Source organism: Photobacterium minamisatsumaniensis, assembly GCF_050336695.1.
GTDB lineage: Bacteria > Pseudomonadota > Gammaproteobacteria > Enterobacterales > Vibrionaceae > Photobacterium > Photobacterium minamisatsumaniensis.
This window is the reverse complement of record NZ_JAKJSI010000057.1, coordinates 1-41,002: the sequence shown is the minus strand read 5'-3', so window position 1 is coordinate 41,002 and position 41,002 is coordinate 1. Positions and strand designations below refer to the sequence as shown.

At 45.4% G+C, this 41,002-nt stretch carries 32 protein-coding genes and 1 tRNA gene; 19 read left to right on the top strand and 14 right to left on the bottom strand.

Annotated elements, in window-relative coordinates:
* The first annotated feature begins 114 nt into the window (after positions 1 to 114).
* The 5 genes from L4D78_RS25310 (at position 115) to L4D78_RS25290 (ending at position 5,336) form a co-directional block, all read left to right on the top strand.
* Positions 115 to 191: transfer RNA gene (locus tag L4D78_RS25310), tRNA-Asp, on the top strand.
* Positions 192 to 616: 425 nt separating this feature from the next.
* The gene (locus L4D78_RS25305; protein WP_428469495.1) at positions 617 to 3,112 is read left to right on the top strand and encodes an FG-GAP repeat domain-containing protein; all 2,496 of its coding nucleotides are present in this window, start codon (positions 617 to 619) and stop codon (positions 3,110 to 3,112) included.
* A gap of 249 nt (positions 3,113 to 3,361) precedes the next feature.
* Positions 3,362 to 3,661, top strand: a complete 300-nt coding sequence (locus L4D78_RS25300; protein ID WP_428469494.1) for a hypothetical protein — start codon at positions 3,362 to 3,364, stop codon at positions 3,659 to 3,661.
* A gap of 103 nt (positions 3,662 to 3,764) precedes the next feature.
* Positions 3,765 to 4,961, top strand: coding sequence for an MFS transporter (locus L4D78_RS25295; protein WP_428469493.1), 1,197 nt, complete (start codon positions 3,765 to 3,767; stop codon positions 4,959 to 4,961).
* 39 nt (positions 4,962 to 5,000) lie between these two features.
* On the top strand, positions 5,001 to 5,336 hold the full coding sequence (locus L4D78_RS25290; protein WP_428469492.1) for a DUF2799 domain-containing protein: 336 nt from the start codon (positions 5,001 to 5,003) through the stop codon (positions 5,334 to 5,336).
* A gap of 55 nt (positions 5,337 to 5,391) precedes the next feature.
* On the opposite strand, the gene dapD is transcribed toward L4D78_RS25290, so the two are convergent.
* Together dapD and L4D78_RS25280 are read right to left on the bottom strand one after the other, a co-directional pair.
* Positions 5,392 to 6,423: a 2,3,4,5-tetrahydropyridine-2,6-dicarboxylate N-succinyltransferase gene (dapD, locus tag L4D78_RS25285; protein ID WP_428469491.1), complete on the bottom strand. Its 1,032-nt coding sequence runs from the start codon at positions 6,421 to 6,423 to the stop codon at positions 5,392 to 5,394.
* Positions 6,424 to 6,688: 265 nt separating this feature from the next.
* Entirely contained in the window at positions 6,689 to 6,988 is a 300-nt protein-coding gene (locus tag L4D78_RS25280; RefSeq protein WP_428459988.1) for a YebG family protein, read from the bottom strand.
* An 83-nt stretch (positions 6,989 to 7,071) separates the two neighbouring features.
* On the opposite strand from L4D78_RS25280, the gene L4D78_RS25275 reads away from it, so the two are divergent.
* Positions 7,072 to 7,758 carry a DNA-3-methyladenine glycosylase I gene (locus tag L4D78_RS25275; RefSeq protein WP_428469497.1) on the top strand — a complete coding sequence of 229 codons (687 nt, stop codon included), beginning with the start codon at positions 7,072 to 7,074 and terminating at the stop codon, positions 7,756 to 7,758.
* Here the strand turns inward: L4D78_RS25275 and L4D78_RS25270 are convergent.
* Positions 7,755 to 8,675 carry a LysR substrate-binding domain-containing protein gene (locus L4D78_RS25270; RefSeq protein ID WP_428469490.1) on the bottom strand — a complete coding sequence of 307 codons (921 nt, stop codon included), beginning with the start codon at positions 8,673 to 8,675 and terminating at the stop codon, positions 7,755 to 7,757. The two genes, L4D78_RS25275 and L4D78_RS25270, sit on opposite strands and share 4 nt — an antisense overlap.
* Before the next feature lie 132 nt (positions 8,676 to 8,807).
* On the opposite strand from L4D78_RS25270, the gene L4D78_RS25265 reads away from it, so the two are divergent.
* The 4 genes from L4D78_RS25265 (at position 8,808) to recD (ending at position 19,392) form a co-directional block, all read left to right on the top strand.
* Positions 8,808 to 9,785 (top strand): TDT family transporter, encoded by a 978-nt coding sequence (locus L4D78_RS25265; RefSeq protein WP_428469489.1) that lies wholly within the window; start codon positions 8,808 to 8,810, stop codon positions 9,783 to 9,785.
* 195 nt (positions 9,786 to 9,980) lie between these two features.
* Entirely contained in the window at positions 9,981 to 13,424 is a 3,444-nt protein-coding gene (gene recC, locus L4D78_RS25260; RefSeq protein WP_428469488.1) for an exodeoxyribonuclease V subunit gamma, read from the top strand.
* A gap of 270 nt (positions 13,425 to 13,694) precedes the next feature.
* Positions 13,695 to 17,300 (top strand): exodeoxyribonuclease V subunit beta, encoded by a 3,606-nt coding sequence (gene recB / locus L4D78_RS25255; RefSeq protein WP_428469487.1) that lies wholly within the window; start codon positions 13,695 to 13,697, stop codon positions 17,298 to 17,300.
* Positions 17,293 to 19,392, top strand: a complete 2,100-nt coding sequence (gene recD, locus L4D78_RS25250; RefSeq protein ID WP_428469486.1) for an exodeoxyribonuclease V subunit alpha — start codon at positions 17,293 to 17,295, stop codon at positions 19,390 to 19,392. Before recB ends, recD begins: the two co-directional genes overlap by 8 nt.
* Positions 19,393 to 19,523: 131 nt before the next feature.
* On the opposite strand, the gene argA is transcribed toward recD, so the two are convergent.
* Positions 19,524 to 20,849, bottom strand: coding sequence for an amino-acid N-acetyltransferase (gene argA / locus L4D78_RS25245; RefSeq protein WP_428459982.1), 1,326 nt, complete (start codon positions 20,847 to 20,849; stop codon positions 19,524 to 19,526).
* A 260-nt stretch (positions 20,850 to 21,109) separates the two neighbouring features.
* Between argA and L4D78_RS25240 the strand changes: the two genes are divergently transcribed.
* Entirely contained in the window at positions 21,110 to 21,517 is a 408-nt protein-coding gene (locus L4D78_RS25240) for a DUF2850 domain-containing protein (protein WP_428459981.1), read from the top strand.
* Here L4D78_RS25240 and L4D78_RS25235 read toward each other — a convergent pair.
* Positions 21,514 to 21,741, bottom strand: coding sequence for a hypothetical protein (locus tag L4D78_RS25235; RefSeq protein WP_428459980.1), 228 nt, complete (start codon positions 21,739 to 21,741; stop codon positions 21,514 to 21,516). The two genes, L4D78_RS25240 and L4D78_RS25235, sit on opposite strands and share 4 nt — an antisense overlap.
* 346 nt (positions 21,742 to 22,087) lie before the next feature.
* Here L4D78_RS25235 and mltA point away from each other — a divergent pair, with 346 nt between their 5' ends.
* Both mltA and tcdA read left to right on the top strand, forming a co-directional pair.
* The gene (gene mltA / locus L4D78_RS25230; RefSeq protein ID WP_428469485.1) at positions 22,088 to 23,176 is read left to right on the top strand and encodes a murein transglycosylase A; all 1,089 of its coding nucleotides are present in this window, start codon (positions 22,088 to 22,090) and stop codon (positions 23,174 to 23,176) included.
* Positions 23,177 to 23,285: 109 nt separating this feature from the next.
* Positions 23,286 to 24,095 carry a tRNA cyclic N6-threonylcarbamoyladenosine(37) synthase TcdA gene (gene tcdA / locus L4D78_RS25225; RefSeq protein ID WP_428469484.1) on the top strand — a complete coding sequence of 270 codons (810 nt, stop codon included), beginning with the start codon at positions 23,286 to 23,288 and terminating at the stop codon, positions 24,093 to 24,095.
* Positions 24,096 to 24,193: 98 nt separating this feature from the next.
* Here the strand turns inward: tcdA and csdE are convergent, their stop codons facing one another.
* Complete coding sequence (csdE, locus tag L4D78_RS25220; protein ID WP_428469483.1) at positions 24,194 to 24,619, bottom strand: cysteine desulfurase sulfur acceptor subunit CsdE; 426 nt, start codon at positions 24,617 to 24,619, stop codon at positions 24,194 to 24,196.
* Positions 24,620 to 24,627: 8 nt separating this feature from the next.
* Positions 24,628 to 25,848 carry an aminotransferase class V-fold PLP-dependent enzyme gene (locus L4D78_RS25215; RefSeq protein ID WP_428469482.1) on the bottom strand — a complete coding sequence of 407 codons (1,221 nt, stop codon included), beginning with the start codon at positions 25,846 to 25,848 and terminating at the stop codon, positions 24,628 to 24,630.
* A 486-nt stretch (positions 25,849 to 26,334) separates the two neighbouring features.
* On the opposite strand from L4D78_RS25215, the gene L4D78_RS25210 reads away from it, so the two are divergent.
* The 4 genes from L4D78_RS25210 to rlmM are packed head-to-tail and all read left to right on the top strand — an operon-like array spanning position 26,335 to position 29,378.
* Positions 26,335 to 27,243 carry a transcriptional regulator GcvA gene (locus L4D78_RS25210; RefSeq protein WP_428459975.1) on the top strand — a complete coding sequence of 303 codons (909 nt, stop codon included), beginning with the start codon at positions 26,335 to 26,337 and terminating at the stop codon, positions 27,241 to 27,243.
* Entirely contained in the window at positions 27,236 to 27,913 is a 678-nt protein-coding gene (locus L4D78_RS25205; RefSeq protein ID WP_428469481.1) for an alpha/beta family hydrolase, read from the top strand. Before L4D78_RS25210 ends, L4D78_RS25205 begins: the two co-directional genes overlap by 8 nt.
* A 52-nt stretch (positions 27,914 to 27,965) precedes the next feature.
* The gene (locus L4D78_RS25200) at positions 27,966 to 28,286 is read left to right on the top strand and encodes a DUF423 domain-containing protein (RefSeq protein WP_428469496.1); all 321 of its coding nucleotides are present in this window, start codon (positions 27,966 to 27,968) and stop codon (positions 28,284 to 28,286) included.
* A gap of 9 nt (positions 28,287 to 28,295) precedes the next feature.
* Positions 28,296 to 29,378, top strand: a complete 1,083-nt coding sequence (rlmM, locus tag L4D78_RS25195) for a 23S rRNA (cytidine(2498)-2'-O)-methyltransferase RlmM (RefSeq protein ID WP_428469480.1) — start codon at positions 28,296 to 28,298, stop codon at positions 29,376 to 29,378.
* Positions 29,379 to 29,460: 82 nt separating this feature from the next.
* On the opposite strand, the gene xni is transcribed toward rlmM, so the two are convergent.
* The 5 genes from xni to queF all read right to left on the bottom strand — a co-directional run bounded on the left by xni (position 29,461) and on the right by queF (position 36,987).
* Positions 29,461 to 30,237 carry a flap endonuclease Xni gene (gene xni, locus L4D78_RS25190; protein ID WP_428469479.1) on the bottom strand — a complete coding sequence of 259 codons (777 nt, stop codon included), beginning with the start codon at positions 30,235 to 30,237 and terminating at the stop codon, positions 29,461 to 29,463.
* Between the two features lie 103 nt (positions 30,238 to 30,340).
* Positions 30,341 to 31,717, bottom strand: coding sequence for a nucleotide 5'-monophosphate nucleosidase PpnN (gene ppnN / locus L4D78_RS25185; RefSeq protein ID WP_428469478.1), 1,377 nt, complete (start codon positions 31,715 to 31,717; stop codon positions 30,341 to 30,343).
* 349 nt (positions 31,718 to 32,066) lie between these two features.
* A complete protein-coding gene (locus tag L4D78_RS25180; RefSeq protein ID WP_428469477.1) occupies positions 32,067 to 33,629 on the bottom strand; it encodes a GGDEF domain-containing protein in 1,563 nt (520 codons plus the stop codon).
* A gap of 128 nt (positions 33,630 to 33,757) precedes the next feature.
* Positions 33,758 to 36,037, bottom strand: a complete 2,280-nt coding sequence (locus L4D78_RS25175; protein ID WP_428469476.1) for a tetratricopeptide repeat protein — start codon at positions 36,035 to 36,037, stop codon at positions 33,758 to 33,760.
* A 104-nt stretch (positions 36,038 to 36,141) separates the two neighbouring features.
* Positions 36,142 to 36,987 carry an NADPH-dependent 7-cyano-7-deazaguanine reductase QueF gene (gene queF / locus L4D78_RS25170; protein WP_428469475.1) on the bottom strand — a complete coding sequence of 282 codons (846 nt, stop codon included), beginning with the start codon at positions 36,985 to 36,987 and terminating at the stop codon, positions 36,142 to 36,144.
* Between the two features lie 63 nt (positions 36,988 to 37,050).
* Between queF and syd the strand changes: the two genes are divergently transcribed.
* Both syd and L4D78_RS25160 read left to right on the top strand, forming a co-directional pair.
* Entirely contained in the window at positions 37,051 to 37,617 is a 567-nt protein-coding gene (syd, locus tag L4D78_RS25165) for a SecY-interacting protein (protein ID WP_428469474.1), read from the top strand.
* 3 nt (positions 37,618 to 37,620) lie between these two features.
* Positions 37,621 to 38,394 (top strand): Zn-ribbon-containing protein, encoded by a 774-nt coding sequence (locus tag L4D78_RS25160; protein ID WP_428469473.1) that lies wholly within the window; start codon positions 37,621 to 37,623, stop codon positions 38,392 to 38,394.
* 93 nt (positions 38,395 to 38,487) lie between these two features.
* Here the strand turns inward: L4D78_RS25160 and L4D78_RS25155 are convergent, their stop codons facing one another.
* Together L4D78_RS25155 and L4D78_RS25150 are read right to left on the bottom strand one after the other, a co-directional pair.
* Positions 38,488 to 38,757 carry a hypothetical protein gene (locus L4D78_RS25155; protein WP_428469472.1) on the bottom strand — a complete coding sequence of 90 codons (270 nt, stop codon included), beginning with the start codon at positions 38,755 to 38,757 and terminating at the stop codon, positions 38,488 to 38,490.
* Between the two features lie 45 nt (positions 38,758 to 38,802).
* The gene (locus L4D78_RS25150; RefSeq protein WP_428469471.1) at positions 38,803 to 39,033 is read right to left on the bottom strand and encodes a DUF2789 domain-containing protein; all 231 of its coding nucleotides are present in this window, start codon (positions 39,031 to 39,033) and stop codon (positions 38,803 to 38,805) included.
* Positions 39,034 to 41,002: the final 1,969 nt, after the last annotated feature.

Here is a 41,002-nt window from a genome sequence, read left to right as displayed (position 1 = left end):
CGATGGTAGTGTGGGGTTTCCCCATGTGAGAGTAGGACATCGCCAGGCTCCCAATTTAGATATTCATATTGAACGATGGATATCGGATAGATACGCGAGTATTTATCACCGTGTGGAGCGGTAGTTCAGTTGGTTAGAATACCGGCCTGTCACGCCGGGGGTCGCGGGTTCGAGTCCCGTCCGCTCCGCCACTTCTTCGAAAGCCTCAGCAGAAATGCTGAGGCTTTTTTGTATCAGTAAACAATGTTTGGCCTACGGTCAAATAGCCCAAGACTAGGTGTTCCCGTCTAACGACTCGGTTTTTTTATGCCTGAGTCATGTGATTGTTCGCCCTTAGGTCGAACGAGTCCCGCTTGAGTGCAAGCCCGGCCGCTCAGCTACTTATACTAAGCCCAAGTCTTTCGACTTGGGCTTTTTTACATCTGGAGAGAAGGCATACCTCAAAGGCGATTTTTAACATTCCCATATGGCATATTAGTTTAAGTTTAAGTCTATTGAGCTGTTTTTAATGTTTTGAAATGATTGTAAGTTGTTGTATTAAATAATTTTGTGCTAATTTCTTGGCGCGATGTATGCCATGGTGTGCAATTCGTTAATACTCATATATGGAACAAGAATGGACATAATTAGAAAAAAGCGGCTTTTCACCTGTGCCTTACTAACTATTTTGCTAGTGGGTTGTAATGGGGGCAGCAAGGATAATCAAACCCCCGAATTTGATGTAAATACTCAGTTTGCTGCGACTTACTTACAGTCAATAGGCAATGATCAAGCTCATCCAGCTTCGGCATATACATCAAAAGCGGCTAAGACAACACAAATCACACAGGATAAGCGTTATGACGGTGAGTTAGAAGTCACTCATGTCCTTACTCAAGAGAAGGAGCTCTTTGATTGGCCTGTAACTCAGAAAGTGGATAGCGATGGAAATGTTGAGACAATTTCACACCGTTCACTAACACTAAAGTCAGGTACTTATGATTTTGTATTGCTGCTTAGTTCTAGGGACGCTCAGCAGCGGCAGTATGTAGCTCAAGCACTTGGTGAGAAAATCGTGGATGGTGAGGAGCCTGAGATTGATTTTATCTTACAGCCAAATCTTGGCGATACAATCAGTGATTTCGACAAGGTGCAATATGTCTCTAAGCTGACGTTTTCTTGGCCTGCAGAAGATTTGGCGGCATTGACTAATCCGCAGTTTGGCCTGTCGATCAATAATGATGCAGAAACTGTCTATACCATCAATAAAGAAACCGGTATCGCCGAGATTATTATGAATGTTGAGCCAGGGGAGTACCTACTGGCAATGCGTCTTTATGATGGCAATTTGATGGTAGGTAAGAGTGAAGATGAGGATAACCGAGTTAATTTCGTCGAAGGTGAAAACGCCAAGATGGATGTTATTCCTCTTCAGGCAGATGTCGACTTTATTCTAGATGAACTTAAAGACGAAGGCTTATTTAGCTTTGTTATTCCAAATGAAGTTGTTGAAGAGGTGGGCTCGGCACAAGACCTTACACTGATTGTCCGTCTAGGTGGTGATAATGTCCCTGCTCAAGAAAAGGTGCTCGAGGTTGAAGATGTGAATGGTGTTTATAAAGCTAGCGAGTTATTTCTTACGGGTGGTCAGGGCCAGATTACTGCTTATTTAGCTTTTCATGAACAAAATGAAGCATCAGAGCAATTTAACTCAGTCCCTTTTGCTAGTTGTAACACCGCAATTAACGTTGAAATTAACCAGACGCTGGGTTGTAAGCTAGAGCTTAAACGCGAGAGTATTATTTCGGGTCGTATCCTAGGGACATTAATGCTGAGTGTTCTTGATAAAGACTGGCAGCCTGCGATAGGTGCTAAAGTTTATATCAATGATAAGTTAGTTGGTCTGACTGGCGTTGAATATAATACGGGTTCACTTAAAGCCCACCTGATTGCGGGTGAGCATGATATTGAAGTGCGTGACAGTATCTATGGCGCTTCAGAGTCGCTGGAGATTGAACCGTTGGCGGTTGAAAATCTTCTTATGTATATGGAAAAACATGCTGATATTGGTGATGGTCATTTTGTAAAACACCAAAGTATCCGTTATCAAATTAGCGAAGATAAGTATTCAGATGCCGCTGTATTGGCTGATTTAAACGGAAATGGCCATCTGGATCTAGTGGCTTCACGTCGTAATAACAGCGTACTTATTTTTGAAAATGATGGTAAGGCTAACTTTACTAAATCTGAGTATAGCTTTGCTGATCAACGTCGTACGACAGACATTGTTGCTGCAGATTTAAATGGTAATGGTCATCAAGATATTGTGCGTTCAACAACAGATGGTGATCAAATTTTCTTCAATGATGGGAAAGGCAAGCTGAACGATTCTGGGTTACTGCTCGGTAAAGGAGATAGCCAGTCTATTGCTATTGGTGACCTCAATGCTAATGGTTATCTGGATATTGTCGTTGGCCAAAAGTGGAAAGCACCTCTAGTTTATTTTAATGATGAACAAGGCAGCTTCATTGATAGTCACGAATACTTGAGTGGGCATAGTAGTGCCATACATGCCGCCAATGTCGTTCTTGCTGATGTTAATGGTAATAATCGACTCGATATCATTTATGGTGGCGGTGATAACAGCACGATGATTTACCTCAATGAAGGGGAAGGGCGCTTTAGCGACTCAGGTCAACGTCTTGGTATTAGTCAAAAAGAGAAACGTTTTAATGTAGCTGTTGGCGATGTTAATAGCAGTGGTAAACCAGATTTGTTAATTACTAATATGGATTACAGCGGCACCGAGCAAAATACTTTATACATCAATGATGGCAATGGCGTATTTGATAAGTCAGACGTTTTTGTTGGGGTAAATGGTCAAGCCGCTTCATTTGCTGACGTCAATAGCAATGGGCAACTTGATCTGGTTGTTACTGGCTCATATGTTGAAGATGCTCAGCTGTATTTCAATGATGGCAATGGAAATTTCACCCCGTCAGAGAATGGTAACTTCGGAAAATCCCATCACACACCGCTATTTGGTGATCTTGATGGTGACGGAGATCTAGATTTGGTTTTGGCTTATTCAACAGGGAGCGAGATATACCTTAACCAGCCAGTATCTCGCTAGATAAAAGTGTCAGTTGAGGTTGTAATTCCGATCTTCAAGTTGAAAATGATTTTTTGATAGCCTTACATTAATGACCGAAATCCGAGTGTATTAAATATACTCGGATTTTTTTGTTTATAGGAGTTATGTTTGCTTTTCGGTTACCTGACACACCTATTTACAACTCTTTGAAGCAACACTTTGCTTGGTGCTTGTCATTAGATGATGAGTTATGAGAGGGTAACGATTACTAATTTTAGGGAGTAACAAATGAAGTTTTTCTTTGAGCGTACCGAGTCTGATAGTGAGATTAAGATTGTGCTTAAACCTCACTCATTATACGCCATGATGCTAATGCTTACTTTGTGGTTAGGGAATGACTTCCTTTTACAATCAGCGCCTATTAGTCAGATTCTCATGCCAGTATTTATTGTCTTTATGGTTATCCGTTTCTTTTCGTTGATTAGAGTCCAGAAAGAAGTGATTGTGGCAATGAAGCAGGGTAAGGTGACGACGCAAGGAAGTAAGTTTTCATTTACTAACCCATTTACTTACTTAATTAATAAGTAAAAAATCATTCATTCCAAGCAGGAAAGAATGCATTAGTTTCACGCTGCTTATTGTTTTCCCCATATTGTGCATAATAGATAGATTACACAATATGGGAGAAAGAATGCGCTCGTTTACCTGGAAGCCACTGTTACTCGCTTGTCTAATTGTCAGTATTGGGCAATTTAGCCTTGGTCTAGTATTCCCTTCTCTGCCGTGGATCGCCGCAGATCTTCAGTTAAGCACTGAGCAAGTGCAGTTATTGGTTTCAGGCTACCTCTTTAGCTTTGGCCTTTCTCAGCTCATCTATGGGCCTCTTTCTGATATTTTTGGCCGTCGCCCTATATTGTTATCGGGCTTATTGATTGCATTACTTGGTTTAATTGTTGCTGTAACAAATGCAGATTCATTTTCTTGGCTACTCGCGGGCAGAGTCATTCAGGGGATGGGAGCTGGTAGTGTCGCGGTATTAGCAAGGGCTACGATTCGAGATAGCTATCAGCGGCAAGATTTAGTAAAAGCCATGACGTGGCTAGCAATTGTTGCGGCCTTTACACCTATCATAGCCCCTGTGATTGGCGGCCTGATTAATCATTATTCTGGCTGGTTTTCCGTCTTTATCTTGTTGCTAGCTTATATTTCAGTGGTATGGCTAGTACTACTTTTCTCTTTTAAAGAAACATTATTAAAACCTGCGACACCACACTCGGTCGGTAACCTAGTCAGTTCATACTTTTCTCTCATACATGAAAGGCACTTTTTATCATTTGCCGGTATTGGTTGGGTAAACTTTTTTCTGGTCGTGATTTCTATTTCGTTAATGCCATTTATTATGCAGGTGCAGATTGGTTTATCTTCAGAGCAATATGCACTTTGGGCTATGGTGCCAGCTTTTGGACTGCTTTGTGGTGGCTTAGTGTGCCAGCGTTTAAGACCTAAGCTCGGTACGCAGAGAATGTTACAGCTCGCTCCATTATTACATTTAGTTTCAGGGGCGGTATTGATAGCTGCTCCTCTTGATCCATTATGGATGAGCTCCGGGCACTTTCTATTAGCCATGGCGAACGGTATCGCTTTCCCTTGTGCACAATCATTAATGCTGGTTCCTTATGGTAATCGTGCGGGCACTGTCGCTGCATTATCCGGAGCATGTCAGATGGTATTTGCTTCCATGATGAGTAACGGCTTATTGAAAGCTGGGCTAAGTGAAGCATGGCATCTTGGGGCTGTAATCGCTATTGGTGCCGGACTCGGCTGGTTACTTGCGATGCTAGGTACGCAAAGTGAGAGTGGTCGACGTGCGGTGGCAGCACTGAACTGATCAGCCATACTTAATGCAGTTCTTTTAGGAGAAATTGCCATGGCTAAGTTAGTAGTGCAATGCTTCGTTGGGTTTTTCATCATTATGTTATTTGGCTGTGTCGGTTTTCATGAAAATGATTTAGCGCAGAAACAAGAGTGGGAACAACTTGGTGAGTACCATGGTGAACAAGGCTACCGTGAGTGGGATACCAAGGAGTTGTACAAGCGTGGTGCGTTATCTGAAACTGAATATGAAAAGTACCGAGCGGGATACCTGAATGGGCGCTTTGAGTATTGTAGTGGAAAGCAGAATGTTAATACGGTTTTAAACCCAGCCTACCCAGATGAATGTAATAGTAGTTCGAGTTATGGTTTGGTAGAACGAGGTTATTGAGAGGGAATATTAAAAAGGCTGCCGAGGCAGCCTTTATCACATCATTAACTTAGCTTTAGTTATTGCTGTGCAATTCACTGTTTAGCTCAACCGCAGATTTATTTGCTAAACATTCGATTTGGCCAGTTACTGAGTTACGGCGGAATAGAAGATCGGATACGCCAGCAAGATCGCGAGCTTTAACCATTTCAACTTCCTGACCACTCTTATCAAGCATACGGACTTTCGAACCCGCTGTTACATATAGGCCTGATTCGATAGTACAGCGATCACCCATAGGGAAACCAAGACCAGAGTTAGCACCGAGTAGGCTGTTTTCACCGATAGAAACAACAACCTTACCACCACCTGATAGCGTACCCATGATAGAAGCGCCGCCACCGATGTCAGAACCGTTACCGACCATCACACCTGCTGAAATACGGCCTTCAACCATGCTAACACCTGTAGTACCAGCATTAAAGTTGATGAAACCTTCATGCATCACAGTCGTGCCTTCACCAACGTGCGCACCTAAACGAACGCGTGATGTATCAGCGATGCGTACACCTGCAGGTACAACGTAATCAACCATTTTCGGGAATTTATCTACACAGTCGACAGTCAGAGTTTCACCGTTTAGGCGAGCTTCGATTTGGCGATCAGCTAGCTCAGGTAAATCAATTGCACCTTGGTTAGTCCAAGCAATGTTGTGCAGTAAACCGAAGATGCCATCAAGCACTAAACCATGAGGCTGTACCAGGCGATTTGAAATCAGTTGTAGTTTCAAGAAGCCTTCTGAAACCGAAGCTGGCGCTTCATCAGACGCTAAAATCACAAGCACTAACGGTTGTGATGACTGAGCTGCACGGCTTGCAAACTGAGCACTTTTCTCTTCACCAACGCCATTGAATGCCGCAGTTAGATCAGCACATTGTGCCGATGTGATCTCGATTGCTTGGTTGCCTTCTTTGTAATCGACAACAGCAGCAACTGCATTAACTAGCGCATCAGATGGGTTAAGGATTGGGGTTGGGAAAAAAGCTTCGATGATTTTTCCATCGCGGTTTTTAGTCGCAGTACCAAGGGCTAGTGAAAAGCTGGCCATTATTGATCGTTCTCCATATTAAAAAGTTGAGCACCGTTCGGCAAAGCCGAGGGATTCCCGGATAGGGAGGCTCATTGTTATATCAAGGTTATCGATCCATCATAATGACAGTTGAGCGGATATAGAAGGGCTAAAAGATTAAACAGTCAAAAATGACGAAAATATTATTGGGGTGGTGATTGTTGAGCATTTTTAGATGATTAAAATGCATAAAAAAACCCCCAGATTGGAGGTTTATTCATTGGCGTGTTACTTGAGCAGTCGCTTATGCAGCTTCATCTGAAGCAATATCTGCAACAGCTTCAGGTTTTGCAACTTTCTTTTTTGGGGCTGCTTTTTTCTTCGCACCCAGTGCAACAAGTACATCTTCACGCTTTTGAGCTAAGAATAATGATAGCTCTTCTTGTTTGGCTTCATCCTCGAAAAGTTCACTTTCGCTTAGCAAAGTAAACATCTCATCAGCCATATCTAGCATTTTGTCGTATGCGTCGGCTTCAGACTTAGAGGTGAAAGTCATCTTTTCTTCTCCGTTGCGCTCAACTACATATTTGACGATAACAGCCATAGTCACCCTCTCCCGAAATTGATTTACTGGCTGTTTATACAGTAGCATAAAGGGCTATGTCCAGTGATAAGCGTGTTAATGTGATGGCGAGAGAAAAATTTGCTCAAATATATGCCCGTGCCGCAGAGCGAAAGGGTGGAATAAATGTGCTTGAAAGCATGCTGTCGACGCCATTGTCGGCCAAGCAGCTTAAGCTGCTTGGTGATGATCGTTGGTTAGCTGCGTTCACTCAGAAAGTGTTTCAATCCGGAATTAGCTGGCAGGTAGTGCGAAACAAGTGGCCGAATTTTGAAGAGGTTTTTTTTGGTTTTGATATCGAAAAAATGTTACTGATGCCGACGGAAATGTGGGAACGTAAAGCAACGGATCCGGCCATTATTCGCCATTTGGCTAAAGTAATGACCATCCCAGATAATGCACAAATGATTCACGAAGCTGCACTTTCGCATGGGGCGTTTTCGAGTATGGTGGCAGATTGGCCCGAAGAGGATATTACAGGGCTTTGGCGATACATGAAAAAGCACGGTAAGCGGCTTGGGGGTAATACAGGGCCTTACACATTACGGATTATGGGAAAAGACACTTTTATTCTTAGCCACGATGTAGAAAGCTACCTGCGTCATACCAATATTATTGATGGTGGACGAGATACGCAGAAATCGTTAACCGCAACACAAGCTGCCTTTAATGCATGGCGACAGGAGTCTGGCCGATCGTTATGTCAGATCAGCCAAATCATTGCGTTCAGCTGTGGTGATAATCGAATTTAATCATGCGCAGTCGCTGAGTTTATGGTGGTAAACGGTGAGTTCCATTGCTGACAAAAAGCGAGAAATAGCTTTAGTAGTGGGCTCTGGTACTTTTCCTTATGATAAAGCAGCCAGTATTGGCGTTGCATATCTAGAGGTAGCTTAAGGATCACCACGCGTTTGTCATTAACAGCATGCTCGGCAGCTCGGCGAGATAAACAGGTGATCCCTAACCCTGCAGCTACGCAGTTAATAATTGCTTCGGTATTATTAAGCTCAAAAGCTTGGTGCCACACTTCTAACCGTGGGGATATTCGGTTGAGAAAAAACTCCCTGGTACCAGATCCAGATTCTCGTAATATCCAGTTTGATTGCTCTAGATCTGAAATACTCAGCTGGTTAATGCTTGCTAGCGGGTGGGTAGGGTTGCAAGCAACGACCATCTCGTCGCCAAGCCAAGGCACGACGGTAAGATCGGTATGCTGTACTTTACCTTCGACTAAGCCGACATCCAGTTCAAATTCTCCGAGCTTATGGCAGATCTGTGCAGTATTTGAAATGAATAGCGATTGGTCGTAGTGGCCAGAATGCTGGCGAAAGTCTCTTAGCAGGAAAGGAGTAACTTGATTTCCGACGGTATCGCTCGAACCTATCTTCAACTTTCCGGCAATTGGACCTTCTTGATCAAATAATTGTTCAATCGTATGGCTGCGGGCTAGGAGTTCATCTGCAAGAGGTAATAAGCGTTTTCCTTGTTCATTGATCAACAGGCGATTGTTATTCCGGTCAAACAGCTTGTGGTCAAGTTGTTTTTCTAATTCAGATAACGCCATGCTGACCGCAGGCTTTGATAAAAACAACTTTTCTGCCGCTGCTGTAATCGTCAGTTCTTGGGCTACGGTAACAAAAACGTTGAGTTGCCGAAGGGAGATATTCATATGCTGCTCTTAGTATCGTTAATCTTCATTGAACTATTGGTTAAATATATTCAATTATTCTAAATACCTCAAATTATATACACTGTACAGGTGTTCAAAGTTATCGGCTTTTAGCTGAATGTGGGGCGTAAGATGATTCAGGCGACAAAAAGAAAAGTACTCGGTGCACCAACACCAATGGCAGGCCTTGCTTTAGGAATTGCAAGCTTAGGATGGTGCTGGGAGAACGCCGCGGATCTTCAAGGAGCAGGACAGCTTGGAGGCGCTGCGATCGCAAGCGTACTGCTGGCTATCTTGTGTGTGAAATTCATATGCCACCCTAAGTCACTTTGGAGCGATATAACGCACCCTGTTGTCGGTAGTGTAGTGCCAACTTTCGCTATGGCAACCATGGTTGTATCAAAAGCGTTAGGCCAGTTTTTTCCTGTTGCCGGTCAGGCATTGTGGCTGTTTGCGGTTATGCTCCACCTACTGTTTTTAGCTTTGTTTGTTTACCATCGTGCGGTTGAATTTGAATTGCACCATATGGTGCCAAGCTGGTTTGTGCCACCTATTGGGATCATCGTGGCTGATGTCGCTTTTCCTGGTGGAGCGTTACGCCCGTTGGCTGAAGGTTTATTAATATTCGGTATGGGAATCTATGCAGTTATGCTACCGATTATGATTTACCGTTTGATCTTTAGCCACGAAATTCCAGATGCCGCTAAACCAACCATTGCGATTATGGCTGCGCCAGCAAGTCTTTCTTTGGCAGGTTACCTTACGGTATCACAAGCACCATCTCCAGTGATCATCGGCTTATTGGCAGGTATCGCGGTGCTCATGACATTTGTCATCTATGTTGCGTTCTTCCGCCTGTTACGACTTCAATTCAGCCCAGGTTATGCGGCATTTACTTTTCCGATAGTTATTAGTGCTACGGCCTTATTTAAATCTGCAGCCTGGATGGCATCGATAGGGGTTGCAGGGGAATACGTTGCTCAAGTATCAACACTTGCCCATATTGAGCTATATATTGCAACGGTCGTAGTGGCTTACGTGGCCTTGCGCTACTTAGCTTTTTATCGCCCAATGTCACAATTATTTCGTCCTGTTACACACCGTGTTTAAGCACAGTATTTATCTGCCACTTAATGTGTACCGAAGCTGGTGGGACAGTTTATGAGAGTTGCTAAGGACAGCAAGTACAATGCGTGTGTTTTGCCCGGTTAATCCGGGCTTTTTTGCATTTTAACTATTTGGTTTGCAGCTAACCAATTGATCGTAGACAATCAGGGTAACCTTCTCTTTACGTGAGATACCAGCGTGTTTACTGTCTATCACTCCAACCAGCTCGACTTATTGAAATCTTTGCTTGTCGAGCTCATACGCCTCGATCCTCTCGAGAATCCATTTGAGCAAGAGCAAATTCTGGTTCAAAGTCCAGGGATGTCACAGTGGTTGAAACTGGAACTTGCCAAAGCACAGGGCATTGCTGCGAACCTTGAGTTTCCACTACCGGCGACGTTTATCTGGAATATGTTTACCAAAGTGTTGAGTGATGTGCCTGAGCGCAGTGCATTCAACAAAGAGGCCATGACATGGAAGCTATTACAAGTATTGCCATCGATGCTCGACAAGCCCGAATTCGAACCGTTGGCGAATTACTTACGTGAAGATGAACATCAAGTTAAAAGCTATCAATTGTCTGAGAAAATCGCCGATATCTTCGATCAGTATTTGGTATATCGCCCGGAGTGGATACAGACGTGGGAAGCTGATCAAATCGATCCTGAGTTGGTTACCGATCACCCTTGGCAGCCTTTGCTCTGGCAAGCATTGTATGATCATACGCTTAGCCTTGGTCAATCGCCGTATCACCGCGCCAACCTTTACGATAACTTCATCGAGACGCTCGAAGGTTACCTACACAGCGGTTCCCCTTTACCGAAAGGTTTACCTAAGCGATTGTTTGTTTTTGGTATTTCAGCCCTACCACCGCGCTATCTCGATGCACTAGCAGCTCTCGGCAAGCACATTGATGTGCACCTGATGTTTACTAACCCTTGCCGCCATTATTGGGGAGAGGTACGTGACCGTAAATATTTGGCACGTCTCGCCGCAAAACAACGTCAGCAGTTGCAGTGGTGTGCTGATCATAGTGAACGTGGTGAAGTAATATCTCCTCTCAAAGGTGAACTTGAAGATAATGTCATTGATGACACCCATGAGGGGGCGGTGGGTAATACGTTATTGGCTTCATTGGGCAAGCTGGGAAGGGATAACCTTTACTTGTTATCCGAGATGGAAACGCAGGATGTTGAAGCGTTTGTTGATATTGAATCCGATTCATTACTGCATGCTTTGCAGGCTGACATATTGAACCTAGAAGATAGGGTCAATGATGAAATCACTGACGATAGCTTCCATAAGTTACCGCTACGGGCTGGGGATCATTCGCTAACCATTCACGCCTGCCACTCGCCAATGCGTGAGGTCGAAGTACTGCACGATAATATGCTGACGATGCTGGCTGAAAACCCTGAACTATCACCGCGTGATATCGTCGTGATGGTCGCTGATATCAACAGCTATAGCCCCTATATACAGGCGGTATTTGGTAATGCATCCGGTAACCGATATATCCCGTTCTCTATTTCAGATCGGAGTGCCGATCAAGAGAACCCGGTTCTACTCGCCTTCTTGCGGTTACTTAGCTTACCAGAAAGCCGTTGCCAAGCTTCTGAGTTGCTAGAGTTGCTTGAAGTGCCAGCCGTCATGGCAAAATTTGGTTTTGATAGCCAACGTTTTGAGCGCGTTAAACAATGGATCGAAGAAGTAGGGATCCGTTGGGGACTCGATGACGATACTGCTGGTGAATTTCAATTACCAAAGCAGCAACAGAATACGTGGTTGTTTGGTTTACAGCGTATGTTGTTAGGTTATGCCATGCCCCAGTCCTCCGGTTTATTCCAAGGGGTCTTAGCCTATGATGAGGTGCAAGGGCTGGATGCGGAGTTAGCTGGCCAATTGGGTTTATTCATTGAAACCTTAATGCGCTATCGCCAGCAACTGGCAACAGAGCAGCCGATTGCGGTGTGGATCTCTTGTTTAAATCAGCTATTAGATGATTGTTTTGCGGTCGATATTGACGGTGAAATGGTATTGCGCATGATCCGCGATAAGGTACATCAGCTTGAACAACAGCTTGCCGATGCGGGTTATAACTCAGCTATTACACCTGCAGTGATGCGTGATTACCTAAATGACAAACTATCTGGTGAACGTGTTAGCCAGCGCTTCCTTGCTGGCCAAGTTAACTTTTGTACCTTAATGCCAATGCGATCTATTCCATTTAAAGGGGTGTGTTTGCTCGGGATGAATGATGGGGTTTACCCTCGCTCGATCCCAGCGGAAGGGTTTGATTTAATGGCGGGCAAGGCCAAATACGGTGATCGTTCTCGTCGTGATGATGACCGGTATCTATTTCTGGAAGCATTGCAGTCTGCACAAGATATTTTGTATATCAGCTATGTCGGACGCTCAATCCAAGATAATAGCGAGAAAATGCCATCGGTATTGGTCAGTGAGCTTTTGGAGTATTGCCAACAAGGTTATTGCCTTGAAGGGGACGAAGCGAAGCCTGTTGATGTCTCAGCGGCTAATTTAGCGAAAGCGATCACCCATTTTCATGCCCTCGTTCCTTTTAGCCCTGACGCATTTTTAGGCGATCGCCCGAGCTATGCCGCAGAGTGGCTGCCGGCAGCCAATCGAAAATCGATGGTGATTAACGAATTTCAAGCGACGCCACTTGCACCTGAAGCTGTTGATAGTACCGCTGGAGACGTGTTGGAACTTGCAGAGCTTGCCCGTTTCTGGCGCTTGCCAGTGCAATACTTTTTTAACCGTCGCCTGAAGGTGTATTTCGATGCGAGCCAAGGTGCAGTTGAAGATGATGAGCCTTTCGCGCTTGATGGGTTAAGTCGCTTTCAATTACGCCAAGAGCTGCTTACGACCTTCCTTGATAGCCACGCGCAAGGTATCACTGATCTCGATGCGGCATTTAGCCAATTTTCCCAATATCAGCAAGCGGCTGGTGGGTTGCCACTGGCGCAGTTTGGTGAGCTTGAATTGATGGATGAGCGCACGCAAATTGAGGCTCTGGCTCAAACGATCACCGATTTAATGGTTGCCCCGCTCCCAGATGTTGAAGTGGATATTGTCCTTGCATTGGGCGAGCGCGAACTACGGTTACAAGGTTGGCTGAAACATGTCACTCAACAAGGGCTGGTGCGTTATCGCCCAGGTAAAGTACGCGCACAAGATATCTTACAAGGCTGGTTAGATCATTTATGTCTCGCGTTGTCGGCCAAATCGGCAAACACCTACTTGGTGGGGGTCGATGGGGTCTTTTTCTTTGAACCGGTATCTGCTGAGTACGCATTAACGCAATTGATCATCTTGGTCGAGGCTTATTACCTCGGTTTGACCTTACCGTTACCGTATTTCCCTCGTACAGTACTATCGGGGATGCAGTCTTGTCTTGATAAGCAAGGTAATTGGTGTGATGACGTAGATACACTTGATAAAGCAAAAGGGAAAATGGCAGAAGCATTTAACGGTGGTTACATGTTTGAAGGCGAGGGGAAGAATGCATATATCAATCGCGTATGGCCGGAATGGCATGATGAGCTAGCTGCTGACTTGCAACATTGGGGAGAGTCTTTGCTGAAACCAGCAATATTGCATTTGCGGCAAGATCGAGAGTAAGAGGGTGTAGCGTGGCCGCCAGCAAATCATAATTATTGTAGGGTGTTCGCTGTACGACCACAGGTCCAGAGGTGACCAGATTTCGTGCCTTGGATACTAACGGACAGTGGCGGCGGAAAACGTGAAAGATCTCTCATACTGATATAACACTTAGTGATTTTAATCGACCGATTCATTTGAATTTGTGTCTGGTCACAAAAAATAATCTTGAGTTGGTAAGGTTTAGCCTCTGTCTCGACCTTGCCACAACAACAGGAATCTGTGTATCCAATGACTCAGCAACCTATTTTGACAACACCGGAAGCATTGGCTCCGATGACTTTTCCGCTTCATGGTAATCGGTTGATTGAAGCTTCTGCCGGCACCGGTAAGACCTTCACCATTGCGAGTTTGTATTTACGTTTGCTACTTGGCCATGGTGATAAGCAAAGTCGCTTTCCTCGTGAACTCACCGTTGATCAGATCTTGGTAGTGACATTTACCGAGGCGGCAACGGCGGAGCTGAGGGATCGTATTCGTCGCCGTATTCATGATGCCCGTATCGCCTTTAGTCGAGGGCATAGTGATGATCCGGTCATTAAGCCCTTGCTTGATGATATTGACGATCATAAGTCGGCGGCGGCTATTTTGCTACAGGCAGAGCGCCAAATGGATGAGGCGGCGATCTTTACCATTCATGGCTTCTGTCAGCGCATGTTGACCCAGAATGCCTTTGAGTCCGGTAGCTTGTTCAATAATGAGTTTGTGACTGAAGAAAGCCAGTTGAGGGCGCAGGTGGTTGCCGATTACTGGCGCCGTAACTTCTACCCATTAGCACGCAGTTTAGCGGGGGAAGTGCGTAATATTTGGGCGTCACCAGCGGCATTGCTGCGTGAGGTAAATGTCTTTTTATCAGGCGCTGAAGTTGAAATTCGTGCCCCTGAGCTGGAAGGTGATATCGAGCAGTTTCATGATAATAACCTCGCCCGTATTGATCAGGTAAAAACCTTGTGGCGTGAAGGTGCAGCCGATTTCCAAGATCTGATCGCCAGCTCTGGAGTGAATAAGCGCAGCTATACCAAAACCAGCTTGCCTAAAGCATTGAGTGAAGTGGGTGAATGGGCAAATCGTGATAACACTGGTTACAAGCTACCTAAGTCACTTGAAAAGTTTAGCCAGCAAGTGCTGTTTGATAAAACGACCAAAGGGCAGGCGCCAGAGCACCCTGCTTTTGTTGCCATTAATGAGTTACTCGAAAACAAACCCAATGTGCGTGATCCTTTGTTGGCTCATGCCATTAAAGAGTGCCGTGTATTGCTTGCGGAAGCAAAGCGACGCAAAGGTTGGCTATCGTTTGATGATCTGTTGACCCAGCTAGCCGCTGCGCTAGGCAATGATGAAAGCGCGACACTTGCAGCGCGGATCCGTAATTTATTCCCCGTCGCGATGATCGATGAATTCCAAGATACCGATCCGCTGCAATACAGTATTTTTAATACCGTGTATGGCGAAGATCATAAAACCTCTGACGGTGAAGAGGCAGGCCCGTGCGGTTTGTTTATGATTGGGGACCCGAAACAGGCTATTTATGCTTTCCGTGGCGCCGATATCTTTACTTATATTCAGGCGCGCCGACAGGTTTCTGCGCATTATACATTGGGTACGAACTGGCGCTCGACCGCTGAAATGATCGAAGCGGTTAACTGTATTTTTGAACAGCCTCAACGACCATTTATTTATGATCAAGATATTACGTTCTTACCGGTCGCCCATAGCCCGAAGGCGGCGAGCCGTAGCTGGCTGCTGTCTGGAGTGAAGCAGCCCGCGCTGAGTTTGTGGCGGCAAGAAGCGGATGAGCCAGTTAAAAAAGGTGATTATCAGAAAACCATGGCGCTGGCGACAGCGGCAGAAATCCAAAAGATCCTGACCCTTTCTCAGCAAGGTGAAGCGTTGCTGGTTGATGGTGAAAAAAGTAAGCCGATCAATGCTTGTGATATATCGGTGTTGGTGCGTACCGGTAGTGAAGGGACTTTGATCCGCCAAGCACTGGCAGAACAAGGCATTGCCAGTGTTTACCTGTCTAACCGAGACAGTGTTTTTGCCAGTGTTGAAGCGGTTGATATTCAACGATTTTTGATCGCAGTGTTAACACCTGAGGATGATCGTAGCATGCGTGCCGCATTGGCTTCTGGCTTGTTTGCCCTAACGGCAGAGGTGTTGGATAAACTCAATATCGAAGAGGTTGAGTGGGAACGTCATGTCACTGAATTTCGAGGTTACCGTAAGCTGTGGCAAACCCGTGGGGTACTGCCAATGTTACGCCATATGCTTTCTAGCCGTGAGATCCCGGAAACGTTATTGAGTCAAAACGGAGGGGAACGGCGTCTAACTGATATTTTGCATGTTGGCGAATTGCTACAGCAAGCAAGCCAAACGCTAGACAGCGATCACGGCTTGATCCGCTGGTTAGCTGAACACATCGAAGAGCCGAATGGCAATGTCGATGAGCAGCAACTGCGTTTAGAATCAGACCGTAATTTGGTACAGATTGTTACTATTCACAAGTCAAAAGGCTTGGAGTATGACCTGGTATTTTTGCCCTTTGTCTGTAGCTACCGTGAAGCGGGGACTGCGCTGTTCCATGATGAACAAACTCAGCAAGCAGTACTTGATATTGCGGCGGCTGAAGAAAGCATGGAGCTGGCAGAAAAAGAACGCCTCGCCGAAGATTTACGTTTGATCTATGTTGCTCTAACACGTGCTGTTTATGGTTGCTACCTTGGCATGTCGCCTGTGCGTAAAGGGTTAAGCCGCAAAGAGCCGACGGGTTTGCATCAGTCTGCGATTGGGTGGTTGGTTCAAGATGGGCAAGAGGGCGGTTTAATCGATCTTGATAATGCTTTAGCGAGTTTAGCTAAGACGTCATCTGCCATTGCGGTAATGTCGCCGCCGATGCTGCCTGATTCGATTTGGCTACCCGTTGAAGAGGAGCAGCCTGAATTGGTCGCTGCCACCTTTAATACTCAGCTTGATCGTAGCTGGTGGATCACCAGTTATTCTGGGTTGGTCAAACAAGGCCACAGCCATCATGATGCCTCGTTTGAATTACCCGGCTTTGATACCGACTCTTCACAAGATACTGAAGAGGGCGAGGAAATCGAACCTGAACGCTCAATTTATACATTCCCGAAAGGGGCGAGGCCGGGTACGTTTTTGCATACCCTCTTTGAAGAAATTGAATTCACAGCCCCCGTTGATAGCGAGCAAACAACAGAGACCATTTTAGAACTGCTTCGTCTTGAGAATTATGACGAGGAATGGCTGCCAGTATTGCAGCAGATGATCAAAGATGTACTGGCTTGTCCGTTAGATGGTAAAGATTTATTGCTAGGAAACTTACCCCCGTCACAGCGCCTAACTGAGATGGAGTTCATGCTGCCGATTAACTTACTGTCAGCACCATTGCTGAATAAAGTAATAGCACGTCATGATTCATTGTCAGCCCGTGCTGGTGAGCTGGGTTTTGCCACCGTTAGCGGTATGCTCAAAGGCTTTATTGACTTGGTGTTTGAGCATCAAGGGCGTTATTACGTACTGGATTGGAAATCAAACTGGTTGGGTGATGATCCGGATGTATACCGCGATGGGAAGCTGTCTGAAGCCATGGCCGATCATCGTTATGATCTGCAGTATCAACTGTATGCCCTTGCCTTACATCGTTTCTTGAAAAGCCGAAAGCCAGATTATGATTACGATGCTCATTTCGGTGGGGTGTACTATTTGTTCTTACGTGGCGTGAAAGCGGAAAATAGTAGCGGTATCTTTCATGCTCGCCCGAGTGTTGAATTACTGACAGATCTCGAAAGCCTGATTGACGGAGAATACCTCGATGCTTAACCGCCTAGAACAATTGACTCGTCAGGGGCGCTTACGTCCACTGGACTACCAATTTGCTAAATTTGTCGCAATGACATCAAACAGTGGCGAAAACAATGAGCAAGACAGCTTAATTACTCTTGTTGCAGCATTAGCTAGCCATGAGCTCGGGCAGGGGCATGTGTGTGTGTCATTACAGCACATAGATACCTGTCGTTTATTTGGCCTATCACCAGAGCTTAGTGGCCAGTTACAGCAAGATATTCCGGATGTCACCCATTGGCAGGCAATATTACAACGCTCAGTTGCGGTGTCTGATGGTAGCCGCCCAACGCCGTTGGTTGTGGATAATCAGCGTGTTTATTTAAGCCGTTATTGGCAGTTTGAGCAGATGGTTGCTGGCCACCTAAAACGTTCATCCCATACTCATCAAACGACCGCGATAGGCACCGATGTAATGGCTGCAAAGCTGGATGAACTGTTTGCTCGTAGCTATACCTTCTTGTTTCAGTCGTTACAGAAACTCAAGAAAGAACCGCTAGAAAATACCGTTCAAGCTCGTCAAATTGAAGTCTGCGATAAGTTGGATATTGTTGCGCCTGATTTGTTAGATTGGCCTGCCATCGATCAGGTTCTGGTTGCTGCTGAGCACATTAGCGATCTGGATATATTAGCGTCGTTGATCCCAAATTCGGTTTGTCTGAATTGGCAAAAAGTGGCAGCCGCTGTGGCGCTTACCCGCCAGTTTGCCGTGATCTCTGGTGGACCAGGAACCGGTAAAACAACCACTGTGGCAAAGTTATTGGCGGCGTTGGTGACCCAAGCCATTCAAAGTGGTGAGCTTGATGAACAAGGTCAGCCCTGTTTACCTGATATTAAGCTTGTTGCGCCGACAGGTAAGGCGGCAGCCCGTTTAACCGAGTCGATTGGTGCGGCAGTTGATTCTTTGGCCGTTGAAAAAGTGGTTAAAGATAACATTCCAACCCAATCAAGCACCTTGCACCGCTTGTTGGGGTCGATCCCCAATCGTGTCGCCTTTCGCCACAATCGGGAAAATCCATTACACCTTGATGTACTCGTTGTGGATGAAGCCTCGATGGTTGACTTGCCGATGATGGCGCGTTTGCTTGATGCGATGCCGCCACATGCGAAGTTAATCCTGTTGGGTGATCGCGATCAGCTTGCTTCCGTGGAAGCGGGGGCGGTACTGGGTGATATTTGCAGTTTTTCTGAGCAAGGTTATAGCCAGCAGCAAAGCCAGTTACTAGGGCAACTGACTGGTTTTCAGTTTGCGGCTTTACAGGAAAACTTAGGGGTGGTTGCTGATAGCCTGTGCATGCTGCGTAAAAGTTACCGTTTCCATGCTCAATCAGGTATTGGCCAGTTGGCAAAAGCCATCAATGCAGGTCAACCACGCCTAGTTGATAAAGTATTGCAGCAAGGATTTAAAGATATTCATCATTACCCGCTCAATAGCGAAAGCTACCAGAGTATGTTGAATATGGCGGTGACATTTTACCGTGACTACCTAGATGCGATAGAAGCGAAAAGCCCACCAGCTGATGTGTTAAAAGCATTCTCTCAAATACGGTTACTGTGCGCGTTAAGAGAAGGGGATTTTGGGGTGGTTGGTTTGAACCAACGTATTGAACGTGGTTTGGCGAGGCTGGGTAAAATCGCACCTGATGATGAAACATGGTATGTCGGTAGGCCAATTATGATCAGTCAAAATGATCATGGTTTGGGGCTTTATAACGGTGATATTGGTATCGCGATGAAAGATCCTGAACCCGATACACAGACGGGGGAGTATCGAACGCGGGTATTCTTTGAAATGCCAGATGGTTCGATCCGTGGTGTACTGCCAAGCCGTTTACCTGAGCATGAAACGGTGTATGCAATGACGATCCATAAATCTCAGGGCTCGGAGTTTGCTGATACGTTAATGGTATTACCGACGGAATTTAGTCCGTTACTGACGAGAGAGCTTACTTACACAGGCATTACCCGAGCCAAAGAAAAGCTCTATTTGTTTGCCACGCAAGACACCCTAAACCGTTCAGTGCGCTTACGTACAGAGCGAGCCAGTGGTTTGGCGGATTTATTAAATTAGGCTGACGCTAGCGCCAAGCGTTAACCAAGCGTTAACCAAGCGCTAACCAAGCACTAATCAAGAACAAATCAGCGCTGACAAAATGTCGGCGCTGATTTGTTTTGGCGGTAACCGTTGGGAGCGTTGTTGTGTTACAAGTCCAAGATTAAAATCTTCGATTTACGTTGGAAGTTATACAGCGCTTTTTTGGTGACGGGGAGTTTCTCGACTTGAGATTCACTAAACCCTTGCTCTCTGAACCAGTGCAGGCTGCGAGTGGTTAGTACAAATAAGTGGCTCAGCCCCATATTTTTTGACTGGATTCTAAGTTGGTTCAGTAATAATGCGCCACGATCACCATCTCGATAATCGGGGTGAACTGCCACGCAGGCCATCTCGGCCATTTTTTCTTCAGGAAAAGGATAGAGGGCGGCACAGCCGATGATCAGTCCATCACGGTCGACCACCGTAAATTGTTTGATCTCCTGTTCTAACTGCTCGCGAGAGCGGCGAACCAAGATCCCATCATCCTCTAATGGTTGTATCAGCTCTAAAATCCCACCAATGTCATCGATGGTTGCTCGTCGTACTTGTTCGGCACTCTCCATCACGATTTGAGTACCAATACCGTCAAAGGAAAAGAGTTCTTGAATTAATGCCCCATCTTCTTTGTAGCTGATCAAATGGCTACGCGGCACGCCAGCTCGGCAAGCAGTGATTGCACCACGTAAGAATCGTCCTGTGCCACTATCATCACTTTGACGAGCAACGAGTTGTTTTAGGGTATGTTCGGCCTCGGTGGGAAGCATTTCAGACCAAACGCTATTGTCGTCACGTAGCACCCCTTGTTCGGAGCAAAAGCCGATGAGCTTATCTGCTTTAAGCTTGATAGCTAATTGGGTTGCGACTTCTTCAGAGGTAAGGTTGAAACACTCGCCTGTGACTGAGCTGGCGATAGGGCCTAATAGTACAATCGCTTGCTGATCAAGCTGGCGGTGGATGCCATCAATATCAATACGACGGATCCGGCCACTGTGTACATAATCCACACCATCGTCGATACCTAATGGCTGAGCAATGATGAAGTTCCCACTAACGACATTGATTTGGGCACCAGCCATGGGAGTGTTGTTCAGTCCCATGGAAAATCGTGCGGTAATATCGAGCTGTAGCTGACCTGCAGCTTGCTTTGCGAGTTCCAGTGCACGTTCATCAGTCACGCGTATACCTTTGTGGTAAGGCGTTTGATAATTAGCTTGCTCGGTAAGAGCTGATATTTGTGGCCTTGCGCCGTAAACGACGACAATTCGTAGCCCTAAGCTATTCAGCAGGGCGATATCATTGACGATATGCGAAAAGTTGTTATGCGCAATCGCTTCTCCACCGAGCATGATGACAATGGTTTTGCCAATATGGGCGTTAAGATAGGGAGCCGATTGACGAAACTCTTTTACCAAGGCGGTACTTCTAAACTTCACTGTTTTTTGCGTCCTTGTACTGATGCTAGCTGACTTGGTGTTGGCGATATTTAAGTTATGTTATTTATTATTATGTTGGATAAGTCAATAAATATTCACTCTTCATAGCATTCTTGGACTTGACCTTAATGATAGCGGCAACATGGAATTCGATATTTTTGGATAGAAGATCCCGTTATTAAGGATTAGTTATTCTTTCGCTCTTTAAGTGTTTTTTTTTACGGTATATTCAGCATTGCAATCTATCGTATTTTGTAATCATGACTAAGCCTAAAAAATACCGTCAAAAAGCATTTATTCCCCCTAGCGCTATCATTGTTGGTGTCATGAGCATTGTGATGGCGTTTAGCATGTGGGCTGCAGGTAAGTTTGATATTCCGTTGTTTGAATCGACATCCGTACCGGATATTTACGGCGTTTGGACTGAACAAGATGTAGCACCATATGTTGCTGATAAATTTGAGCTTAGTCCAGCAGGTGTTTTTGTTGGGGGGCGCCAAGTGACGACGCAATTTAAATGGGATGGCAATAGGCTTGAATATCGTGCCGGTGATGATAATTACTCTTATTTATTCCATGCTAACCGGTTGGTTCGTCAACAACCGGCTCACTACATCTCGTCTTTCTCTCGCCAAAAATTGGATTTACGATCTAAAAGTGAAAACTAGGCAAGGGTCCGCAAGCTACGTAGTAGTTGATTGATTGGCTGTTGCTTCAAGGCTACTTGACGCAACATATCGGCAGTGGCGGAGCTACCACCTAAACAGCGTTGAATAACGGTATTGATTTGACTGACAGAATTCCCTTCGCTGGCAAGGCTTCTTATCCATTGGTACTCAATGGAATTAATGTTTAACAATGTCTCTTTTCCTACCTTCAGTGGTATTGTCATTAATAACTCCTTGTATGCTAATTGAGTATATTGCAGCGATTTTCAGATGCTGAATAAACATGACAATTATACGACATTTGCATGACATTAATATGACACCGGGTGCGCATTTGTGTGGCGGTTGAATTAGTCACGGTTGTAAAGTTTGGCCGATGAGGTTAATTCACATAAACAACCTTTTGCTGACATTGTTCCTATTTCTTTTTGCCAGAATAAACGGGCGTTGTTATTACTTCGTATTTATCTAAATTCTTTATTGGGGTTAGTGTTCTGCTATGCAGTTGGTTACACTGGTAGCTAATCCCTTTATAGGTCCTTTTTTGATCTGTTATTCATAGGTTTAACTGTGTTTCGTAAAGCGACGATAGCTATTTTAATTATGGGTTTGGCTGGATGTGCTAAACCTACAGACCGTGGTCAGCAATACCTTGATGGTAACTTTGATCAGGTTTTGAACCCCGTACCGACATTGAACTCTGATAAGCCTCAAGATTACAGCCAGTTTAGTCAGCAGATGGAAAAAGTGATTGAACGCTCGCCGTCGATGGCGACGACCTATCAACCGTTGTATCAGCAAATTGAAAGCTGGGCTGAACACAGTGGCGATCCAGCTCAACTTGGTAACTATGGTATTCAGGTTGTTCAGATGGGCGGCGGCGATGGGCAAGGTAACGTGATGTTTACTGGTTATTTCTCACCAGTAATTGAATTACGACATGAGCCAAATGACACTTACCGTTACCCAGTGTATGGGATGCCAGAGTGTGATGAACGCTGTCCAACCCGTGCTGAAATTTATGATGGCGCATTGGATGGCCAAGGCTTAGAGCTTGGCTACAGTGCTTCGATGCTCGATATTTTCATGATGGAAGTGCAGGGCAGCGGTTTTGTACATTATGAAGATAACGATGAGCTTGAATATTTTGCCTACAATGGCAAAAACGGTCACCGTTATGTGAGTATTGGTCGAGTGTTGATTGAGCGTGGCGAAGTACCACGTGAAAAAATGTCTTTAAAGGCCATTGATGACTGGGTACAACAACAAGATGAAGCAACAGTGAAGGAGTTGCTAGAGCAAAATCCATCTTTTGTATTCTTCAAACCAAAGGCTGAGCTTGATGTGATCGGAACGGCAGGGATCCCACTGCAGGCGCATGCTGCTGTCGCCGCGGATCGTGAATATTTACCGATGGGCAGTGTAATTTTAGCTGAAGTGCCACAGCTTGATGCTGAAGGAAATTGGAATGGACAGCATATACTTAAATTATTGCTGGCATTAGATACTGGCGGTGCAGTGAAGAAGAACCATCTTGATTTGTACCATGGTATGGGCGCGCAAGCTGGTATTGATGCTGGGCATTACAAGCACTTTGGGCGAGTTTGGAAGCTGGGGCTACAAGGCTCAGAGGCGGAACAACCCTCGCTCGTGCCTTAACTTGTCTCGTTAAGTAAAGAGGCTGTTGCGTCTCTGGACAATTCCCTAAAGAGTGCGTATAAATCGCACTCTTTCTTTATGAATGTGTGAAATACAGCGCGGATAGGCCATGCAAGAATTAGATACCCCAGCATCAGACAATTATAACCAACGTTTTGGTGGCACTCGCCGCCTATATGGTAATAGCGAAGTTGAGATTTTACGTGCAGCGCATGTTTGCGTGATTGGCATTGGTGGTGTCGGTTCGTGGGCGGCGGAAGCGTTAGCACGTTCAGGTGTTGGTGAATTGACGTTGATCGATATGGATGACGTGTGCGTGACCAACATCAACCGCCAGATCCATGCCATGACGGGCACTGTTGGCCAAAGTAAGATCGAAGTAATGGCCGAGCGGATCAAGCTGATTAACCCAGAGTGCAAGGTTAACCTGATTGACGATTTCATTACTCCCGAGAATATCCCTGAATATATCGATCGCCGTTACGATTATATCCTTGATGCAATAGACAGTATGAAGCCAAAGGCTGCGCTGCTGGCTTATTGTAAAAGCAATAAACTCAAAGTGATCACGACTGGTGGTGCTGGTGGTCAAGTTGATCCAACACAGATTCAAATTACAGATTTGACCAAGACTATCCAAGACCCATTGGCAAAAAAACTGCGTGATACTTTACGCCGCCATCATAACTTCCCGAAAAACCCAAAGCGTAAGTTCGGCATTGATTGCGTGTACTCAACCGAGCAGCTTAAATACCCACAGGCTGATGGCTCAGTGTGTAATATGAAAGCCTCGGCGGAAGGTCCTAAGCGAATGGATTGTGCCAGTGGTTTTGGTGCGGCAACCATGGTGACAGCCACATTCGGGTTTGTTGCGGTATCGCGTATTTTGCAAAAGCTGATTGAAAAATATCGTGCTTAGCTGATAGCTGATAGCTGATATGAAGATTCAAAAAAGCGAGAGCCAATGGCTCTCGCTTTTTTATTGGGCGGTACTGTCGCTACAGCACTAAAACACGGCTAGGCAGCCAGAGCTTTGATCTGCTCAACAATGGCTTTTAAGCCGTTGCCGCGTGAAGGGCTAAGGTGTGCCATTAGGCCAAGGCCATCAAAATAACCATCTATATCAAACTGGCTGATTTCTTTGGCTGTTTTTCCTTCATAAGCGGCGAGCACTAAGGTGATCAAGCCACGTACAATACGGGCGTCGGAGTCAGCCGCAAAATGGAAAACCCCACAGTCTTGCTGGTGGGCAAGCCACACCTGACTTTCACAACCACTGACCTTTAGTTGCTCTTGTTTGAGCGTATCAGGCAGCGCCGGCAGCTTTTTCCCTAATTGGATCACGGTACGGTAGCGATCTTCCCAGCCTTTGGCGGCTGCCATTTGAGCAAGGATAGTCTCGGTGGTGATTTCTGTACCAAAAGGGTGAGCAGGTAACGTCATTAGGTCTCCTAGAGCAGGCTACAAGCTTTATGAAGCGCTGCGATAAAGCGTTCAACATCTTGCTTGGTATTATACATGGCCAGTGACACACGTAATGTACCACTGACATTTAATGCGTCCATCATCGGGTGAGCACAATGGTGACCAGCACGTAATGCAATGCCTTGCTGATCAAGCAGGGTGGCAATATCTTGGTGGTGTACACCGTCAACAACAAAAGAAAACAGGCTAGCATGGGGCTGTAAGCCGATGATACGCAGATCCTCAATGTCGCGGATCCCATCTATCGCTTGAGCGCGCAATGCTAAAATGTGTTGCTCAGAAGCCGCACGGTCCAATGACTGTAGCCAATCTATTGCACAAGCAAAAGCCAAACTGCCGGCGACATTGGGTGTACCCGCTTCAAATTTGCCGGGTAACTCAGAGAAAGTTGTGCCTTCAAAGCTGACTTTTTCGACCATCTTACCGCCGCCGTGCCATGGTGGCATGGCTTCAAGCAGTTGCTGTTTGCCGTAAAGGACACCAATGCCAGCAGGAGCAAAAATTTTGTGTCCTGAGAAAACATAGAAATCGGCACCAAGCGCCTGAACATCGACGTGTTCATGCGCGACCGCTTGTGCCCCATCAATGACGGTTACAGCCCCAACCTTGTGCGCTGCTTGGATCATTTCTTCAATCGGGTTACGAGTACCGGTGACATTCGTAATATGGGCAATAGCGACAATTTTAGTTTGCTGGCCCAGACGTTCATGAAACGCGTCCATATCAAGGGTGCAATCTTGCTGCATTGGAATCTTTATGACTTTGGCGCCTGTTTGCTCCGCAACGATTTGCCAAGGCACGATATTGGCGTGGTGTTCTAGTTCACTGACGAGGATCTCATCCCCTGCTTTGAGGTTATTACGGGCATAAGTCTGTGCTATTAGGTTGAGTGCTTCAGTTGCCCCGCGTGTCCAGATGATTTCTTTGCTGCTGGCAGCATTAATGAAGCGTTGGACGGTTGAGCGTGCTTGTTCAAATTGCGCAGTCGCTGTTGCCGTTAAGGTATGGCTACCGCGGTGAACATTTGCATTGTGACCACTGTAATATTGTTGGATAGCCTTGATAACCACATCGGGCTTTTGCGTAGTCGCTGCGCTGTCGAGGTAAACCAGCGGTTGTCCATTACAGTCTTGAGCGAGAGCCGGAAACTGTTGTCGGAGGGAGGAAATATCAAATTGGGCTGTCATGGTGGTCACATTGCAAATAGACAAGGTGGGAGATCATGCGGTGAAATTCCCCCGAGGGCAAGCTTTTCTCCCGATATGCTTTCATTCTATACCAAGTGACTTATTGGTGAATATTTAGGGTGAAAATAGCCAGCTTTGTTGTGTTGAAGAGAATAGATGAGGCTACTGTTAATGGTACTGAGGCTGGGTGATAAGCTGCCTTTTTAGTTAGGCAAAAAAAAAGCACTGCGCCAAAGCGCAGTGCTAACTAAAAATTTGACAGACAGGTCAAAATACAGGAAGTAAAAAATTGGTAGAAAAACTACCTATCCGGCACAACCCGGACAATATGCAAACACAACATCGTAACGATGAGCAAGGCGAAAATGCCAGAGGGCGAATGCCAACCTCCCTCAACGTTACGGGGCAAATCATATGGTTTATGTAGCACTTGAACAATGGACAATTTATAATGTTTACCATAAAAAAAACTAATGCAGGAAAAGTATGTCAAGACGTCTACCTCCACTTAACTCGCTAAAAGTATTTGAAGCTGCCGCGAGGCACTTGAGTTTTACTCGTGCTGCGGAAGAGTTATTTGTCACACAAGCTGCTGTGAGCCACCAAATTAAAGCGTTAGAGGAATTTTTAGGGCTTAAATTATTCCGCCGTCGTAACCGTTCTTTGCTACTGACTGAAGAGGGGCAAAGTTACTTTCTCGATATAAAAGATATCTTTTCTGCAATATCAGATGCCACAGATAAAGTCTTAGAGCGAGGGGCTAAAGGTGCTTTAACCATTAGTTTACCTCCTAGTTTTGCTATCCAATGGCTAGTGCCTCGGTTGAGTGATTTTAATGAACAGCATCCTGATATTGACGTCCGAATAAAGGCTGTTGATTTAGATGAAGGTTCATTGACCGAAGATGTTGATGTGGCGATTTATTATGGCCGTGGTAATTGGCCGGGGTTACGTGCTGACAAGCTTTATCAGGAGTTCTTACTGCCGGTATGTTCCCCGATGTTACTGAGTGGGCCAAAGCCATTACGTTCTCTCGACGACTTAAAGCTACATACCTTGCTGCATGATACATCGAGGAAAGAGTGGAAAAATTACGTGCGCCATCATGAGATAGAAGGCACAAACGTCAATCAAGGGCCGATTTTTAGTCACTCAACCATGGTTCTACAGGCCGCTGTTCATGGGCAGGGTATTGCGCTGGGCAACAATGTGTTGGCTCAACCAGAGCTAGAAGCTGGGCGTTTAGTCTGTCCATTTGATGAAGTATTAATGAGCAAAAACGCATTTTTCCTTGTTTGTCAGGAAAAGCAGGCAGAAGCTGGCCGTATCCAAGCTTTCCGTGACTGGGTGTTAGCTAAAGCGGCGCGTGAGCAAGAGGATATGCCAGATGTCTGATTTTCCAGAGTATCTAATTGATGGTCCCAGCGGCGATGAGGCTATAGCGACTTTTTTGTTTGCTCATGGTGCGGGAGCAGGGATGGATCATGCTTTCATGACGACGGTCGCGCAAGGGCTTGCGCAAGAGGGAATTCGAGTTATTCGATTTGATTTTCCTTATATGATCAAGCGTCGGGAAGATGGTAAAAAACGTCCACCGGATAGACAACCTAAATTGCTATTGGATTTCCAGCGCCATATTCAGGCTTTTTCCCACGAGAAATTGGTTATTGGTGGAAAGTCGATGGGTGGACGTATGGCAAGCGTGATGGTGACTGATTTCGCGAATGAGTTTCCAGAGGTTGAAAACTGCGCCTCGGTGGTACGCGGCGTTGCATGTCTTGGTTTCCCATTTCATCCGCCAGGCAAACCAGAGAATTTTCGTGGCGAGCATTTGAAGACAATGCCTGTGCCAACCCTGATCTTGCAAGGCGAACGTGATACGTTTGGTACCCGAGCAGAAGTTGAAGCGTGGCAGTATGCCGATAGTGTCACGACGGCTTTTTTGCCTGATGGCGATCATGGCTTCAAGCCGCGTAAGGCATCGGGACATACCGAGGTTGGTAATATTCAATTAGCGATTCAACAGCTTGCTGCGTTTATCAAGGAGTGTGTCGGTGCACAATAATGGATCACGAGGGTTGTTAGTTTTTGCCGCATTGAGTGGCGCTGTGACGGTTATGCTCGGTGCCTTTGCGGCTCATGGGCTAAAATCGCAATTGCCACCTTACTTACTCGAGGTTTTTCAAACTGGCGTGCAATATCAGGCGTGGCATAGTTTGGCGATTTTCGGGTGCGCAATATTGGCACGCATTCTGCCGTCAAAAGCTGTATTATACGCAGCCCTGTTATTTGCGGCGGGTATTGTGCTCTTTAGTGGTAGCCTTTACGCGTTAGCCCTAACAGGCATTAAGTGGTTAGGTCCCATCACTCCGATGGGAGGCGTCTGTTTTATTATTGGCTGGGTAGTGCTTGCAGTGGCTGCCTGGCGTTCAGCTTGAGGGTTCAAAGTGAATCACGTTATATTGTACTGTCGTCCAGGCTTTGAAAAAGAATGTGCCGGTGAAGTTCAAGACAAAGCAAATAAACTGGAGTTGTATGGGTTCCCTCGGGTGAAAAGCAATACCGGTTATGTGGTATTTGAATTTTATCAGGCAGGTGATGCAGAAAAATTCATTAAACTACAGCCATTCTCTTTGCTAATCTTTGCTCGTCAGATGTTTGCGGCATCCGCACTTCTGACAGATTTACCGCAAGAAGATCGTATTTCACCGATCCTTGAGGTCGTTAAAGATTTTCCTCGTTGTGGCGAGTTACGTATCGAGACCCCTGATACAAATGATGCAAAAGAACTCTTGAAGTTCTGCCGTAAATTTACGGTGCCGCTTCGCCAAGCAATGCGTAAAAAAGATATTTTGTATGCGAAAGATAATGGATGGAAGCCTGTGCTTCACATTTGTTTTATCGCACCAGGCTGTTGTTATGTAGGTTATTCGTTGTCGAACAATAACTCCCAGTTCTTCATGGGCATCCCACGCTTGAAATTCCCATCGGATGCGCCAAGTCGCTCAACGCTAAAATTAGAAGAAGCGTTCCATGTCTTTATTCCTCGTGATGAGTGGGATGAGCGCCTTGCTTCGGGTATGTGGGGTGTTGATTTAGGTGCGTGCCCGGGGGGGTGGACCTATCAGCTGGTGAAGCGTTCGATGTTTGTGCATTCGATTGATAACGGCCAGATGGCACAGAGCCTGATGGATACTGGTCAGGTGAAGCACCATGAAGTTGATGGTTTTAAATTTGAGCCAGCACGTAAGAATGTGACATGGATTGTGTGTGACATGATTGAAAAACCAGCTCGCGTGGCGCACTTAATGGGCGACTGGATGATCAAAGCGTGGGCAAAAGAGGCGATATTCAACCTCAAGCTGCCAATGAAAGGTCGTTATGATGAAGTACTGCAGGATATTGAAAACCTGAAAGAGTACATGACGAAGAATGGTGTGAAGTTCAAACTTCAGGCTAAGCACCTGTACCATGACCGTGAAGAAATCACGGTACATATCCAGCGCTTGGATAACCGTTCGGCGCACTAATCGAAGTGTGTAGTGAATAGTGAAAACGCCATCGAATGATGGCGTTTTTTGTTTTTGCTGCTGCCTAAATTGAGTTATCTAATTAATCGGCGCTCTGGTAGCGAATATCTTGTAAGTTAAAGCCGAGCTGTAAGTCGGTTTTTAATGAGGCAACTTGCTTACTGGCGATAGCCAGATCTTTATTTTCTGAAATCTTCTTTTGCCACTTTTTAGGCAAGTCATCGGCATCAAGGATCGCTTCAAGGTTAGGGTAGGTCGATAACAGTTCAACGGCGGCTTTTGGGCCGATACCCGGAATGCCCGGAATTTTACTTGAGCTTATTCCAGCTAACCCCCAGTAATCGGCGAGCTGTTCCGGTTTTACACCAAACTCTTTTTCGATAAATGGGCTATCTAGCCAGCGTTGCTGGAAGTAGTCGCGGATCATCAAGGTAGGTTGTAATAGCTGGCAATAGCCTTTATCGGTGGAAATAATCGTTGCTTGCTGGCCATGAGAGGCAACCTTAAGCGCAAGTGTTGCGACTAAATCATCGGCTTCATCACCATCCGATAAAAGCGAGTCGATCCCCATTTCCATGAAGGCATCTTGAATTTTATCCATACCGGCAAGCAATTCTTCAGGCATGGGTTTACGCCCTTCTTTATAGTGAGGTAATAGCTCTGCTCGCCAACCTCTATCGTCACCGTGATGGTCGAATACCGCGACGATGTGTGTCGGCTGACTGCTTTTAATGATTTTCCCTAACGCTTGGCAGCAGACTCTAGCTGTATTTTGTACATCGGGCTCCCCTTGTGGGGCTGCGTGTACTCGGCGAATGAGATTTAGGGCATCAATAATAACGAGATGGATAGACGACATGGCGTAAACCGCTTTGCTGTAAGAATAAAAAGGGCCAAAGGCCCTTTATTCTACGCGTAGTTATGGCGAAGTGTAACCACTGGTGTCGATATTCCCTGTAATGCTATTTAGCAATAGGGCTCGCGGCAGTGACAATTTCGTAGCAGGGTTCGTATTTCGATCCGGGAAGCTTCATTCTTTGTTGTTCAACAAATTGTTTTAGCAGCTTATCCATACGTTTCATCAGTACGGCATCGCCATTGATCTTGAATCGTCCTTTGCGTTCGATTTCTCGGATGCCTTCTTCTTTGACATTACCAGCAACAATCCCCGAAAAGGCGCGGCGAAGATGGGCGGCGAGGTGCTCTGGGCGTTGATTCATATGCAAGTCAAGGCTAGCCATTGATTCATGGGTTGGCTCGAAGGGAAGCTGGAATTCCGGTGGGATTTTTAACGACCAGTTATAGCTGTAGGCATCACCCGTTGCGAGCCTATATTCCTTGATGAGCGGCATAGCTGATTTCATGACGCGAGCAACACTGGCTGGATCGTCGATGATAATTTTATAGTGCTTGGTGGCCGCTTCACCCAGGGTATCTCGGATAAAGCTGTCTAAAGTGCGGAAATAGTCCTCACTTTCTTTCGGGCCCGTCAGCACCAGAGGGAGTGGTTGGGCGGCATTTTCTGGGTCCATCAAGATCCCCAGAATATACAGTAGCTCTTCAGCAGTACCTGCTCCGCCAGGGAAGATAACAATACCGTGACCGACGCGCACAAAGGCTTCTAGGCGCTTTTCAATGTCAGGCATGATCACCAGTTCGTTAACGATAGGGTTAGGCGGCTCAGCGGCAATGATCGACGGCTCAGTCAGGCCGACAAAACGACTGGTCTGGTAACGTTGCTTGGCATGGCCGATGGCGGCACCTTTCATTGGCCCCTCCATCGCACCAGGGCCACAGCCTGTGCAGATATTGAGTTCACGTAGGCCAAGTTCATGGCCAACCTCGCGGGTGTACTGATACTCGATGGGATTGATTGAGTGACCTCCCCAGCATACGACAAGGTTTGGGTCTTCGCCCGAGCGAACTGTTTTTGCATTGCGCAATACGCTGAAAACGAAATTGGTAATATGCGGTGCACTGGTGAGGTTGATGTCTTTACGTTGTTCGACATGCATGTTGACGTACACGATATCGCGCAGCACCGAGAACATATGTTCTTGAATACCACGAATAATACGCCCATCAACAAAAGCATGATCGGGTGGGTTCATGAGTTCTAATTTTATGCCACGCTCTCTACGCATGACGTTCACATCAAAGCTTTTATTTTTCTCCAATAGCTCTTTGGAGTTATCGCTATGGCTACCTGAATTAAGTACCGCGAGTGAGCAGTTGCGGTATAGGCGATAAATATCACTGGAGGCCGTTGCTTTAAGTAAGTCAACCTCGTGCTGAGAGAGTAGGTCCATTGTACCTACAGGGCTGATATGTGTGATCATGGTTACCTCCCTGGTCATGATAAGGCGGCGGTAGTCACGAGTTTATTCATTGTAGATAGAAAGGGTGAATACTGCCGAAAGAAAGCAGAAGGTATATTCAGTTCCTTCTTGCTGGCTAAAATCGATAATAGCTGCGTTAGAAATGCTATAGGTAGAATCACTAACCACCACAACGTCTGTCTTGTACTTACCGATTTATCCTGTGCAATCTATGATCATTTACTTATCCAGTTTGGTATTAATCCAAAGTACTGGATGAGGAGCCTCATTAAGTAACTGATATAATTACACCATACACAGGGATTTTGTTTTTTGCCAGAAATCGAGCTGGATTACGCGGGGTCGGCGATTAGGATATCCATAATAAACGGTTATTCCCGGTACTACGGGCCGTGTTTAAGGTTTTCGTGGTACGTTCGATGATATCGGAAGGGGTATCGTTGCCTTCAAATAAAGTTGCTCCTATCGAGACGCTGATCGAGATATTTTGCTCTTTAAATCGGAAAGGCAGTTTCGTGATGGAATCTTGTACTTTTTTCAGTCGTTTAATTCGTTCTTGTTCATTAACGTCCGGCAAAATAACCACGAATTCATCGTCAGAAAAACGGGCGATAAAATCGGTATCTTCAAGTTGCTGGCGAATAGTCTTAGCAATGATCCTGAGTATTTTATCACCTGCTAAGTAGCCGAAGCGTTCATTGATGCCAGAGAAATCATCAATATCAATCATAACGACACAGACAGAGTGCTGGTAGCGAAGCCAGCGGCGATACTCATGTTCAAGGCGATCGTTGAGCGCGGCATGATTATAAACCCTTGTGAGGTTATCTAAGAACATCCGGGATTCTTGATCGTTAAGGCGTTGGCGGTAATCTTGCGTTTGTTCGAACAGTGAATGGATCTTACCTTCATTGTAATGCAGCTGTTCTAGCAGTGTTTTTTCCCGTTTTTCTAATGCCCTGTTCCGCTCTGTGAGTACTAATAATTCTTTGGTGAGGTTTGTGAGCTCTGGGCGCCAGTTCTCTAGGTTACTATTGTTCTTTAAGCCGCCCCGAATGGAACTCGCAATCCCAGCGAGCTCATTGGTCATGTCGCAACGGTGCTCGTATATGGCGCTACTTTGTCCGGTACTTTGACTGGTGGTTTTTTGTAGCGTCGCGAGATCGCTGTTGACATCATCAAGGAATCGTTGCGATGAACGACGTTCTTGATGAGTACCATCCAGAACTAAGCGAAGTACTTCCAACGCCAGTTCAATAAGGGTTGATGGTGTAACACCGATCAGCAAGCGGTTACGTACTGCGAGTAATTTATCGCCAGCTTCACCGTCAAAATCGAGCTCTGTGATCAAGTGCTGTAGTTCACCCGTTAATTGCAGCTGGAGATCATTATCGACACTACTTGAGTGGTGATTTAACTCGTGGGTTGGTAATGCAATCAACTTAAGGGAGCGCTCATACAACGCCATGAGTTTTATGGCTTGTTGGTGGGTTGAGGCTAACGTGCTTGTTGGTTGGGTGAGGAGATTATGTAAATCACGCTTCAGTTGTGGTGGCAGCCCCTGAAGGCGTCGCAGTACTTCACCACTTTGTTGGATTTGTTGGCTAAGGTGTTGATTTTCTGTTTGTGCAAAATCAGCTAGGCGTGTGACGAGGCGTTCAACCACAGCAAGTCGAGGGATGAGTTTGCTGATATCTTTATGTTGCTCTAAATCGTTTCGCAGTGCTGACAACTTATCATCCAGCTCACCATCAAGTCCACGACAAGCAATCGATAGGCGACTGATTAGACGTTTCAGGATCACTATCTCACGACGCGATTTCAGTGAAGCATCACGGTAAGAAAGTTGAGCTTGGTCTAATCGCAACTTCACTTTACTCAATTCGGAAGCTACGGCAGTTATGTCTGTCACGTCGGTGAAAAGTTACCTTAATTTTTCGGTGCTGGTGTACGTTAATTTTGATAATAGGGAATTTATGCTAGCAGAATCAGTAGCATCATTTATTGTTATCGGCACTGGGTGGTGATAATTGAATCACTTCAACTGATATTTTTATCAGAATCGTGATCGCTATTCCAAGCTATCTCTGCTGATGTTGAACTTTGTACTTTAACTAACCCATTGCTAATGCCCTGAATACAGGCCCTACGGATATTATCGCTGGCGAAACTTGCCGCTGGTGCCGCGTCAATCGCACTGAGGTGAACCCATTGACTCCCCGCTTCCTGCTTGCTGATCTCTCGCGCAGCATTGGTCGCCATTAGCAAAATATCCAATAACTCATGGTCGTTAATTGCGGTATATGCCCTTGGCAAAAATGGGTATTCAGCCATGCCGATACGTACCCGATTATCAATATATTTGTGCTCTACAAAGCTGTCGATAAGCTGCTGCAGTGAACTTGCCAGCTGCTCGGGGGCGGTATCTAAGCGTGAATTTGGTTCTATATATAAGAACATAGCATCTGAAAAGTGGTATAAGCGTGCTGGACCACAGACTTGATTTTTAAGGTACTCGCCAAACTGACGTTCAATATCAAGCCCTTGCTGATAGCCGTGTTTTAAATAGATATGTTTAAGAAAGGGCACTTCAAATAGAGCAAAGCGAAGTCTATCGCTCAATGGTTCATTGATTATTTCACCTAAGTGCCATTGCTCAAAGTGTGCACTGCTCTGCTGTAAGGAATTCGGGAGTTTGGCTGTAAGCATTCTCAAGTTACGCAACCCACTGCGAGGGTGAGTATAGAACTCTGAACGTAAACGAAGCAGCCGGTCTTGAAGCCGATTGGCGACTTTGTGACGGCGCAGTAAAGCAATAAGCGTTATCAGCAAAAAACAAATTAAAAAGATAGTGACGTTTTTCTGTTTATAGAGCGCTTTTTCATTTTCAAATTGTTGGCGCTCCATCTCTTCTAATTGAAGTGAACGCTCAAGCATACGTTGTTGCTGCTTGAAGACTTCAACATTACTTTTTACCTGTGCTTGCTGCTGGGTGCTAAAAAGTTGTTCGTAACGGCGCTGGCTAAGCAAGGCGTTATAGTAATCAGTTTGTTCTTCAAAGGCTTTTGATAGCTCCATTTCGCCTTGAAGTTGCAGCTTAAGGTTGCCTGTTCGACTCGCCGCAATTAAGCCAGCTTGTAAGGTTGTAATCGCCAGCTCTGTTCGCCCTTCAACACGTTCGAGTTGCCCAGCTAAAATTTGGGCTTCCGTCTGAATATCTTCATTGGCAGTTTGGCTCGCTAATAAACGTGCCTGCTGCAGGTATTGCTCAGCTTTAGGGTAGTTATAGAGCTGAAGGTAAACACGTGCGATATTTAATCGTAACCGTGCCGAGCGAATATTGAGACGCAGCTGGTTCTCTTGGTCGAGAGCATTGAAGTAATGCACAAGTGCTAAATTGAACCGGCCCTGCTGCTCGTAAATTGATGCGATGAGTTCCAGTGTTTTAGCTAAAGGTTGAGCACGGTCGTAATGTTCAAAGAACTCACCTGCTTGGGTTGCATGCTCAAGCGCTTTGTCGAAAACCTTACGCTCTTCAAATAACATTGCCAGTTTGAAGTTTGCAATGGCAGTTTGCGCTTGGTTTTCTTGCTCAACGGCGAGCCAATAGCCACTAAGCAGACGGTCTAATGCAAGATCAAAGTGGTCATGTGATAAATAATGCTGGCCGATGGCTAACTGATAATTGATGAGCTCATTGTTATCATCTAATGTCACTAACAGGCGCTTGGCTTTAACAAAAAGCTTCTCAGAATCACTTTCATTATTAAGGTTAGACTCAATCTTTGCGCGTTGCATGAGTGAACGATATTGCAGACGTTTGATTTGATTGCTGAGCTTGAGAGCTTCTGATTTCTCAATATCTTTATCAACCTGATTTAGCATTGTGAGTGCTCGGACATTATTGTTGAGGTTGTCCCAATAGATCTCGGCATGGATCAGGCGGCTTTCGAGGTAGGTAAATGAGAGGTCATTTTCAAGAGCTAACTTTTCGGCGTTTTCTATGCTCGCGAGGGCTTCATCTGGTTGATTCAATAATGAATAGGCTTTTGCATTGATTTGTAAAGCATTAACGGTACTTAATGGGGTGCGGATGGTGTGATCGGCATCTTCATTTATATGTACCCTAGCGCCGTCTTTGGGGGTACTTAAGTTCCGTTGAGAAAGATAGCGTTGGGTTATCTTTAGAGACTGGGTTGGGCTGGTTAACAGAAGTTCATTGGCTTCTGCCAAAATTGGAGTGGTATAAATTTTGGCTTGGACGCTAAAAGAAGCAACCAGGATGAATAGCAAGCTGAACAGCCAACGGCTAAAAGACATACATTTCTAAAACCCAATAAAACAGTATTACCAATATTAATGGGTTAGCAAATCAAGTCCAGCAAAGTATTCTCTTTTGCTGGACTTACCTGCCTAATTTAACGTTATTGACGGGCTAAACGGAAGTTATCACTTGGCGTTTTCCCCATATTGGTACGATAAGGGTTAATATCGAGGCCACCACGGCGAGTATAGCGAGCATAAACAGTTAGAAGTTCTGGCTTACAGTACTGCATGATATCGGTAAAAATACGCTCCACACACTGTTCATGGAACTCGTTATGATTGCGGAAAGAGACCAAGTAACGTAGTAGTTTTTCACGGTCAATTTTCTTGCCTGTATAAGAAATACGTACGCTTCCCCAGTCAGGCTGGTTGGTGATCAGGCAGTTCGATTTCAGCAGATGGCTGTGTAGGATCTCGGTTACAGTCTCTTCAGAGGCTGCCCCTTCAAGATATGATGCATCAAACTCATAGTCAGTGATTTCGATATCTTGATCGTCAATACACTCACCGAAGAAGTTAGCGATCGGCTGATCATCGAAGTCAGACAGAGGTTGAATAGTGACATCAACATCTTCACCTGCGCATTGTGTTAAGTCTTTTTGCAGAATATCTGCAATTTCTTGCCAGCTCGCAAACTTAGTTTGGTTGAAGCTGTTTAGGTATAGTTTGAAAGACTTCGATTCAATTAAGTTGGGGCTCGTTGCCGATAGGCGGACTTCACCAATGGCAACTTGCGGTAGGCCTTTGCTGTTTAGCCAGGAAAGCTCATAGAGTGTCCAGATGTCATAGCCAGTAAATGGCAATGCGTCGCCCAATGCTAGCTCGTCTCTGTTCAGGCTACGAGGCACTGACTGAAGGAGAGAGGCATCGTATTGATCTTTGTATTCCGTACCCTGACCTAAGGTCAAACCGGCTAATTCTTTCGCGTCTTGATATTTGCTCATACTGTCTTGGACACTCTTGGATTAGAATAGGCAAAGTTTACTTAATCTTTTGTGAGGTTGCGAATGAATCATCCGGTTGCAATGGCTTTATCTGAATTTTCTTCCCTTTTTTTGCAAGCATGGTGTGATAAAGGTCAAGGTTTTCCACGTAGTGACGATTTGGTTGGCTTAGTTTCCCCCTGTGTAAAAGCCGATGATGGCTATGAAGTAACCTGGAGCCCTGTTTCAAGAAACCCTATGGGGGATTTAGCCGGGGTTGAAAAAGGCATCGAGTTGCGTCTTCATGAAGATATTACTGCCTTCTATGGAGCACAATATAGCGGCGATATGAGTGCTGTCTTTGAAGAGGCTGGACGTGTTCTTGAGTTTGATTTACTTCAGTCATTTAGCGATGACGACATGCAGCGTTTACAGGAAAATATTCTAGGCCACTTAGTCACTCAGCGGCGTTTGAAACTAAAACCCACGGTGTTTATTGGTGTAATGGCATCAGAAAGCCAAGTTATATCTGTCTGTAACTTAACGGGGCAGGTTGTACTTGAAACACTCGGCAAAGATATTCGCGAGCTTTTGGCGACGGATCTAACCACCTTTTTGCAAGCGCTGAAACCTGTAGTAAAGGCAAGCTGATCTATGTATATCACTGAACTTGATTTTGAGGTTTATTGCGATACTTCGCTCGGTGCCGTCGAAAAAGCCATTAACTACTGTTTGGATTGCTTACGTTACAATGGGCAAGTTATCGGCCGTGAATTGCCTATCGCGATGGATGGTGGGAACTTTGTGGCGAGGGTTGTTTGCCCAGAGCCGAATAGTCTTCATCCTGATTTTCATAGCCCACAAGTTAAACATTCGTTTGATCAACTCAGCCAATCAGGCCTATTACGACCAAAAGTAAAAGTTATCGGTCAGGATATGAATTCCGATCCGAGTGACGCCTGTAAAACACCTAGTTGGCAAATCTTATATACAAGTCATTTGCATACTTGCTCGCCAATTCGTTGTGGCGATCATTTTGAACCTGTTCCGCTGTATCGCTTGCCTCCAGTGGTAGATGGTGATCAGAAGCCATTGATCAAATGGCAAGAGGACTGGAGCGCTTGCGACCAACTGCAAATGAACCAGTCTGTTGTTGAGCATCCGACGTTACTTGAAATCAGTTCGAGTAAAAGCTTGTTGTTTCGTCGAGGTTGGGATCTCTGTCGTCAAATCACGACAGTGAGTGGGGTGCCGACTTACTTGTATATCTACCGAGTAGGTGGTGAAAGCAAAGAGTCTGAACAAGCCCGTGTTTGCCCTGTATGTGGCGGGGACTGGGCTTTGAAAGCGCCATTACACGAGGTCTTTGATTTTAAATGCGATGAATGCCTTCTGGTGAGTAATTTATCGTGGGATTTTAAAGATTAACAATAAAGCCATTATAAAGACGAACGGGTAATGGCTTATATCATCAATGAGCTTGAGTGAGCTGTTGCTCTATGTAGCACTCACTCGCCATTACTACTTTTCAAGCTGTACTAGTCTTGCAGTCAGTTCAGTAACTTGCTTTTCAAGTATCGTAATTCTTTCCTCTAGCGTTTCTTTTGGTTCACACTTTTCAATTTTGGGCACTTTCGCGTTTTTTTTCCATGCTTGCAGCGCTTTGATGATGAGAGGCATCGGAAGGGGATCGGTTAAGCGTGCTTTAATTAATGCGACAGAAGGCTCTTTGCCTTCTTGGGTTAGTGAGCTGATTGCCTGCTCTAAGGCCTGGGTTATTTCTGACGACATCGAACTTCCTTCATCGGTGCAACATGATGGCTTATTGTCGCTGACTTATTTACGAAGTAAAGCGTCAAGTTGGTCGATAACCTCACACCAATCTGCATCTTGCTCTTGAGATTCTTTTAGAAATCGCTTTTGAGAGGGGTGCCAAAAACTGGCATCAGAGAGTTGTTCATTTTGGGTAAGGTGATGTTCAGCAAGAAAACTTTCAATAAACTCCTTGGAATTATTGAGTCCGAGTTGGCTAAATAAACTGGTTAAGTTGTGGTTAAAAGTTTCCATTATTCACTCCATTGTCAAAGAGAACTGACCTAAGTATAGAGTCTATTTATATTCCTAACGAGAGGGGAGAGTGTTAGTGATCCGGTGATCTCTAGTTACTGTGTGCGAGATCTCTTACAAATGTGTGGGATATAAAGGTTGTTGAATAGCTGTACATCTACTGGTTTTAACTTAAATTACTGATTGTATTGGGTTTAAGTCTAGTCCGAATTGTTGGTGAGTAATTTGATGCTTGAGGTATTCTCTTAATAGGGTTCATATCGTAAGAAAAAAGCGTAATCTTATTGGTGTCGGAAGGAACTGACGGAACGGAACAGGAAAAAGCCACGGAGTGGTAGTCTTAGGATGAGACCGGTGTACTAGGATGGTATATCGAACATGGACTGTGAAGGGATAGCCTAGGATAGGCAAAACAGTAAGCAGGATGTTTACTGGTCAGGATGACAAAAGGACCACTTCAGGACGAAGTTAGGGACACCTCCAGGATGGATGATGAGAATCAGGACAGGATGTGCTGATGGGTCAGGAAGGCCAAAGGACAACTTCAGGATGAAGTCAAAAGGACAATGCTGACGGATTACAGCAGTCAACGGAATGATGCAGGGAGCACCATAGTAGCGGGATTGCTGCACGTAAGACCTAAGGGCGCAACGCAAGTTGCGCCCGCTCTTTTTTGAGCAAAAGCATTTTGATTTACCTTTCCTCGTCCCCATGATTCAAACCCCCAACGTATTACTTCAAACGTTCTCTTGTTTTTATTCGTACAAATTTTCACACCATATTTACCTCCTTCTACTTGAATGTATTGTCATTACGCCTAGTTAGTTACCTCTTTTATAGGATGGTTTTCAGTCTTTATCTCGGCTGCTTGTGAGAGATCTCTTACAAAAACGTGGGATAAATCAGGTTTTGTTATCATAAAAAATGGCATGAAAAACTTTATCTTATTGATTTTAAAATACTTACCTTGAATCTGACTAAGTGGCTATTTTATGACAATAGCTAAAATAGCTTTGAGTGGGTTTATTCTTTTAGCCAAAAGCGTAATCTTATTGGTGTCGGAAGGAACTGACGGAACGGAACAGGAAAAAGCCACGGAGTGGTAGTCTTAGGATGAGACCGGTGTACTAGGATGGTATATCGAACATGGACTGTGAAGGGATAGCCTAGGATAGGCAAAAACAGTAAGCAGGATGTTTACTGGTCAGGATGACAAAAGGACCACTTCAGGACGAAGTTAGGGACACCTCCAGGACGGATGATGAGAATCAGGACAGGATGTGCTGATGGGTCAGGAAGGCCAAAGGACAACTTCAGGATGAAGTCAAAAGGACAATGCTGACGGATTACAGCAGTCAACGGAATGATGCAGGGAGCACCATAGTAGCGGGATTGCTGCACGTAAGACCTAAGGGCGCAACGCAAGTTGCGCCCGCTCTTTTTTCGGCCTCACTTGTTTCTGCTTCAACTACCCAGTTCGTCCCCCTTATCTCCAACGCGTTATTCCAGAACCACTCAAACTTACACACTAGTCATACCTCGTTGTATTTGAATTTATTTCGACCTTTACCTTACGCCTACCTACTTACTCGCTTACCGCATAGTTTCAGCTTTAATCGCTCTTGCTTGTGAGAGATCTCTTACAACAGCGTGGGATAAATCAGGCTCTACGATCAGATAAAACCACTCGTTATGATTTAAGTTGTTGATTTTTATTGTCTTGTCGTAATATTGATTAAGTGGCTATTTTATTACAGCGGATAAAGTTGCTTTGAGTGGGTTCATTCTTTTAGTCAAAAGCGTAATCTTATTGGTGTCGGAAGGAACTGACGGAACGGAACAGGAAAAAGCCACGGAGTGGTAGTCTTAGGATGAGACCGGTGTACTAGGATGGTATATCGAACATGGACTGTGAAGGGATAGCCTAGGATAGGCAAAACAGTAAGCAGGATGTTTACTGGTCAGGATG

Coding starts and splice junctions, on each gene's coding strand:
- L4D78_RS25305 (WP_428469495.1), top strand. CDS start 617: ATGGACATAATTAGAAAAAAGCGGCTTTTCACCTGTGCCTTACTAACT.
- L4D78_RS25300 (WP_428469494.1), top strand. CDS start 3,362: ATGAAGTTTTTCTTTGAGCGTACCGAGTCTGATAGTGAGATTAAGATT.
- L4D78_RS25295 (WP_428469493.1), top strand. CDS start 3,765: ATGCGCTCGTTTACCTGGAAGCCACTGTTACTCGCTTGTCTAATTGTC.
- L4D78_RS25290 (WP_428469492.1), top strand. CDS start 5,001: ATGGCTAAGTTAGTAGTGCAATGCTTCGTTGGGTTTTTCATCATTATG.
- dapD (WP_428469491.1), bottom strand. CDS start 6,423: ATGGCCAGCTTTTCACTAGCCCTTGGTACTGCGACTAAAAACCGCGAT.
- L4D78_RS25280 (WP_428459988.1), bottom strand. CDS start 6,988: ATGGCTGTTATCGTCAAATATGTAGTTGAGCGCAACGGAGAAGAAAAG.
- L4D78_RS25275 (WP_428469497.1), top strand. CDS start 7,072: ATGGCGAGAGAAAAATTTGCTCAAATATATGCCCGTGCCGCAGAGCGA.
- L4D78_RS25270 (WP_428469490.1), bottom strand. CDS start 8,675: ATGAATATCTCCCTTCGGCAACTCAACGTTTTTGTTACCGTAGCCCAA.
- L4D78_RS25265 (WP_428469489.1), top strand. CDS start 8,808: ATGATTCAGGCGACAAAAAGAAAAGTACTCGGTGCACCAACACCAATG.
- recB (WP_428469487.1), top strand. CDS start 13,695: ATGACTCAGCAACCTATTTTGACAACACCGGAAGCATTGGCTCCGATG.
- recD (WP_428469486.1), top strand. CDS start 17,293: ATGCTTAACCGCCTAGAACAATTGACTCGTCAGGGGCGCTTACGTCCA.
- L4D78_RS25240 (WP_428459981.1), top strand. CDS start 21,110: ATGACTAAGCCTAAAAAATACCGTCAAAAAGCATTTATTCCCCCTAGC.
- L4D78_RS25235 (WP_428459980.1), bottom strand. CDS start 21,741: ATGACAATACCACTGAAGGTAGGAAAAGAGACATTGTTAAACATTAAT.
- tcdA (WP_428469484.1), top strand. CDS start 23,286: ATGCAAGAATTAGATACCCCAGCATCAGACAATTATAACCAACGTTTT.
- csdE (WP_428469483.1), bottom strand. CDS start 24,619: ATGACGTTACCTGCTCACCCTTTTGGTACAGAAATCACCACCGAGACT.
- L4D78_RS25215 (WP_428469482.1), bottom strand. CDS start 25,848: ATGACAGCCCAATTTGATATTTCCTCCCTCCGACAACAGTTTCCGGCT.
- L4D78_RS25210 (WP_428459975.1), top strand. CDS start 26,335: ATGTCAAGACGTCTACCTCCACTTAACTCGCTAAAAGTATTTGAAGCT.
- L4D78_RS25205 (WP_428469481.1), top strand. CDS start 27,236: ATGTCTGATTTTCCAGAGTATCTAATTGATGGTCCCAGCGGCGATGAG.
- L4D78_RS25200 (WP_428469496.1), top strand. CDS start 27,966: ATGCTCGGTGCCTTTGCGGCTCATGGGCTAAAATCGCAATTGCCACCT.
- xni (WP_428469479.1), bottom strand. CDS start 30,237: ATGTCGTCTATCCATCTCGTTATTATTGATGCCCTAAATCTCATTCGC.
- ppnN (WP_428469478.1), bottom strand. CDS start 31,717: ATGATCACACATATCAGCCCTGTAGGTACAATGGACCTACTCTCTCAG.
- L4D78_RS25175 (WP_428469476.1), bottom strand. CDS start 36,037: ATGTCTTTTAGCCGTTGGCTGTTCAGCTTGCTATTCATCCTGGTTGCT.
- queF (WP_428469475.1), bottom strand. CDS start 36,987: ATGAGCAAATATCAAGACGCGAAAGAATTAGCCGGTTTGACCTTAGGT.
- syd (WP_428469474.1), top strand. CDS start 37,051: ATGAATCATCCGGTTGCAATGGCTTTATCTGAATTTTCTTCCCTTTTT.
- L4D78_RS25160 (WP_428469473.1), top strand. CDS start 37,621: ATGTATATCACTGAACTTGATTTTGAGGTTTATTGCGATACTTCGCTC.
- L4D78_RS25155 (WP_428469472.1), bottom strand. CDS start 38,757: ATGTCGTCAGAAATAACCCAGGCCTTAGAGCAGGCAATCAGCTCACTA.
- L4D78_RS25150 (WP_428469471.1), bottom strand. CDS start 39,033: ATGGAAACTTTTAACCACAACTTAACCAGTTTATTTAGCCAACTCGGA.